Origin of the sequence: Streptomyces sp. NBC_00038, assembly GCF_026343635.1 — a bacterium.
Taxonomy (GTDB): Bacteria; Actinomycetota; Actinomycetes; order Streptomycetales; family Streptomycetaceae; genus Streptomyces.
In genome coordinates this window covers 3,206,708-3,264,378 of the sequence record NZ_JAPELQ010000001.1, presented here as the reverse complement: position 1 = coordinate 3,264,378, position 57,671 = coordinate 3,206,708, and the positions used below count along the sequence as shown (strand labels likewise).

General features: G+C 69.1%; 45 protein-coding genes, 1 pseudogene and 1 riboswitch (2 of these 47 running past the window's edge). Of the genes and pseudogenes, 26 read left to right on the top strand and 20 right to left on the bottom strand.

Annotated elements, in window-relative coordinates:
• Positions 1 to 514, bottom strand: the beginning of a protein-coding gene (locus OG219_RS14925; protein ID WP_266826730.1) for a sensor histidine kinase. Its footprint begins 635 nt before the window's first position; 514 of the gene's 1,149 nt are visible here — the first part of the coding sequence; the start codon lies at positions 512 to 514; its stop codon lies beyond the left edge, outside the window.
• Between the two features lie 343 nt (positions 515 to 857).
• On the opposite strand from OG219_RS14925, the gene OG219_RS14920 reads away from it, so the two are divergent.
• From OG219_RS14920 to OG219_RS14910, 3 genes are all read left to right on the top strand, one after another.
• Positions 858 to 1,736, top strand: a complete 879-nt coding sequence (locus tag OG219_RS14920; RefSeq protein ID WP_266826728.1) for a hypothetical protein — start codon at positions 858 to 860, stop codon at positions 1,734 to 1,736.
• A 75-nt stretch (positions 1,737 to 1,811) separates the two neighbouring features.
• Positions 1,812 to 2,240, top strand: a complete 429-nt coding sequence (locus OG219_RS14915; protein ID WP_266826726.1) for a hypothetical protein — start codon at positions 1,812 to 1,814, stop codon at positions 2,238 to 2,240.
• A gap of 190 nt (positions 2,241 to 2,430) precedes the next feature.
• Positions 2,431 to 3,309 carry a triacylglycerol lipase gene (locus OG219_RS14910; RefSeq protein ID WP_266826724.1) on the top strand — a complete coding sequence of 293 codons (879 nt, stop codon included), beginning with the start codon at positions 2,431 to 2,433 and terminating at the stop codon, positions 3,307 to 3,309.
• Between the two features lie 87 nt (positions 3,310 to 3,396).
• On the opposite strand, the gene OG219_RS14905 is transcribed toward OG219_RS14910, so the two are convergent.
• Together OG219_RS14905 and OG219_RS14900 are read right to left on the bottom strand one after the other, a co-directional pair.
• Positions 3,397 to 4,113 (bottom strand): PH domain-containing protein, encoded by a 717-nt coding sequence (locus OG219_RS14905; protein WP_266826722.1) that lies wholly within the window; start codon positions 4,111 to 4,113, stop codon positions 3,397 to 3,399.
• Positions 4,114 to 4,234: 121 nt separating this feature from the next.
• Entirely contained in the window at positions 4,235 to 4,651 is a 417-nt protein-coding gene (locus tag OG219_RS14900) for an ATP-binding protein (protein ID WP_266826720.1), read from the bottom strand.
• 87 nt (positions 4,652 to 4,738) lie between these two features.
• Between OG219_RS14900 and OG219_RS14895 the strand changes: the two genes are divergently transcribed.
• The 3 genes from OG219_RS14895 to OG219_RS14885 all read left to right on the top strand — a co-directional run bounded on the left by OG219_RS14895 (position 4,739) and on the right by OG219_RS14885 (position 6,366).
• Entirely contained in the window at positions 4,739 to 5,587 is an 849-nt protein-coding gene (locus OG219_RS14895) for a helix-turn-helix transcriptional regulator (RefSeq protein ID WP_266826718.1), read from the top strand.
• Positions 5,547 to 5,807 carry a DUF397 domain-containing protein gene (locus OG219_RS14890; RefSeq protein ID WP_266826716.1) on the top strand — a complete coding sequence of 87 codons (261 nt, stop codon included), beginning with the start codon at positions 5,547 to 5,549 and terminating at the stop codon, positions 5,805 to 5,807. Before OG219_RS14895 ends, OG219_RS14890 begins: the two co-directional genes overlap by 41 nt.
• 61 nt (positions 5,808 to 5,868) lie before the next feature.
• Positions 5,869 to 6,366 (top strand): MarR family winged helix-turn-helix transcriptional regulator, encoded by a 498-nt coding sequence (locus OG219_RS14885; protein WP_266826714.1) that lies wholly within the window; start codon positions 5,869 to 5,871, stop codon positions 6,364 to 6,366.
• Positions 6,367 to 6,414: 48 nt separating this feature from the next.
• On the opposite strand, the gene OG219_RS14880 is transcribed toward OG219_RS14885, so the two are convergent.
• Both OG219_RS14880 and OG219_RS14875 read right to left on the bottom strand, forming a co-directional pair.
• Positions 6,415 to 7,080, bottom strand: coding sequence for an ester cyclase (locus tag OG219_RS14880; protein WP_266826712.1), 666 nt, complete (start codon positions 7,078 to 7,080; stop codon positions 6,415 to 6,417).
• Between the two features lie 123 nt (positions 7,081 to 7,203).
• Entirely contained in the window at positions 7,204 to 7,797 is a 594-nt protein-coding gene (locus OG219_RS14875) for a cysteine hydrolase family protein (protein ID WP_266826710.1), read from the bottom strand.
• 74 nt (positions 7,798 to 7,871) lie between these two features.
• Here OG219_RS14875 and OG219_RS14870 point away from each other — a divergent pair, with 74 nt between their 5' ends.
• Entirely contained in the window at positions 7,872 to 8,885 is a 1,014-nt protein-coding gene (locus OG219_RS14870; RefSeq protein ID WP_266826708.1) for a GlxA family transcriptional regulator, read from the top strand.
• Positions 8,886 to 8,999: 114 nt separating this feature from the next.
• Here OG219_RS14870 and OG219_RS14865 read toward each other — a convergent pair whose 3' ends face one another.
• Positions 9,000 to 9,608: a MarR family winged helix-turn-helix transcriptional regulator gene (locus OG219_RS14865; RefSeq protein WP_266836098.1), complete on the bottom strand. Its 609-nt coding sequence runs from the start codon at positions 9,606 to 9,608 to the stop codon at positions 9,000 to 9,002.
• A 212-nt stretch (positions 9,609 to 9,820) separates the two neighbouring features.
• Between OG219_RS14865 and OG219_RS14860 the strand changes: the two genes are divergently transcribed.
• A complete protein-coding gene (locus OG219_RS14860) occupies positions 9,821 to 10,900 on the top strand; it encodes an alkene reductase (protein WP_266826706.1) in 1,080 nt (359 codons plus the stop codon).
• 158 nt (positions 10,901 to 11,058) lie between these two features.
• Here OG219_RS14860 and OG219_RS14855 read toward each other — a convergent pair whose 3' ends face one another.
• On the bottom strand, positions 11,059 to 12,303 hold the full coding sequence (locus tag OG219_RS14855; protein WP_266826704.1) for a cytochrome P450: 1,245 nt from the start codon (positions 12,301 to 12,303) through the stop codon (positions 11,059 to 11,061).
• Between the two features lie 322 nt (positions 12,304 to 12,625).
• Here OG219_RS14855 and OG219_RS14850 point away from each other — a divergent pair, with 322 nt between their 5' ends.
• The 11 genes from OG219_RS14850 (at position 12,626) to OG219_RS14800 (ending at position 35,216) form a co-directional block, all read left to right on the top strand.
• Positions 12,626 to 13,795, top strand: a complete 1,170-nt coding sequence (locus OG219_RS14850; RefSeq protein ID WP_266826702.1) for a steroid 3-ketoacyl-CoA thiolase — start codon at positions 12,626 to 12,628, stop codon at positions 13,793 to 13,795.
• A gap of 278 nt (positions 13,796 to 14,073) precedes the next feature.
• The gene (locus OG219_RS14845) at positions 14,074 to 17,769 is read left to right on the top strand and encodes a LamG domain-containing protein (RefSeq protein WP_323183276.1); all 3,696 of its coding nucleotides are present in this window, start codon (positions 14,074 to 14,076) and stop codon (positions 17,767 to 17,769) included.
• 120 nt (positions 17,770 to 17,889) lie between these two features.
• Positions 17,890 to 24,396, top strand: a complete 6,507-nt coding sequence (locus OG219_RS14840; protein ID WP_266826700.1) for an RHS repeat-associated core domain-containing protein — start codon at positions 17,890 to 17,892, stop codon at positions 24,394 to 24,396.
• Positions 24,397 to 24,505: 109 nt separating this feature from the next.
• Positions 24,506 to 24,877 (top strand): hypothetical protein, encoded by a 372-nt coding sequence (locus OG219_RS14835; RefSeq protein WP_266826698.1) that lies wholly within the window; start codon positions 24,506 to 24,508, stop codon positions 24,875 to 24,877.
• Positions 24,878 to 24,961: 84 nt separating this feature from the next.
• Positions 24,962 to 25,783 carry a hypothetical protein gene (locus OG219_RS14830; protein WP_266826696.1) on the top strand — a complete coding sequence of 274 codons (822 nt, stop codon included), beginning with the start codon at positions 24,962 to 24,964 and terminating at the stop codon, positions 25,781 to 25,783.
• Between the two features lie 423 nt (positions 25,784 to 26,206).
• The gene (locus OG219_RS14825) at positions 26,207 to 32,788 is read left to right on the top strand and encodes an RHS repeat-associated core domain-containing protein (protein WP_266826695.1); all 6,582 of its coding nucleotides are present in this window, start codon (positions 26,207 to 26,209) and stop codon (positions 32,786 to 32,788) included.
• Between the two features lie 14 nt (positions 32,789 to 32,802).
• Positions 32,803 to 33,255 (top strand): hypothetical protein, encoded by a 453-nt coding sequence (locus OG219_RS14820; RefSeq protein ID WP_266826693.1) that lies wholly within the window; start codon positions 32,803 to 32,805, stop codon positions 33,253 to 33,255.
• Positions 33,256 to 33,272: 17 nt separating this feature from the next.
• Positions 33,273 to 33,650, top strand: a complete 378-nt coding sequence (locus OG219_RS14815; protein ID WP_266826691.1) for a hypothetical protein — start codon at positions 33,273 to 33,275, stop codon at positions 33,648 to 33,650.
• 55 nt (positions 33,651 to 33,705) lie between these two features.
• Positions 33,706 to 34,014 (top strand): hypothetical protein, encoded by a 309-nt coding sequence (locus tag OG219_RS14810; RefSeq protein ID WP_266826689.1) that lies wholly within the window; start codon positions 33,706 to 33,708, stop codon positions 34,012 to 34,014.
• 16 nt (positions 34,015 to 34,030) lie between these two features.
• Positions 34,031 to 34,669, top strand: coding sequence for a hypothetical protein (locus tag OG219_RS14805; protein WP_266826687.1), 639 nt, complete (start codon positions 34,031 to 34,033; stop codon positions 34,667 to 34,669).
• A 34-nt stretch (positions 34,670 to 34,703) separates the two neighbouring features.
• Complete coding sequence (locus OG219_RS14800) at positions 34,704 to 35,216, top strand: hypothetical protein (protein ID WP_266826685.1); 513 nt, start codon at positions 34,704 to 34,706, stop codon at positions 35,214 to 35,216.
• A 70-nt stretch (positions 35,217 to 35,286) separates the two neighbouring features.
• Here OG219_RS14800 and OG219_RS14795 read toward each other — a convergent pair whose 3' ends face one another.
• The gene (locus OG219_RS14795; RefSeq protein ID WP_266826683.1) at positions 35,287 to 35,883 is read right to left on the bottom strand and encodes a TetR/AcrR family transcriptional regulator; all 597 of its coding nucleotides are present in this window, start codon (positions 35,881 to 35,883) and stop codon (positions 35,287 to 35,289) included.
• A gap of 161 nt (positions 35,884 to 36,044) precedes the next feature.
• Here OG219_RS14795 and OG219_RS14790 point away from each other — a divergent pair, with 161 nt between their 5' ends.
• Complete coding sequence (locus OG219_RS14790) at positions 36,045 to 37,064, top strand: aldo/keto reductase (protein ID WP_266826681.1); 1,020 nt, start codon at positions 36,045 to 36,047, stop codon at positions 37,062 to 37,064.
• Positions 37,065 to 37,135: 71 nt separating this feature from the next.
• Complete coding sequence (locus OG219_RS14785; protein WP_266826679.1) at positions 37,136 to 38,017, top strand: LLM class flavin-dependent oxidoreductase; 882 nt, start codon at positions 37,136 to 37,138, stop codon at positions 38,015 to 38,017.
• 36 nt (positions 38,018 to 38,053) lie between these two features.
• Here the strand turns inward: OG219_RS14785 and OG219_RS14780 are convergent, their stop codons facing one another.
• The gene (locus tag OG219_RS14780) at positions 38,054 to 38,740 is read right to left on the bottom strand and encodes a YoaK family protein (protein WP_266826677.1); all 687 of its coding nucleotides are present in this window, start codon (positions 38,738 to 38,740) and stop codon (positions 38,054 to 38,056) included.
• 299 nt (positions 38,741 to 39,039) lie between these two features.
• Between OG219_RS14780 and OG219_RS14775 the strand changes: the two genes are divergently transcribed.
• On the top strand, positions 39,040 to 39,486 hold the full coding sequence (locus OG219_RS14775) for a hypothetical protein (RefSeq protein WP_266826675.1): 447 nt from the start codon (positions 39,040 to 39,042) through the stop codon (positions 39,484 to 39,486).
• Positions 39,487 to 39,769: 283 nt separating this feature from the next.
• Positions 39,770 to 39,976, top strand: a pseudogene (locus tag OG219_RS14770) (HTTM domain-containing protein); the annotation flags it as partial.
• 181 nt (positions 39,977 to 40,157) lie between these two features.
• On the opposite strand, the gene OG219_RS14765 reads toward OG219_RS14770, so the two are convergent.
• From OG219_RS14765 to OG219_RS14735, 7 genes are all read right to left on the bottom strand, one after another.
• Positions 40,158 to 41,735 (bottom strand): collagen binding domain-containing protein, encoded by a 1,578-nt coding sequence (locus OG219_RS14765; protein ID WP_266826673.1) that lies wholly within the window; start codon positions 41,733 to 41,735, stop codon positions 40,158 to 40,160.
• 626 nt (positions 41,736 to 42,361) lie between these two features.
• Positions 42,362 to 42,775, bottom strand: a complete 414-nt coding sequence (locus OG219_RS14760; RefSeq protein WP_266826671.1) for a transglycosylase SLT domain-containing protein — start codon at positions 42,773 to 42,775, stop codon at positions 42,362 to 42,364.
• A gap of 377 nt (positions 42,776 to 43,152) precedes the next feature.
• Positions 43,153 to 43,980, bottom strand: a complete 828-nt coding sequence (locus tag OG219_RS14755; RefSeq protein WP_266826669.1) for an ECF transporter S component — start codon at positions 43,978 to 43,980, stop codon at positions 43,153 to 43,155.
• Complete coding sequence (locus OG219_RS14750; RefSeq protein ID WP_266826667.1) at positions 43,977 to 46,112, bottom strand: ABC transporter ATP-binding protein; 2,136 nt, start codon at positions 46,110 to 46,112, stop codon at positions 43,977 to 43,979. Before OG219_RS14750 ends, OG219_RS14755 begins: the two co-directional genes overlap by 4 nt.
• The gene (locus OG219_RS14745; RefSeq protein WP_266836096.1) at positions 46,109 to 47,158 is read right to left on the bottom strand and encodes a CbiQ family ECF transporter T component; all 1,050 of its coding nucleotides are present in this window, start codon (positions 47,156 to 47,158) and stop codon (positions 46,109 to 46,111) included. The genes OG219_RS14750 and OG219_RS14745 overlap by 4 nt, the downstream gene beginning before the upstream one ends.
• A 358-nt stretch (positions 47,159 to 47,516) precedes the next feature.
• Positions 47,517 to 48,143: an SCO2322 family protein gene (locus OG219_RS14740; protein ID WP_266826665.1), complete on the bottom strand. Its 627-nt coding sequence runs from the start codon at positions 48,141 to 48,143 to the stop codon at positions 47,517 to 47,519.
• Complete coding sequence (locus OG219_RS14735) at positions 48,140 to 49,465, bottom strand: prenyltransferase/squalene oxidase repeat-containing protein (protein ID WP_266826663.1); 1,326 nt, start codon at positions 49,463 to 49,465, stop codon at positions 48,140 to 48,142. The genes OG219_RS14740 and OG219_RS14735 overlap by 4 nt, the downstream gene beginning before the upstream one ends.
• A gap of 132 nt (positions 49,466 to 49,597) precedes the next feature.
• A riboswitch (cobalamin riboswitch) is annotated at positions 49,598 to 49,686 on the bottom strand.
• Between the two features lie 90 nt (positions 49,687 to 49,776).
• Here OG219_RS14735 and OG219_RS14730 point away from each other — a divergent pair.
• Positions 49,777 to 50,460, top strand: coding sequence for an aminoglycoside phosphotransferase family protein (locus OG219_RS14730; RefSeq protein WP_266826661.1), 684 nt, complete (start codon positions 49,777 to 49,779; stop codon positions 50,458 to 50,460).
• On the opposite strand, the gene OG219_RS14725 is transcribed toward OG219_RS14730, so the two are convergent.
• Complete coding sequence (locus OG219_RS14725; protein WP_266826659.1) at positions 50,450 to 51,337, bottom strand: SDR family oxidoreductase; 888 nt, start codon at positions 51,335 to 51,337, stop codon at positions 50,450 to 50,452. The genes OG219_RS14730 and OG219_RS14725 overlap by 11 nt on opposite strands.
• 205 nt (positions 51,338 to 51,542) lie before the next feature.
• On the opposite strand from OG219_RS14725, the gene OG219_RS14720 reads away from it, so the two are divergent.
• On the top strand, positions 51,543 to 52,448 hold the full coding sequence (locus OG219_RS14720) for a LysR family transcriptional regulator (RefSeq protein WP_266826657.1): 906 nt from the start codon (positions 51,543 to 51,545) through the stop codon (positions 52,446 to 52,448).
• 29 nt (positions 52,449 to 52,477) lie between these two features.
• On the opposite strand, the gene OG219_RS14715 is transcribed toward OG219_RS14720, so the two are convergent.
• Positions 52,478 to 53,785 carry a PP2C family protein-serine/threonine phosphatase gene (locus OG219_RS14715; RefSeq protein ID WP_266826655.1) on the bottom strand — a complete coding sequence of 436 codons (1,308 nt, stop codon included), beginning with the start codon at positions 53,783 to 53,785 and terminating at the stop codon, positions 52,478 to 52,480.
• Between the two features lie 194 nt (positions 53,786 to 53,979).
• Between OG219_RS14715 and OG219_RS14710 the strand changes: the two genes are divergently transcribed.
• Positions 53,980 to 56,073 carry an NB-ARC domain-containing protein gene (locus OG219_RS14710; RefSeq protein ID WP_266826653.1) on the top strand — a complete coding sequence of 698 codons (2,094 nt, stop codon included), beginning with the start codon at positions 53,980 to 53,982 and terminating at the stop codon, positions 56,071 to 56,073.
• A gap of 37 nt (positions 56,074 to 56,110) precedes the next feature.
• On the opposite strand, the gene OG219_RS14705 is transcribed toward OG219_RS14710, so the two are convergent.
• On the bottom strand, positions 56,111 to 57,136 hold the full coding sequence (locus tag OG219_RS14705; protein ID WP_266826651.1) for an MBL fold metallo-hydrolase: 1,026 nt from the start codon (positions 57,134 to 57,136) through the stop codon (positions 56,111 to 56,113).
• Between the two features lie 86 nt (positions 57,137 to 57,222).
• Positions 57,223 to 57,671, bottom strand: the 3' portion of a protein-coding gene (locus OG219_RS14700; RefSeq protein ID WP_266826649.1) for a serine protease. It continues 673 nt past the right edge of the window; the window shows 449 of its 1,122 coding nt (coding positions 674-1,122); its start codon lies beyond the right edge, outside the window; it ends in the stop codon at positions 57,223 to 57,225.

The following is a 57,671-nucleotide window of genomic DNA, read 5'->3' as shown; positions in this document are numbered from 1 at the left end:
TGCGCGCGCCATGCCGCAGCAGGACCACGACAGCGGCGGCCAGCAGCCCCTGGAGCACCAGGATGACGGGGGCTTCCCGTACGCCGGGGGCGCCCACCGCGTAGGCCACCGCGATGGCGATCGCCGCCGCCATCGCCCAGGGCTGCCGCAGCACGAACTGGGCGATGAAGACGCCGGTGCTGGCGACCATGTCGACCCATCCGCTGCCCGCGCTCGCTCCCAGGACCTCGGCCGGGACGAGCTTGCCGTGCGCCAGGCAGAGCACCAGGACGACGGCGATGTCACCGGCGTAGAGCCAGGGAGGATGTTCCGGCCGGAACATCAGGACGGTGAACAGGCCGCTCCACACCAGCAGTCCGACGACCGCGACGGCCACCCAGGCGGGGCGGGCGGGCGGTGCGAGGCCGACCACGGCGACCACGGCCGCCCCGACGGAACTGACCGCTCGCAGGACAGCGGACAGGCGCGCCGACTTGCGCCGAAGCTGAAGCTGGGCGGGCCCCTGAGTCAACACGGAATCTCCGCCAAAGGAATTCCCGCCTCCGCTAAGAGAAGTGAGGGAATTTCGACCGCTTTCCTCACAACGCTTCCTCCGCATGCCCGTGAGACCGGCTGCCGAGCTTAGACGAACGCGAGCGCGACCGACAGGGGCACTTGCGATATCTCGCGGCGCAGGGGCGGCGGCGCTGTCACGCGTTCGCGTGACATGCCTTCCCCCAGACCGCCACGTAATCTTCGGTACCGGGCCGATCGAGGGGGAATCTCGGGTGTTGGAGGGGGAATCTCGGGTGTTATCCGAAGTTCGAGTGAAGGGAAAATCTTCCGTCCTTCTTTCACTGGCTCTCATCGTCTGCCTGGTGGCCGGCTGCGAGGCCGAGAGCGGAAACCCGAAGGATATGGAACGGCCGCAGAAAGGCGAGGCGGTCGGCGGGCCGGGTGAAAAGGTCGGAGACCTGACCGTCGCGGAGGAGGTCGAGGTCGACCGCGCGGAGGAAGAACTCGTCGAGGAGTGCATGGAGCGTCAGGGCCACCCGTACTGGCCGGCGCCGGTGGCGAGCGTCGCGGAACGCAAGGCCGGGGCGTACGTGGTGGACGACGTGGAGTGGGCTCGCCGTTACGGCTACGGCCGGCCCTTCGACATCGCGGCCGAGAAGGCACGCCTCAGTCACCCCAATGTCACCTACCACAACGCACTCCCCGAGCAGGAGCGCATCCGCTACTCCCGCGCGCTCGACGGCGATTTCGACGACGCCATATCCGTCGGGCTGCCGTCCGGCGGCACCATCCGTACACCACGCGAAGGCTGTCACGTCGAAGCGCAGGAGCGGCTCTACGGCGACTATCCGACCTGGTTCCGGGTCAAGAAGACCGTGACCGGACTGACTCCGCTGTATGTCCCGCAGATTCTCCGGGACGAGCGCCTGGTCACCGCGGTCAAGGCATGGTCCCGATGCATGAACGAGTCGGGAAACCCCTTCGGGAGCCCGGACGAGATACGCCAGAAACGGGAGTCTCTGGTCAAGGGAATGAATGCGTCCCAAGCCCAGAGCGCCGAGGTGAAATTGGCTGTGGCCGAGGCCGAGTGCGCCCGTGAAACTTCCCTCGGGGAGACCGCGCGTTCCCTCGAAGGTGAATACAGGGAAAAGACACTTCGTGATTACCCCGAAGAGTTCGCGACCTATCAGCAGCTGAGGATGACCGCCCTTTCCCGGGCCAGGAACCTCGAAAACCGGTAGGCGCCCCACCGAAGATTTCCGTGGCGTCATGGCCGCGGGGAGTCCCACCCATCAGAAGATCGAGGAGTTACACCCATGAGAAAACTGTCCGCCACCCTGACCGTCCTGGGCATGGCCGCTCTCGGAACCGTCGTCCCCGTCTCCGCCGCGCACGCCGCCGAGACCTGCTCCGACAACTACTCGGCCGCCACAGCCGGCTACATGTACGCCTACGACTATGTCGACTGCGTCGGGCAGCTCGGCAAGGTCTCGGGCAACGACTCGGACTGGGGCGTCGACTCCAACAAGGCCTCGTCCATCCTCAACAAGGGCAACTTCCAAGAGGTCCAGTTCTTCAACGGAACCGGCACGGGCTGGACCGGCGGCCACACCTGCCTCTCCCGCAACGAGGGCTACGCCTCAGACCTCACCGACAACTACTTCACCAGCGGCTACTCGGCCAACAACTCCATCAGCTCGCACCGCTGGGTGAACGCCAGCACCTGCGACAGGTGGGCGACCTGACCTCTGCTTCCGCGTAGCCGAGGCTGACGGGGCCCGGACCTTGCGGGGATGCCTCTCTCATGGCATCCCCGCAGGGCCACGGGCGGCGGCGCTGTCACGTGTTCGCGTGACATGTGCTTCTCCAGCCCGTCCCTTAACTTCGCACCAGGCCGCCCTGGGCGGAATCGATCATCAATCACGGGGGATCTTCATGCAGGGATTGCTGAGACGGCTCACGCTGTTTCTTTCCGCGGTGCTGGCACTTGCCGTCACCGTGCTCACCGTCACGCCGGCCAGTGCGGCGCCGGCCCGGTCGACCACGAACACCAACACGGTCATCTTCGTGCACGGGATCCAGGGCGATCCGACCAAGTCCGGACACGACTGCCGCACTACCTGGTCCGCCGCCCGTAATCACTTCGCGGACAAGGGGTGGCGCGGAAGCCTTCTGACCTTCGGCTACTACAAAGCCAACACGAACTGCAGCCACGAGTTCCCCGGCAACAAGGACACGCCGATCAGGGTGGTGGCCCAGGCATTCGCCAACTACGTCTACGACAACTTCTCAAAGCCCTCGAAGGGGAGTAAGAAGATCGACGTCGTCGCCCACTCCATGGGTGGTCTCGTCGTCCGTGCCGCGCTGCACTACACCAAAATCCACGCCGCGGGCTTCCCGGATTACCTCTACATCGAGGACGTCGCGACGCTCGCCACCCCCCACGGCGGCAGCACCAACGACGGCCTCTGCAGGTTCGTGTGGCAGCAGTGCAAGGACATGCGGCCGAGCAGCGCGTTCCTCGATTCGCTCCCGAGCACCATGCCCGACTCCGCTATGAGTGGTGGTACCGACTGGACCACCATGTCGGCCTTCCACGACGGCTACGTGTCGGAGTCCTCCGGTATCGCAGGCACCGCGGAGCACGAGATCCAGTACAACGACGACCGGGTCGGTCACGTGAGCTTCCCCAAGCTCACCACCGGGACGTACAACTCGCGGATCAAGAACAACTCCACATGGACCAGTTGGAACCGGTACGCCGCTCCAGTGGAGATGGCACGCATTGCGGTGTACCGCCCGTCCTCGGCCTGAGCCCCGCAACACGCAGTGAACGAGGGGCGGTTGTCGCGCTGACGGCGACCGCCCCTCGTTCGGGTCGTCCGCACGGCCGTCGGAATGTCAGGCGTTGGGCCGGCGGTTGCGGTACGTGGAGAGCGCGGTCAGTACGAAGATCAAGGGCAGTCCCAGTCCCATGACCGTGAGCGGTGACAGGATCGACTCCAGCCACTCCGGCATGTCGACGAAGAGTGGGAGCAGCATCAGTACGGTCAGCGGGATGAGCGCGATCATCGCGACGGCGAACCCGGCCATGAGGGCCGCCTGGCGGGCATCGCGCCGGTCGATGAGGACGGCGGCCGCCGGGTCGGGTGCCCAGTCCTCACCGCGCAGTTCCTGCCATGCCTCCAGCAGCAGCGTGAGTTCATGCTCGACGTTCACATGAATGTCGTCGACGAACGGCAGCAGCACCTTGGCGCCGTTCCGGTCGTACGCGTGCACCAGCACGCTGGCCGCACCGCTCTGCGCCGCCCCCGCCGCACTGAACTCCGACCTGATGTCCTGGATGTCCTCCCATGCCAAGCGCCGGTGCCTGATCATGCCGCGTACATCGAGCGCCTTGATGTTCGCGGTGGTGGAGCAGCGCAGGGTGGCGTAGAAGAGCCACCCGAAGAGCGCCACCCATCCCAGGAGGAAGAGGTATTTGAACGCGGCGGGTAAGTCGTCGGCGGTCACCATGGGCAGCATCACGACCAGGGTGCCCACGACGATCACCACGAGGAACGTGTTCCTCCGGGACGGTCTCATCCGGTACTCGCGCGGCAGTCGTTCGTATCCCACAGCAACCCCCCCTGGCTCGGCATGCCTCATCCGTCGGCATATGCCATGGGGCACCATGGTGAAGCCCCAACTACCTTGTGTCGAGGGGTTGTTGTGACTTCGAAGCCATTCCGGGACCCCTCTAATGCCTTTCGTCCTCCTTGGGTGTCCCGCACTCGAACCACACCGTCTTGCCGCCGCCGGTCGGCTCCACACCCCACTCGTCGGTCATCGCCTCGACCAGGACGAGGCCTCGGCCGCCTTCCGAGTCGTTGTCGGGCGCCGAGACGGTCGGAAGCTCGGCCGAACTGTCCGACACCTCCACGCGTACGCCGTACGGCTGCCACAGGACCAGCAACTCGCAGTGCCGGTCCGGGACATGACGCAGGACATTGGCGAGCAGCTCGGTGATCGCCAGGCCGACGGGGTCGGTCAGGCCCGGCATGCCCCAGTGGCGGAGGTAGGCGCGGACGATCCGCCGGACATGACCTGCCGAGTGCTCGCCGACCGTGAAGCGCATGCCGTACTGGACGGGTGGGGGAGGAATGAGTTCGTTCACAGGACGATCGTGGCGGCCGTTCGCTACGCTGAGCTACCGACCGAACACAACTGGCTCGCAAGCCGAGTTGGGTGAGAGGGGCCGTCCGTGACCAACATCAGCGTCCTCGATCCGAGCGCGTCGCCGCTCGATTACTACGGTTTCGAGCTGCGGCGGCATCGAGAGGCCGCCGGGCTCACGCAGAAGGAGTTCGGCGACGTCGTCAACTACACCGGGTCGCTGGTGGGGCAGATCGAGACGGCTCGGAAACTGCCGACGGATGTGTTCAGCGAGCGGGCGGATGCGGCGTTGGGGACCGGGGGGTTGCTGTCGCGGTTGGTGGGGCTGGTGTTGAGGAGTCAGCTTCCGGCTTGGTTCCAGCAGGTGGCTGAGCTTGAGGCTCGGGCGATCGAGATCTGTACCTTCCAGGCGCACATGGTGCACGGGCTGCTGCAGACCGAGGCGTACGCGCGTGCCGTGCTCGGCGCGCTGGACTCCAGCAGGCTCGACGACCGGACCGCCGTACGGCTGGCGCGGCAGCGCATCTTCGACAAGGCCGAGCCGCCGGTGCTCTGGGCGGTCATCAGCGAAGCCGCGCTCTACCAGGAGATGGGCGGTCCGGAAACCATGCGGGGCCAACTGGCCCGGCTGTTGGACTTCGAGGAGAACCCCCGAGTCAACATCCAGGTGCTGCCGTACTCGGCTGGGGCTCATGCCGGGCTGACGGGTTCCTACACCCTCTTCCGCTTCGCGAGTGACCCGGACATCGTCTACACCGAGGGTTACGGGACGGGGCATCCGACCGCCAACCCGGACACTGTCAAGGACTGTTCGCTCCGTTACGATCATCTACAGGCCGCCGCTCTCTCCCTCAAGGATTCGGCGGGGCTGATCCGGCACGTAATGGAGGAACGCTATGGGGAGCAACGCGGTTCCGACCGGGATTCAGTGGCGTAAGTCCAGCTACAGCGGCGACCAGGGCGGCCAGTGCGCGCCCCTCGGCCCCCTGGCCTGGCGCAAGTCGACGTACAGCAGCGACCAGGGCGGCGAGTGCGTCGAGATCGCCTCAACCCCCTGCGCCACCATCGCCGTTCGTGACTCCAAGGTCCCCGACGGCCCCGCCCTCGCCCTCACCCCGGCCGCCTTCACCGCCTTCGTCGCCCAGTTCGGAGCGTAACGGGTATGAGCTCATGACTTGAGTGTTCAAGTCATGAGTCGTTCCGTTATATGCTGCCAAGATGAGCGATACGGACCAGTCGGTGGCGTCCGACGAGCACGCGGACCTGTGGCTGAGTCCGGGCGAATTGGAGTCGTGGCTGTCGGTGGCCAGGCTGGTCACCCGGCTGCCCTGGGCCATTGACGCGCAACTGCAGCGCGACGCGGGCCTGAGCATGGCCGAGTACATGTCCATGGCGATCCTGGCCGACACGCCCGAGCGGACGATGCGGATGAGCGAGCTGGCCGAACACGTCAGCTCGTCGCTCTCCCGCCTGTCGCACCTGGTCAAGCGGCTTGAGAGCCGTGGCTATGTCCGGCGTGAGCCCGATCCCGTGGACGGGCGCTTCACCAACGCCATCCTGCTGGACGACGGGATGCGGAAGCTCGAGTCGTCCGCACCCGCTCATGTCGCCTACGTACGCCACCTGGTGGTGGACAATCTCTCGGCCGAACGGCTGCGCCGCCTCGGCCAGGACGCCGAGCGCATCCTCCAGCGCATCGACTCGCCCGCACGCTGAAACGACACCGGCCCGGCGTAGTCGCGCCGGGCCGGTGTCGGGTGCGGATCACTGAATCCAGGGCGCCTTGTAGGTGCCGGTGGTGTTGAGGAACGCGCTCCAGTCCTCGCCGGCCCACTCCTCGCTGATCTTGCCGTTGCGCAGCTTGTAGACGTCGATCGCGTCCCACTTGACCGACTGCCCGGTGGCGGGAATGCCCAGCAGAGGGGCCTTCAGCGTGCCGGTGACCACCAGGCGGACGACGACCTTGTCGCCCTGGCCGAAGATGTCCTGCACCTCGGCGTGCAGGTCGGGGATCGAGGTCACGACGCTCGTCATCAGCCCGGCGACATTGTCTCCGCCGGGCACGGTGCCGACCGTCCCGCCGTGCCACTGCATGTCGCTGGTCAGATACCGGGCGGCGTGACTCCCGTTGTGCTGGTTGAGGACGTCCTCCATGAACCCCTCCACCACTCGCTTGTTCGCCGCGACCTTCGCGGACTCGTTCCAGTGGGACGCCGCCGCCGCGGCCAATCCGTCGGGCCGGCTGCCGGAAGGTTTCCCGTTCGCCATGGCCCCTGCGGTGGTCAGGCCGCCGACCGTGGCGGTGAGGGCTGCCCCCAGGGCGATGCGCTGCCAGATCTTCATGACGATCTCCTCGTTGACGCGTCCCCGGGAGGGGACGGTGCGGTCGGGCTGAGGCTTGAGCGCCAGCTCGTGGTGTGACTTTAACATTCAAGTCACTGGCATCCGCAAGGCGAGGAACGTCACCTGAATTCCGGGAATTTGGCCGAGGTGAGGCAGGTTGTCGATTGAATGCTCAAGTGGATTTCGGTGATGAGAAATCCTCCGCGAGGCTCAGCCGCCCGCGACTGCGGCCGTCACCAGTTCCTCCGTCGTCACGACCCTCGCGAAGTCCCCTCCGTGCAGCGTCACGGCGGTCGCGCGGCTCAGTTCGTCTGCGGTCAGGTGCCAGCCGAACGGGCCCGCCTGGTCGAAGGTGTACGTGGCGTCGAAGGCGAAGAGGACGTCGTAGCCGAGGTTTCCGCCCATGCGGGCCGTGGTCTCCGCGCACATGTTGGTCTGGATGCCGGCGACGGCGATCTGGGTGATGCCCGAGGACTTGAGCCAGGCGTCCAGGTCCGGGGTGCCGTAGAAGGCCGAGTTCACCGTCTTGGTGATGAACAGCTCCGGGCCCTTGCCGAGGCCGCGCCGCTGCTCGACGTACTCCTTGAAGTCGTTGCCCGGCTGTCCCGGCCGCAGGGGCGAGTCCGGCTTGGTCGAGTCGTGCCGTACGAAGACGACCGGGCGGCCCGTGTCCTGCCAGGCCGCGATGAGGGAGGCGATGTTCTCGTCGGCGGCGGGATTGTTGCGCGGGATCGAGGACGCCATCTCCTCGAAGCCCTGCTGCACGTCCACCACTATCAGCGCCGCGTTCTCTGTGATCTCCATACGGTCCATCGTGCCGCCGTCCGCTCGCTCGCCCCAGGGGGCAGGAAGCCAGCGTTCGATGGTTTACTGCCAGGGTGACCCAGTCGACGACACGCGCCCATCGCATCGCGCTCCTCGCCTTCCCCGGCGTCCGGGCCTTCGACGTCAGCATCATCACCGAGGTGTGGGGAGTGGACCGGACCGACCGTGGTGTACCCGCCTTCGACCTGCGCCGGGTCGCCGCCGACCCTGCCCCCGTGGCGATGCGCGGCGGGCTCTCGGTCACGCCGGACCGGACGCTGGCCTGGCTGCCGCGGGCCGAGTTGATCGTGGTCCCGGGGCTCGATGATCACGTGACGCCCGCGCCCGGACCCGTACTGGAGGCGCTGCGGCGTGCCCACGCCCGGGGTACCACCATCGCGGCGCTGTGCGGCGGTGCCTTCACGCTGGCGCAGGCGGGGCTGCTCGACGGGCGTCGCGCGCTGACGCACTGGAATCTGATCGACCTGCTGCGGGAGCGGCATCCGGGGGTGCGGGTCGAGCCGGACGCGTTGTTCGTCGAGGACGGCAACATCTGGACGGCCGCGGGGACGGCAGCCGGGATCGACCTGTGCCTGCACCTCGTCCGTACCGTTCACGGCGCGGAGGCCGCCGCCGCGGTCGCCCGTTCGATGGTCACGGCGCCGTTCCGGACCGGCAACCAGGCGCAGTTCATCGAGCATCCGGCCGCCCCCGCGGACCCGGACGCCGACGCGCTGGCCGCCGTACGCGAGTACGCGCTCGGGCATCTCCACGAGCCGCTCACCGTTCCCCGGCTCGCAGCCCGCGCCGGGATGTCGCCGCGCTCCTTCGCACGGCACTTCGCGGCGGCGACCGGATCAACTCCGGTGCGCTGGTTGCTGGATCAGCGGATCGCGGCCGCGCAGAGGCTGCTGGAGCGGACCGGTCTCTCCATGCCCGAGGTCGCCCGGCGGGCGGGCTTCGGGAGCGAGGTCACCATGCGGCAGCACTTCGCGGCGCGGCTCGGGACGAGCCCGCGGGCGTACCGTTCGTCGTTCGCGATCCGGCCGGTTTCACCCGCCCAACGGTCGGAGTCGTCCGCCGAGTAGCCGGACTCACCCGTCCGACATTCGGCCTCCCCCGCCGAGTAGCCGGATTCAACCGCCCGACAGCCGCACTCGCCGGTCCGGCCGGCCCCACCCGGTCCAACCGGCCTCGCAGGTTCAGGAGGAAGCGCCCGCCTGAGGATCGGTCCGGGCTCCTGCGCCGCGACCTCGGCCCGTGCCCGTGCCTGTACCGGCCGTCGCGTCGGCCGTGATGGTCACGGCCGACTCCGGACAGTCCGCCGTCTCCGTGCACAGATTCGTCTCGACCTTCGCCAGCAGTCTGGCAAGCTCGGCACGCTCGTCCGTGTCCAGCCCGGCGAGCGTGTACTCCTCCAGATTCGTCCAGGCCGCTGCCACCTCGGCGTTCAGCGCGCAGCTGTCGTCGGTGGCCTCGACCATCACCGCGCGCCGGTCCGTTGGGTCGGGGCAGCGACGTACGTGCCCGGTCTGCTCCAGTCGCTGGAGCATCTTCGTGACCGTCGAGGGATCGAGGGCGACCGCCCTGATCAGCTCCGACTGCCGAAGGGGACCGGCTTCCCACAGGCGCATCATCAGATGCTCCTGCCCGGGATAGAGGCCCGCGCCCTTGAGCACCCTGCCCATCGCGATGCGATGGAGTCGCGCGACCCGGGATAGGGCATGGCTGACGGGACCGCCGCGGGCCGCCGCGGGCAGCAACTCGGCGGTACAGGCGGGGTCTTCCGGTGCCCCGGGAGTGGCGGACAACGCGGCCTCCTTGCCCAGGTCCCCACGGCGACGGGGGATGTCCGTCCGCCGTGGTGCCGCGCTCTGCGCGGCGGCGATCCAGTGGCCCGTACGACCCCCGGTTGAGATACCGATGGTACTCACCCGAAGATAACATTGGTCGGCCAAGTAATGCGCTACAGTGGCTTCCGGCGCAAATGTTTGGCCGACCATGTAACTCTCCGGGAGCGTCTATGACCACCGCGTTCGACCCCATTGAACTGTCCGGCACGCGGCTCGCGAACCGCATCGCCATGGCGCCGATGACCCGCAGCCGCGCATTCGGCGAGGGCCTCACGGTCACCGAGTCCACTGTCGAGTACTACAGCCAGCGCGCCTCGGCGGGCTTGATCGTCACCGAGGGCATCCAGCCCTCCGTACAGGGCCAGGGCTACCCGAACACGCCCGGCCTGCACACCGACGAGCAGGTCGCCGCCTGGCGCAAGGTCACCGACGCCGTGCACGCCAAGGGTGCGCGGATCTTCGCGCAGATCATGCACGCCGGGCGGATCGGCCACCCGGTGCTCTGGCCGGACGAGGAGCGGGTCAGTGTCGCGCCCTCCTCCGTCGCCCCCGACGGACAGCTCTACACGCAAGAGGGGCCGAAGGACTTCATCGCGCCGCGCGAGCTGGCCGCCGGCGAAATCCCCGCCGTCATCGAGGAGTTCGTCGATGCGGCGCGCAACGCGGTCGCGGCCGGCTTCGACGGCGTGGAACTGCACGGCGCCAACGGCTACCTCATCCACCAGTTCATCGCGGACAACACCAACCTGCGTACCGATGAGTGGGGCGGCTCGGTCGAGAACCGCATCCGCTTCGCCGTCGAGGTGACGAAGGCCGTTTCCGCGGCGATCGGCCCCGAGCGGACCGGGCTGCGCATCTCGCCCGGAAACCCTTACAACGACATCGCCGAGACCGACCCGAAGGCCACCTACCCGGCCCTGGTCGAGGCACTGGAGCCGCTGGGCCTCGGCTATCTGCACATCGTCGAGATGACCCCGGGCTACCGGGACATCACGCTGGAGCTGCGCGAGCTGTTCAGCGGCACGTTCATCCTCAACCCGGCGACGGAGGGCCCGACCGACCACAAGGCGCTGGGCCTGGTGGAGGACGGCGTCGCGGACATCCTCGCCTTCGGCGCGCTGTTCCTGGCCAACCCGGACCTGCCGGCCAGGCTGCAGAGCGAGGGCCCGTACAACGCCCCGGACCCCGCCTCGTTCTTCGGCGGCGACGACAAGGGCTACACCGACTACCCGACGCTCGGCGAGAGCTGACGGGGCACGGGAGCTGCGGGGGCAACGGGGGGCTACGGGGCGGTAGCGGGGGCTGCGGGCGTCACGGGGGACTATGGGGTAACGGGGGCGCCCGCGCCTTCCGTGAGACGGGCCGACGGTGCCGGGAGGCCGTCGGCCCGAGCTCGGTTGACGGCGTGTCAGGTATGGCTGACCTGGAGTTCCTTGACGCCGTTGAGCCACGCGGAGCGGAGGCGGCGGGGGTCGCCGGCCAGGCGGAGGTTCGGCATGGCGTCGGCGATGGCGTTGAAGATGAGGTCGATCTCGAGGGTGGCGAGGGACTTGCCGAGGCAGAAGTGCGGGCCTCCGCCGCCGAAGCCGAGGTGGGGGTTGGGGTCGCGGGTGATGTCGAAGAGTTCCGGGTGGTCGAAGATCTCGGGGTCGTTGTTGGCGGAGGAGTAGAAGATGCCGACGCGGTCGCCCTTCTTGATCTGCTGCCCGCCCAGTTCGGTGTCCTGGGTCGCGGTGCGCTGGAAGGAGATGACCGGGGTCGCCCAGCGGACGATCTCCTCGGCGGCGGTGCTCGGGCGCTCGCGCTTGTAGAGGTCCCACTGGTCGGGGTGGGTGAGGAAGGCGTGCATGCCGTGGGTGATGGCGTTGCGGGTCGTCTCGTTGCCGGCGACGGCCAACAGCAGTACGAAGAAGCCGAATTCGTCCGACGCCAGGTTGCCTTCGTCCTCGGCCGCCACCAGCGTGCTGACGATGTCCTTGGCCGGGCACTGCTTGCGGTCGGCGGCCAGGTTCATGGCGTACGAGATGAGTTCGGTGGCCGACTCGGCGCCGACCTCCTCGGTGATCGCGTACTCCGGATCGTCGTACGCCACCATCTTGTTGGACCAGTCGAAGATCTTGGCCCGGTCGTCCTGCGGGACGCCGATGAGCTCCGCGATCGCCTGCAGGGGCAGTTCGCTGGCCACCTGGGTGACGAAGTCGAAGGCGCCGTCGGGACCCGCGCCGGCGATCGCGTGCTCGACGATCGAACCGGCGCGGGCGCGCAGGGCCGCCTCCAGGGAGCGGATCGCGCGCGGGGTGAAGCCGCGCTGCACGATCTGCCGGACCCGGGTGTGCTCGGGCGGGTCCATGTTGAGCATGATCAGCCGCTGCATCTCGATCGTCTCGCGCGGCATGTGCTCGTGGAAGCGGATGACGGCGGTGTTGAGGAACGAGGAGAACAACTCGGGGTGTGTGGAGACGTACTTGACGTCCGCGTGGCGCGTCACGGCCCAGTAGCCGTCGTCCTGGAAGCCCGCGATACCGGGCTGTTGGGGGATCCAGTGGACCGGTTCCGTTCCGCGCAGCTCGGCGAACTCGGGGAAGGGTATGCGGTGGAGCACCAGATCGGGGTCGGTGAAATCGAACCCGTCGGGCAGCGCTGGACAGGGCATCGGCAACTCCCGCCGTTCAACGGTCCTCTGACGGTCTGGTTCTCTGACGGTGTTCTCTGCGGTGTTCTCTGACGGTGCATCAGGAACGGGAAACTGCCGTGAAGGTAGTAACGGGTTCTACAACTAGCAAGGGGCGCGGCGGCCCGAATCATGTGTGGGATCTGTACGGAACACGACTTCCACGGCTGCACGACCCTTGCGGCGCGGGGGGTTGGCTCAGCAGACTGCACACAGAACTAGAACGCGTACTAGTTCGGCGCGGCGGGTGGCCGGGACGCCCGCGCCGCGCGGGTGGACAGGCCCAAGGAGAGGACGAGCCCCCATGGTCGCGGAACCCGTCATCGTCGAAGCCGTACGCACCCCCATTGGCAAGCGGGGCGGCGCGCTCGCCAATCTGCACCCCGCCTACCTCCTGGGCGAGACCTACCGTGAACTCCTGGGCCGCACAGGCATCCAGGCCGACTGCGTCGAGCAGATCGTCGGCGGCACGGTGACCCACGCCGGCGAACAGTCCATGAACCCCGCCCGCACCGCCTGGCTCACCATGGGCCTGCCGTACGAGACCGCGGCGACGACCGTCGACTGCCAGTGCGGCTCCTCGCAGCAGGCCTCGCACATGGTCGCCAACATGGTCGCGGCGGGCGTCATCGACGTCGGAATCTCGTGCGGCGTCGAGGCGATGTCGCGGGTGCCGCTCGGCTCCGGATCCAAGCACGGGCCGGGCAAACCGTTCCCCGACGAGTGGAACGTGGACCTGCCGAACCAGTTCGAGGCGGCGGAACGCATCGCCCGCCATCGCGGCCTGACCCGCGAGAACGTCGACTCGCTCGGCCTCATCTCGCAGGAGCGCGCCGCCATCGCCTGGTCCGAGGAACGCTTCAAGCGCGAGACCTTCGCCGTACAGGTGCCCACCACGGAGGAGGAGCAGCGGGCGGGCCAGGGAATGTGGCGGCTCGTCGACCGGGACGAGGGGCTCCGTGACACGACCATGGAGGCGCTGGCCCGGCTGAAGCCGGTCATGCCCACGGCCGTCCACACCGCGGGCAACTCCTCCCAGATCTCCGACGGCGCCTCCGCGATCATGTGGGCGTCCAAACGGATGGCACGCGCACTGAAGCTGCGCCCGCGGGCGCGGATCGTGGCGCAGGCGCTGGTCGGTTCCGACCCCCACTTCCACCTCGACGGGCCGATCGACGCGACACGGGCGGTGCTCGGCAAGGCCGGCATGTCCCTGAAGGACATCGACATCGTCGAGATCAACGAGGCTTTCGCGTCCGTGGTGTTGAGCTGGGCCCAGGTCTTCGAACAGGACCTGGAGAAGGTCAACGTCAACGGCGGCGCGATCGCGCTCGGGCATCCGGTGGGGGCCACGGGGGCGCGGCTGATCACGACCGCGCTGCATGAACTTGAGCGGCGGGACAAGGAGTTCGCGCTTGTGACGATGTGTGCGGGTGGGGGGCTGGCCACCGGGACGATCATTCAGCGGCTGTAGTCCGCCGGTCGATGGGTCGGGGCGGTCCAAGAGGGGGCCGCGTGTTCGAAATACCGGTCCCTGGATCGCCCCGTATCCCGTGAATTACCCCTCGGTTAACCAGTTGTTCAATTCTGATCCCGTCGACGGCGCGCGGTCGATCAGTTGTCCATTGAAACCTTGACGGTGTGCGATCAATCTGAGTACAACTGTGGCCTCAATGTGAAAGCTGTGCGGCTACGGGGGCTGTTGTGCTGTCAGATGTGATGCATCGTCATGTCGGCGTGCGAAGAGGGAAGTTGCGTGATGTCGCGGTCCTCGTGACGTCCATGGCCGTACTGGTGGGGATTCCGGCCGGTGTCACGGCAATCGCCCCAAAGGCGCACGCGAATTCGCTTTCCGCCGATTCTCCGAAAAGCCTCTCCGAGGGCGAAAAGGCCGCCGCGAAGGCGGCCGAGACCGGCGAACGTGTGGAGATCGCGGGTGAACGCACCGAATACACGACGACATACGCGAATCCGGACGGTCTCACCTTTTCCCTCAGTCAGTCCACCGTGCCCGTCCGTGTGCAGCGGAAGGACGGATCGTGGGCCGAGCCGGACGCGACCCTGGAGCGGCGGGCGGACGGCACCGTAGGCCCGAAGGCGGCGGTCGCGGACGTGTCCTTCTCCGGCGGGGGAGACGGCGCCGACCTGGTGGCCGTCGAGGAGAGCGGCAGGTCGCTGACGGTCGGCTGGCCGGGCACCCTGCCCGAGCCGACCCTGGAGGGCGCCTCGGCGGTGTACGCGGAGGTGCTGCCCGGAGTGGACCTGCGGCTGACCGCGACCACCGAGGGCTACCGCGAGGTGCTCGTCGTCAAGACGCCCGAGGCGGCGGCCCACGAGGACCTGACGAAGCTGGACTTCCCCGTCGAGACCGAGGGGCTGACCCTGCGCGGCGGGACCGGCGGCGGCCTGGACGCCGTCGACGAGAACGGCAACGCGGTGTTCCGTACGCCTGCCGCTCGGCAGTGGGACTCCGCGGGGGACGCGGCTGCGGCGTCCGGGGTGTCGGCGATGTCGCTGACCGCCGCCGAGGACGAGCCCGTCAAGGACGGCGACGGCGAGACCGCCTCCGACCCGACCGAAGGTCCCGGTGACGGCGACGCATCCGCCGTCCTGCCGGTCACGGCGGACACCGACTCGATCACCGTCGTGCCCGACTCCGCGCTGCTGACCGGTGACGACACCGTCTACCCGCTGTACATCGACCCCGACGTGTCCTGGAGCGAGTCCGAGCGCACGCTGCTGTCCTCGGACGGCGACACCTTCTACAACTTCTCCGGCGGCTCGGACGGCGAGGGTGTCGGCTACTGCGGCACGTATGTCACCGGCGGCTACTCCTACTACTGCGGTTCGGGCTACAAGCAGCGGATGTACTTCGAGTTCGCGCCGACCGCGCTGCGCGGCAAGCGGGTCCTTGACGCCACGTTCCGGGTGACCGAGCGGTGGTCGATGTCGTGCGAGAAGACGACGGTGCAGCTGGTTCGGACGCCGAACATCTCGTCGGCGACGAGGTGGCCGGGTCCGACCAGCAACTGGGACATCATGGGCGACCGCACCGTCTCGGCCGGCCGTGGAACGGCGTGCGACCCCGATCAGCCGGACGCTCCGATCGAGTTCAACGACGACCCGGCGCAGAACTACGAGAACCTCACCAACACGGTGAAGGCGTTCGCGGCCGGCGGTTTCTCCCGGCTGACGCTGATGCTGAAGGCGTACAACGAGTCGGACCCCAACGGCTGGAAGCGGTTCGACGACGACGCGGTCCTGGACGTCACCTACGTGGGCGTGCCCGCGCCGCCGACCAGCCCCGGTGTTCTGTCCGGGGAGATCTCCTCCTGCGAGACGGACGCGGACGACCCCGACGTGCTCTCGGACCCGACGCCCACGCTCACCGGGGTGGTCCAGACCCTCGCCGGCGGTGAGAACGACGCGAACCTGCGTGCGCACTTCTACGTGCAGAAGAAGAACGGCACCGCGTGGGACCTGGTGACCGAGCCGGTGCGGCCGGTCAGCCCCGGGTACGTCAACGACAACCAGAAGGTGTCGGTCAGTTCGCCGATCACGCTGACGGACGGCGGGACGTACCGGATGGCGGTGTTCACCCGCTCCTACTACAACAGCGGCAACAGCTATCTGCAGTCGTCCAGCACGGTGACGACCAAGGGCTGGTGCTACTTCAAGGTCGACACGACGGCTCCCAAGGCGCCGCTGATCACGTTCGGCAGCCCGTACTCGCTGTGCACGGCGAACGACTGCGTGCCCGCCGGCGGCCCCGGCGTGAAGGGCAAGTTCATCTTCAACCCGGCGGCGGGTGACACTAACACGGTCGTCGCCTATCGCTACAAGCTGTCCTCGTCCAAGACCTGGTCGGCCGCGATACCCGGAACGACAGCCGTGACCAAGGAGATCCCACCGGAACTGGCCGGCACCCAGGTGCTCCAGGTGCGGGCACTGGACAACGTGGGCAGCGGACGCTGGGGCGCCATCGCGAGCGTGCGGTTCAACGTCCAGGAGAGCCAAGGGGCCACCGGGCGCTGGCAGTTCAACGACAGCGCGGTCGGCTCGGGCGAGACGGTCGCGTCCGACTCCGCGACGACGGCGGGGACGCGCCACCCGGCGACCCTCTACACCACCGGCAGCGGCTGGTCGTCGCTGGGACGACGTGGCTCCTCGGACCGTTCGCTGTGGCTGAACGACGTGACCGACCCGACGCGGCAGACGGGATACGCGGCGACCTCGGCTCCGGCCGTCAACACCCAGTCCTCGTACACGGTTTCCGCCTGGGCGTACCTGACGGAGAACACCGACTACCGCACCGTCATGTCCCAGACGGGCAGCGACAGTTCGGGCTTCTCCCTCTACTACTCCGGCGGCGTCAAGAAGTGGATCTTCCGCTTCAACTGGACCGACAGCAGCGGCGCGCGGCAGTACGTCGCCGCCGGCGCGGAGGTGGCGGGCGTACCGCTGCGTGTGTGGACCCACGTGGCGGGCGTGTACGACGCCGACGCGAAGACCATCCAGCTGTACGTCAACGGCCGGGCCCAGGGCGGCCCGGTGACCGTGCCCGCAGGCGGTGAGAAGCAGACACCCGACGGGACCCTGCAGTTCGGCAGGGCGAGCTATGTGTCGGGCACGTACCTGCAGTACTGGAAGGGCCGCATCGACGAGGCCGCCGTCTTCCAGGAGGCGTTGCAGCCCGGCGACGTGGCGAAGGAGGCCAAGCTGCTGGACTCGACCGGCACGGCAACGGCCACCGAGATGGTGGGCGCCTGGAACCCGGACGGCGCGAGCGTCACCGCGACCACGCTCGCCGACACCCTGACCGGCTACACGGAGCGCACGCTCACCCTGTCCGGGGGCGCCTCGCTGGACGGTGAGGCGATCGTCATGGACGGCACGAACGACGCGGCCACGGTCACCGGACCGGTCGTCGACGACACGGGTTCCTTCACGGTCACCACCGAGGTCGAACTCGACCAGGCGGCGCTGAACGCCAAGGGCACCGGTTACATCGGCCAGGTGCTGGGCCAGCGCACCGCGGACGGCTCCGCCTGGGGCCTCTGGTACGAGCAGACCGGCACCGAGACCCGGTTCGACGACGACGACAACCCCTACGAAGTCCCCGTCGGCTTCTGGCGGTTCGGCCGCCTCGCCGCCGACGGCACCTTCACCGCCGCGGACTCCGACGAGGCGGCGGTGGTCGGCAGCCGGGTGCGGCTGACCGGGGTGTACGACGCGCAGGGCGGCACCGTCGCGCTCTACCTGGACTCGACGCAGAACGACATCGACACCCCGTACACGGCCGTGGTCGGCTCGGGTGAGTTCGCGGCCGGCAAGGCGTACGTGGGCAGCGCGTGGGGCCACTACCTGCCCGGCCGGATCTCGGACATCCGGATCTGGGTGGGCGCGGCGGCGGACGGCACTCAGGTGGACACGATGACCGGCGGCTGACGGCCGCACGCGCAGGGCGCCCGCTGACGTCGGCGGGCGCCCTGCCCACTCCTTCTCCTTTCCTCCTTTCCATTCCGTGGTCGCCGGTGTGGTCGCGACCGTGCCTGACGGGGGTTTGTCGTGAACACCGGTACGAGAGTGGTTCGTTGGCTGCGCGGTGGGCGCGTGGGCGTCGTGGTGGCGCTTGCGCTCGTGCTGACCGCCACGGGCGCGTTGCCCGCAGCGCAGACGGCGACGGCCGCGACGGGTGGGCTGGGCCGCCCCGAGGTGCCGGAGCAGCGGGACAGCGATGTCAGCGCGGTCACCGGTCTGGGTGCAGGTGAGGCTCGTGCGGATGTCGCCGCGTCCCGGAAGGAGAACGAGGCTCAGGCCGATCGGGCGGTGGCCGAGCAGGATGCGGTGTGGCCGGCGGCCGGCCGGGTGACGGTTGCCATTCCGGGCACCCGGTCGGGTCGTGCTGCGGTTGAGGCGGGTGGGCTGCCGGTCACGGTGGCTCGGGGCAGTGTGGGGAATGTGGCCTCGGGTGATTCGACGATCCGGGTGCTGGACCGGAAGGCGACAACGGCCGCTGGGGTCAAGGGTGTTGTGTTCACGGCGACGGCTTCACAGCCGGGCCGGGCTCATCTGACCCTGGACTATTCGGAGTTCGCCTCGGCCTATGGCGGCGGCTGGTCGGGACGGCTCGGTCTCGTCGCGCTGCCGGCCTGCGCCCTGACCACACCGGAGAAGGCCGCCTGCCGTACTCGTACGCCGCTGGCTTCCGACAACGACGTCGCGGGGCAGGCCGTGTCGGCGGACGTGGCGCTGTCTTCGGCGACCGTGCTTGCCCTGGCGGCCACCTCAGGGGCGTCCGCCTCGGGCTCCGGAGACTACTCGGCGAGCCCGCTGTCCCCGTCCTCCACCTGGGAAGCGGGCGGTTCGTCCGGTGCGTTCACCTGGTCGTATCCGCTGGACACGCCGCCCGCCGCTGTGGGTCCGACTCCGTCGCTGGGACTGTCGTACGACTCGGGGAGCATCGACGGTCGTACCGCCTCGACCAACAACCAGTCCACCCAGGTCGGTGAGGGCTTCGACCTGTCCTCCTCGTCGTACATCGAGCGTTCCTACGGAAGCTGCGACGACGACGGTCAGGACGACAAGGCGGATCTGTGCTGGAAGTACGAGAACGCCTCGCTGGTCCTGAACGGCAAGTCCAGTGAGCTGGTCAAGGACGATACGAGCGGGGTGTGGCGGCTCAAGGACGACGACGCCTCCACCGTCACGCACTCCACCGGCGCGGACAACGGCGACTCCAACGGTGAGAACTGGACCGTCGTCACCGGCGAGGGCACCAAGTACGTCTTCGGCCTGAACAAGCTGCCTGGCGCGGGCACCGAGCGCACCGAGTCGGTGTGGACGGTCCCCGTCTTTGGTGACGACTCCGGCGAACCCGGCTACGACCAGGGCTCCGCCTTCGCCGACCGCTCGGTCACCCAGGCCTGGCGCTGGAACCTCGACTACGTCGTGGACCTCAACGGCAACGCGATGTCGTACTGGTACACGCCGGAGACCAACTACTACGCCAAGAACGGCGCCGACACCGCCACCACCCAGTACACCCGGGGCGGCTACCTCAGCAAGATCCTCTACGGGCAGCGTGCGGACACCCTGTTCACCGGAGTCACCTCCGACAAGGTCACCTTCACCTACGCCGAGCGCTGCACCGCGAGCGACTGCTCGGAGCTGACGGACGACACCTCCGACAACTGGCCCGACGTGCCCTTCGACGCGATCTGCAAGAAGGACGCCGACTGCGACGCCAAGGACCCGTTCTTCTTCACCCGCAAGCGGCTCACTCAAGTCGACACCTTCGCCTGGTCGGCCTCCGGTGCCGCGTTCACGGCCGTGGACTCCTGGGCGCTGACCCAGGAGTACCTGGACGGTGGTGACATCGGGGACACGAGTGACCAGACGCTGACGCTGAAGAGCATCCGGCACACGGGCAAGAACGGCACCGACATCGCGCTGCCGCCGGTGAACTTCACCTACCAGATGCGCAAGAACCGGGTCGACGCCACCGACAACATCCTGCCGCTGCGCCGTCCGCGGATCGAGAGCGTCACCTCGGAGACGGGTGCGATCACCCGGGTCACCCTGTCCGAGCCGGAGTGCGTGCGCGGTTCCAACGTGCCGAGTGCTGCCGACACGAACACCAAGTCCTGCTATCCGCAGTTCTGGCACATCAACGGGGCCGAGAACGCCTCGATCGACTGGTTCCACAAGTACCGGGTCCTGGCGGTCAACACCTCCGACCCGACCGGCAAGAACGATGCCGTGGAGAACGCGTACTCCTACTCCGCGCCCGCCTGGCACTACAACGACGACCCGCTGGTCGACGCGGACGAGCGCACCTGGTCCGCCTGGCGCGGCTACGGCCAGGTGACCGCCACCAAGGGCGTGGGCACCAACCGGAGCAAGACTGTGTCGGTCTACCTCCAGGGCATGAACGGCGACCGGCTGCTGAACGCGGCCGGTGACCTCGATGCCACCGCCCGCCGCTCGGCCACCGTCGCCGGAGTGGACGTCAGCGGCCTGGACGTCGCCGACCAGACCGACAGTGACACCTACGCCGGCTTCCTGCGCGAGCAGATCACCTACGACGGTTCGGCACCCGTCTCCGTCACGGTGAACAACCCCTGGTCGAAGAAGACGGCCACACAGCACAAGTCGTACGCCGACACCGAGGCGTACTACGTCCGCACCGCCAAGACCGCCACCCACACCTACCTGACCGCCTCGTCGAACTGGCGCACCCGTACTCTCGCGACCAGCTACGACGACTTCGGCATGGCCTCGGCCGTCGACGACACGGGTGACACCGCCAAGTCCGGTGACGAGACCTGCACCCGCACCTGGTACGCGCGCAACGACAGCATCGGCATCACCTCCCTGGTCTCCCGCAGCCGTGCGGTCGGACGGTCCTGCTCGGTCGCGGAGACCGCGCTGTCGCTGCCGACGTCCTCCGCCACCCCCGGTGACGTGCTCTCCGACACCGCGACCGTCTACGACAGCACTTCGGCGACCGCTTGGAGCGCGAGTCAGACGCCCACCTTGGGGCTCGCCACCTGGGCCGGCCGGGCCTCCGCGTACCCCGCCTCGGCGACCGGAGGCGAACGCAACCCCACTTCCTGGCAGACGGCCACCAGGACCACGTACGACACCGCGACGGCGAAACTCGGGCGCCCCCTGTCCGTCACCGACGCGGTGGGCAACACCACCACGACCGCCTACACCCCTACGGACGCCGGACCGCTGACCCGCACGGTCGTGACGAACGCCAAGGCCTACAAGAGCTACACCTATCTGGATCCCGCGCGCGGCACCCCGACCAAGGTCTACGACGTCAACACCAAGCTGACCGAGACCGCTTACGACGCGCTGGGCCGGGTCACCGCCGTCTGGCTGCCCAACCGCTCCCGGTCCTCGTCGCAGGCCGCGAGCTACACCTACGCCTACTCCCTCACCGCCGACGCGCCGTCCTGGACGTCCACGTCGGCCCTGAAGGCGGACGGTGACACCTACAACACCACGTACAGCGTCTACGACGCGTTGCTGCGTCCTCTGCAGACGCAGTCGCCGACCCCGCTCGGCGGACGGCTGTTGACCGACACCCGTTACGACAGCCGGGGTCTGGCCTACGAGACGTACGCCGAAATCTTCGACCAGGACAAGACCCCGAGCGGCACCTACACCCGTGCCGAGTACGGCGAGGCCGCCCAGCAGACCGCAACCGTCTATGACGGAGCGGAACGGGCCACCAGCAGCACCCTTTACATCTACGGTGTCAAGCGCTGGACCACGTCGACCAGTTACACCGGCGACTCCACCGCCACCACCGCCCTGGCCGGCGGCTCGGCGAGCCGGGTGATCACCGACGCGCTGGGCCGCACCACCGAGCGGCGTGAGTACTCCGGCACCTCCCCGGCCGACCCCGCATACGGGTCGGGCACCGGCGCCCCCTACACGTCCACCTCCACCACTTACACGCCCAACGGCAAGGAGCTCACGGTCACCGGACCGGACGGCTCCGTCTGGTCCTTCGGTTACGACCTGTACGGCCGTGCGACCTCGGCCACCGACCCGGACACCGGCAGGACCACGACCGGCTACACCGACAAGGACCAGGTCTCCTGGACCAAGGACGCGGCCGGACGCGTCGTCATCTCCGGCTACGACCCGCTCGGCCGCGTCTCCGGCACCTGGACCGCCCCGGCCACGGCCGACCTGACCTCCACCACCGAGGAGCGGGTCGCCGCGAACCAGCTCACCGGCTACACCTATGACTCCGTGGCCAAGGGGCAGCTCGACACCTCCGTCCGTTACGTCGGCGGCAGCGGCACCTCGGGCACGGCCTACACCCAGAAGGTCACCGCCTACGACGCGCTGTACCACGCCGTGGGCACCCAGCTGGTGCTGCCCGAGGGCGATGCGCTGGTGAAATCCGGTGCGGTCCCGTCCACCACGCTGGACTTCTCCTCGTACTACAACATCGACGGCACCCAGCAGTACACAAAGGAGCCCGCGGCCGGCGGGCTCGCCGCCGAGCAGGTCGAGACGCAGTACAACGGCTTCGGGCTGCCTACCGCGCTGTCCGGCACGAGTGGATACCTGCTGGGCGCGGCCTACTCCGCACTGGGCGCACCCGAGCAGCTGACCCTGGGCACCTCACTCGCCACCGGCGTCAAGAAGGCGTACATCACGAACACCTTCGAGGAGGGCACCGACCGCCTCACCCAGTCCGTGGTCACCGACCAGACCCACGGCTACGAACTCCAGGAGCTCAACTACACCTACGACGACGCCGGCAACGTCACCGCCATCACCGACCCCACCACCCAGGGCGGGACCTCCGCGGCCGACAACCAGTGCTTCGCCTACGACGGTTACCGACGCCTCACCGAGGCCTGGACCCCGTCCGCGGCCGACTGCTCGACGGCGGGGCGCACGACGACGGGACTCGGTGGCGCGAGCCCCTACTGGACCTCGTACACGTACAAGGACTCCGGTCTGCGGGCCACCGAGACCACTCACACGACCGCCGGCGACACCAAGAAGACCTACTGCTACGACAGTACGAAGGCCCACCGGCTGGCGGCCGTCACCACCGCGGCCTCCTGCACCGGAGTAACCCCGGTCTACGCCTACGACACGACCGGCAACACCACCGGCCGCCCGGACGGCGTCGCGACACAGTCCCTCGCCTGGAACGAGGAGGGCAGCCTGGGCTCCCTCGCCGAGGGAAGCAGTACCACCGGGTACGTCTACAGCGCTGACGGAAGCCTCCTGATCAGGCGGAACACGTCCGGGGACACCGTCCTCTACCTCGGCAGCACCGAGGTCCACCTCGACAACAGTTCCGGCACGGCCAAGACCTGGGCCCAGCGGTACTACGGTGTCGCGGGCTCGACCGTCGCGATGCGCACCAACAAGTCCGGCGCCGACAGCCTGGTGTATCTCGCCGGTGACCAGCACGGCACCTCCACGCTGGCTCTCACCGCCACCGACCAGGTCGTCACCAAGCGCTACTTCACTCCCTTCGGCCAGTCCCGCTCGGGCGGCACGGGCACCTGGAAGGACGACAAGGGCTTCCTCGGCAAGGCCGTCGACACGGGCACCGGGCTCACCCACCTGGGCGCCCGCGAGTACGACCCCTCGACCGGCCGCTTCATCAGCGTCGACCCGCTGCTGGAAACCGGGAAGAGCCAGTCCCTCAACGGCTACAGCTACAGCGAGAACAATCCCGTCACGCTCTCCGACCCCTCGGGTCTCGGCACCCCCGAGTGCATGAGCGGGGTCATCACCGGATGCAGCAACGGCGTCCCCGACAGCGACTCCGTGTACCACCCCGAGCGGGAGCAGCACGGCACGGCCAGTACGACCGGTAGCGGCACCCTCTTCGGCGGTGGCGGCATCAGCACCATCAGTGGCGGCCAAGTGCCGAGCCCGCTCCCGTACTTCGACCCCGCCTGGGCCCTGGACCCGACGGTGCGGCAGTGGGTCGCCGAAAACAACAACAGCAACCCGGTGGGCAACTTCCTGTTCGGCCTGGGCATGCCGGTCACGACGGTCATCGACCTCACGAGCGCGCTCTACACGCCCTCCTGCGTCATCGAGGGGCAATGCCTCACCAAGCGGTACATCGCCTGGGGCGAGCGGCACGGGCTGAATCCGGAATCGACCGCCGCCGCGCTGGGCATGGCCGTCGGCAGCGGCGGCAGGAAGCCGAAGGGCAAGCCGGGCGATCCCCCGGCCCCGCCCGTCACGGAGTCGAAGCCCGGTTACAAGCCGGCTCCCGGGGTCGAAGGAGACCCCTACAGCCCGTCGAAGGTCAAAGACAGGAGCGATGCGAACCGGAATTTCTACAAGCCCACGGACGGCGACCGGGCCGCCGCCCTCGGCTACAAGACGCGGATTCCCACGAATAAGGCGCATTTCGACTCTCATGGCGAAGACGTGTTCTTCAACGGCAAGAACTACATCACGCGCGACAACACCGGTCACAATGTGACGGACGGCTGGAAGATGTTCAACCGCAGAGGACAGCGCATTGGAACCTACGACCCAGACCTCAACTACCTCAAGCCATAACCGTTTCGCGATCGAGGTGGTCGACGGTCCCGCCTCGGGAGACGCATCAACCGGGTCTCCCGAGGCGGCGGGGCGGATCAGTGTGGGGGACTTCGCGGAGTCCTTCCCGATGAATCTCTCCTACTGGGGAACCGAGGACTATCTGCGGAGTTGGCGCCGCGCGCTGCGGATTCTCGAGGAAAGCGACACAGCGGTGTCGTGCCTGATGTCGTCGATCACCGAGCCGGAGACGAGCAACTTCGTATTCTGCTGGCCGCTTTACCGGCAGGGAGACGACGTCTTCGTGCAGAACTCGGTCATTTTCCTGGAGGGCTCGGGCGTGGACGCGGATGTGGAGGTGCCGTTCCGTGAGGACGCTCCGTGGCTCTCCGTACAGCCTCACAGCGTCGTGGACGAGGACGGCAACCGCATCTCCGAGTGGCGCACCGGAATGGCGGAGATCAGAGACTTCGTCGAAACGACGGACTGGGCACGGGCGTGAATCCGTTGGACTTGGCCTGACGGCGGCCGGCGGGGTGTGCGACGACATGATGGGGAGACCGCGATGGAAGCCGAGGCTCCGGGTATGGACTTACACATCGAGGCAACGCTCGACGAGCGGTCGGTCGGGTCCCGAGGGGACGCTTTCGTCCGGTGGTTCCGGACCGCGGTCGACTCCTTCTTCCCGGATCCGTCGGCCTTCACCGACTCCCAGATCCTGGTCGACGAGTTGTTCCAAGGAGGCGGAAAGGAACTGCGGACGAGCGGCGTGTGGGACAACTGGCCCGCGCTGGAGGCGAGTCTGCGGCGCTATCCCTTCTACGCCGACCTCACCGTCCACAGCCCGGTGGATCACGAGTACGACACCATCGACGTGGCTGGTCGCGTGAACGGGTCGTATCTGCGCAGCGACGGAAGCTACGCGGCGCTTTCCGTCGGGACGACGGCGGGTGAGCGCACCGGCGATCCGGAGTTCTGCGCGCGCATCGTGGACTTCCTCGCCGAGGCGCTGGACCGCACTGATCCGGTCTTCGTACGCGTGGAACATCTCAACTTCTCCGAAACCACCAACCTGGAAGCGGGGCTGCGCCGAGCCCACAGGAAGTCCCTGCGGGAGTCCCGTTCGCATCTGCGGGGCTATGCATGGGTCACCGGTGTGCCGAGCGAACTGGCGGCCCGGCTGGGCGGCCGGCAGCGGCTGGCCGCGACCGGGGTGTTCCACCGGATCGAGGAACTGAGCAGCGGTGGGCTGCTGTTGCAGGCCACCGAGACGCATGCGGGGTACTCGGACCACGCGATGCACGCGATCTTCAGAGTGCTCGCGCCTGTACTTCCGCCCGGCATTCCCCGCGCGCACCCCGCCCATCCGGAGATGCGCCTGGTCCTGGAGGATGCGAGCGGCGTCTGAGACCGGCGAATACGTGTGATCGGTATGAATTCCTCCGCATCTCCGAGTGGGGCACCGGAAGGCGGAGATCGGAGTTGCCCGAATTCCTCGCCAATTTACGGACTGTTTGATTCCGTTCCCTTTGCCGGTGCGCAATCGATGCGTGGTCGGATCGGTGTGTGGATCAATACACCCGTTGAAACCTTGACGGTGTGCGGTCAATCTGAGTACAACTGTGATCTCAGTGCGAAAGCTGTGCGGCTACGGGGGCTGTTGTGCTGTCAGATGTGATGGATCGTCATGTCGGCTTGAGAAGAAGGAAGTTCCGGCGATTCCCGGAAAAGCCTCTCCGAGTGTGAGAAGGCATCTGGCTCCTTTCCCATCCCTTCTTCCCTTTTTCCTTCTCCGGCCGCCGCGGGTGGTCGTGCCTGACGGGGGTTTGTCGTGAACACGGGTACAAGAGTGGTTCGTTGGCTGCGCGGCAGACGTGCGGGCGTCGTAGTGGTGCTGGCGCTCGCGCTGACCGCCACGGGTGCGTTACCCGCCGCGCAGGCGGTGACCCCGGCGACCAAGGGGCTGGGGCGGCCGGAGGTGCCGGAGCAGCGGGACAGCGACGTGAGCGCGGTCACCGGCCTGGGGGCGAAGCAGGCTCGCGCGGATGTCGCCGAATCGCAGAAGGAGAACGAGGCTCAGGCCGATCGTGCTGTGGCCGAGCAGGATGCGGTGTGGCCCGCGCCCGGCAGGGTCACGGTTGCCATCCCGGGCACCCGGTCGGGTCGTGCTGCGGTCGAGGCCGGTGGGCTGCCGGTCACGGTCGCGCGGGGCAGTGTGGGGAATGAGGCCTCCGGTGACTCCACGATCCGGGTGCTGGACCGTAAGGCGACAACGGCCGCTGGGATCAAGGGTGTTGTGTTCACCGCGACGGCTTCCCAGCCGGGCCGGGCTCATCTGACCCTGGACTACTCGGAGTTCGCCTCGGCCTACGGTGGTGGCTGGTCGGGCCGCCTCGGCCTCGTACAGCTGCCGGCCTGTGCCCTGACCACGCCCGACAAGGCAGCGTGCAACGAGCGCACGCCGCTGAAGGCGAGCAACGACATCGCCGGACAGACGCTCTCCGCCGACGTCGCACTGGCCGCGTCCTCCTCGGCCGCGCCGACCGTGCTGGCCCTGTCCGCCACGTCCGCCACCTCCGCGTCAGGCTCCGGCGACTACTCCGCGACCCCGCTCGCCTCGTCCTCGACCTGGCAGGCCGGTGGCTCCTCCGGTTCGTTCAACTGGTCGTACGAGCTGGACACCCCGCCCGCGGCAGCCGGTCCGGCTCCGTCGCTGGGACTGTCGTACGACTCGGGCAGCATCGACGGGCGCACCGCGTCCACCAACAACCAGGCCACCCAGCTCGGCGAGGGCTTCGACCTCTCCTCCTCGTCCTACGTCGAGCGGTCGTACGGCAGTTGTGACAAGGACGGCCAGGACGACAAGGGTGACCTGTGCTGGAAGTACGAGAACGCCTCGCTCGTCCTGAACGGCAAGTCCAGTGAGCTGGTCAAGGACGACACGAGCGGGGTGTGGCGGCTCAAGGACGACGACGCCTCCACCGTCACGCACTCCACCGGCGCGGACAATGGCGACGGCAACGGCGAGTACTGGACGGTCGTCACCGGTGAGGGCAGCAAGTACGTCTTCGGTCTGAACAAGCTGCCCGGTGCCGGCACCGAACGCACCGACTCCGTATGGACTGTTCCGGTCTACGGTGACGACTCCGGCGAGCCCGGCTACGACCAGGGCTCCGCCTTCGCCGACCGCTCCGTCACCCAGGCCTGGCGCTGGAACCTCGACTACGTGGAGGACCTCCGAGGCAACGCCATGTCGTACTGGTACACGCCGGAGACCAACTACTACGCCAAGAACGGCGCCGACACCGCCACCACCCAGTACATCCGCGGCGGCTACCTCAGCAAGATCCTCTACGGCCAGCGCGCGACCGCCCTCTTCTCCGGCGTGACCTCCGACAAGGTCACCTTCACCTACGCCGAGCGCTGCACCGCGACCGACTGCTCGGAGCTGACGGACGACACCTCCGACAACTGGCCCGACGTGCCCTTCGACGCGATCTGCAAGAAGGACGCCGACTGCGATGCGACGGGACCGTCCTTCTTCAGCCGCAAGCGGCTCACCCAGACCGACACGTTCGTCTGGTCGGCGGCCACGAGTGCCTTCACGGCTGTCGACTCGTGGGCGTTCACGCAGGAGTTCCTGGACGGTGGTGACATCGGGGACACCAGTGACCAGACGCTGACGCTGAAGAGCATCCGGCACACGGGCAAGAACGGCACCGACATCGCGCTGCCGCCGGTGAACTTCACCTACCAGATGCGCAAGAACCGGGTCGACGCCACCGACAACATCCTGCCGCTGCGCCGTCCGCGGATCGAGAGCGTCACCTCCGAGACCGGCGCGATCACCCGGGTCACCCTCTCCGAGCCGGAGTGCGTGCGCGGCTCGAACATGCCGAGTGCCGCGGACGAGAACACCAAGTCCTGCTATCCGCAGTTCTGGAACATCAACGGGGCCGAGAACGCCTCCATCGACTGGTTCCACAAGTACCGGGTTCTCGCGGTCAACACGTCCGACCCGACCGGCAAGAACGACGCCGTGGAGAACGCGTACTCCTACTCCGCGCCCGCCTGGCACTACAACGACAATCCCTTCACTCCTGCCGACGAACGCACCTGGTCCATCTGGCGTGGCTACGGCCAGGTGACCACCACGAAGGGTGTGGGCAGCAACCAGACCAAGTCGGTCTCGGTCTATCTCCAGGGCATGAACGGCGACCGGCTGCTCAAGTCGGACGGCACGCTGGACCCGGACGCCCGGCGTTCTGCCACCGTGGCAGGGGTGGACGTCAGCGGCCTCGACGTCGCCGACCAGACCGACAGCGAACCGTACGCGGGTTTCCCGCGTGAACAGATCACCTATAGCGGTTCGACCCCCGTCACCGTCACGGTCAACGACCTCTGGTCGAAGAAGACGGCCACGCAGCACAAGTCGTACGCGGACACCGAGGCGTACTACGTCCGCACCGGCAAGGCCGCCACCCACACCTACCTGACTGCCTCGTCGAACTGGCGCTCCCGCACCGTCTCGACCACATACGACGACTACGGCATGGCCGCGACCGCCAACGACACGGGTGACACCGCCAAGTCCGGCGACGAGACCTGCACCCGTACCTGGTACGCCCGCAACGACAGTGTCGGCATCAACGCCCTTGTCTCCCGCGCGCGTACGGTAGGCCAGTCGTGCACGGTCGCCGAGACCGCGCTGTCCCTGCCGACGAGCACCGCCACTCGCGGTGACGTGCTCTCCGACCTCGCTACCGTCTACGACAACGCCTCGACCACGGCGTGGAGCGCCACCCAGACCCCGACCCTGGGCCTCGGCACCTGGACCGGACGCGCCAGCGCCTACCCCGCCTCGGCGACCGGAGGCGAACGCAACCCCACCGGGTGGCAGACGCTCACCAAGACGACCTACGACACGGCGACGGCGAAACTCGGCCGTCCGCTGTCCGTCACCGATGCGGCGGGGAACGCCACCACCACGGCCTACACGCCGACGGACACGGGCCCGCTGACCCGGACCGTCGTCACCAACGTCAAGACCCAGAAGATCATCACGTATGTGGATCCGGCGCGCGGTGCGGCGGTCAAGGTCTACGACGTCAACACCAAGCTGACCGAGACGGCTTACGACGCGCTGGGCCGGGTCACCGCGGTCTGGCTGCCCAACCGCTCCCACGCGTCGTCGCAGGCCGCGAACTACACGTACGCCTACTCCGTCACCAACAGTGCACCGTCCTGGACATCCACGGGGACCCTGAAGGCGGACGGCGACACCTACAACACCACCTACAGCGTCTACGACGCGTTGCTGCGTCCGCTGCAGACCCAGTCGCCGACCCCGCTCGGCGGGCGGATGCTGACCGACACCCGCTACGACAGCCGGGGCCTGGCCTACGAGACGTACGCCCAGATCTTCGACCAGGACAAGACCCCGAGCGGCACGTACACCCGTGCCGAGTACGGCGAGGCCGCCCAGCAGACGGCGACGACCTATGACGGAGCGGAGCGGATCACCAGCAGCACCCTGTACACCTACGGGGTGAAGAAGTGGACGACCACGACCGGTTACACCGGCGACTCCACTGCCACCACGGCGCTGGCCGGCGGTTCGGCGACCCGGGTGATCACCGACGCGTTGGGCCGCACCACCGAGCGGCGTGAGTACTCCGGCACCTCCCCGGCCGACGCCGGCTACGGCTCGGGCACCGGAGTCCCCTACACCTCGACGTCGTTCACCTACACCCGTGACGGCAAGCAGCAGACGATGACCGGGCCCGGCGGTTCCGTCTGGTCGGACCGCTACGACCTGTACGGCCGCCAGGTATCCAGCACCGACCCGGACACCGGGACGACCACCACCGGCTACACCGTCCTGGACCAGGTCTCCTGGACCAAGGACGCACAAGGCCGTGTGGTCATCACCGGGTACGAATTGCTCGGTCGGGTCTCGGGCACCTGGAGCGCCCCGGCCACGGCCGACCTCACCTCCACCGCCGAGGAGCAGGTCGCCGCCAACCAGCTCACCGCCTACACCTACGACACCCTGGCCAAGGGGAAGCTCGACGCCTCGGTCCGGTACGTCGGCGGCAGCGGCACCTCGGGCACGGCCTACACCAGCAAGGTCACCGCCTACGACAGCCTGTACCGGGCCGAGGGCACTCAGCTTCAACTGCCCGCAGGCGACGACCTGGTGAAAACCGGCGCACTCCCGTCCGCCACGCTCGACTTCTCGACCTACTACAGCATCGACGGCACCCAGAAATACACCAAGGAACCAGCGGTCGGCGGCCTGGCCGCCGAGCAGATCGAAACCGACTACAACGCGGTCGGACTGCCCACCGCGATGTCCGGTGAGAGCGGATACCTGCTGGGCACCAGCTACTCGGCGCTCGGCCAGACCGAACAGCTGACGCTGGGCACCTCCACCGCCACCGGCACCAAGAAGGCGTACATCACCAACACCTTCGAGGAGGGCACCGACCGCCTCACCCAGTCCGTGGTCACCGACCAGACCCACGGTTTCGAACTCCAGGAGCTCAACTACACGTACGACGACGTCGGCAACGTCACCGCCATCACCGACCCCACCACCCTCGGCGGGACGTCGGCAGTGGACAACCAGTGCTTCGCGTACGACGGTTACCGCCGTCTCACCGAGGCGTGGACCCCGAAGACCGCCGACTGCTCGGCCACCGGCCGCACCACCGCGAACCTCGGTGGGGCCAGCCCGTACTGGACGTCGTACGCGTACCAGGACTCCGGTGTCCGCGCCTCCGAGACCACCCACACAACCGGCGGGAGCGACACCAAGAAGACGTACTGCTACGGCAGCACCCAGGTCCGCGCCGTGACCGCTGTCACCACGGCGACCTCCTGCACCGGCGTCACTCCCACGTACGCCTACGACGGCACTGGCAACACCACAACCCGGCCCGACGGAAACGCCACCCAGTCCCTGGTGTGGAACGAGGAGGGCAAGCTCGGCAAGGTGGTCGAGGGCAGCAGCACCACCGGGTACGTGTACGGCGCCGACGGCAACCTCCTCATCCGCCGCGACACCGCCGGAGAGACCGTCCTTTACATCGGTGCCACCGAAGTCCACCTCGACGGTGGCACCGGCAAGTACTGGGCGCAGCGCAACTACACCGTCGCGGGCTCGACCATCGCGCTGCGCAGCAACAAGTCCGGTACCAACACCCTGACCTGGCTCGCCTCCGACCAGCACGGGACCTCCTCGCTGGCGATCGACGCGACGACCCAGGGCATCACCAAGCGCTACACCACCCCGTTCGGCGCGACGCGTTCCGGTGGCACCGGCACCTGGGCGGACGACAAGGGCTTCCTCGGGAAAACCGCCGACGCGAGCACTGGACTCACCCACGTGGGCGCCCGTGAGTACGATCCGGCGATCGGACGCTTCGTCAGCGTCGACCCGGTCCTCAGCACCGACCAGGCCCAGTCCCTCAACGGTTACACCTATGCCAACAGCAACCCGGCCACCCTGTCCGACCCGACCGGCCTGGAGTCCTGCTACCCCTCCTCTTTCTGCTCAGGGAGCAACGGCACGTACGGCACGTACAAGCCGGAGAACGACCCGGAGTCCGACAGCTACGACGGATCCAGCCACGACGGCGACAGCGGCACCGCGACCACGAGCAGCACGGGCCAGACGGGCGGTTCGCCGACCTGTGGTGTCGTTCCGCTCGCTCCCTGCGGCGGGTACACACCTGGCCCCGTGGTGGGCCCCGTACCGACGAACCTCCCCTACATCCCGCCAGGTGTCGCGCACCCGGACTATCTGAAGGCACGTGAGTGCGCCACGGTGCCTGTCCTGATCAGCTGCAACCCTGAGGACGCGGTCCTCGGGGGAGGCGACGACGATCTCCGGACGGTCGGCATCAAGTGGGCGGCGGGGCTGCTCGAAGGGTCCACCACCTACGGCGAGGACAGCCGCGTCGCACAACAGGTCGGCATGAGCGACATCACCGCCGCGCAGCGTCGGAGCATCATGCGGCTGTGGACCCAGGGTCAGCTCGAGGGCGAACTCAAGGCGTACTCGATCGGCAAGAAGGACATGGCGGGCAAGATCCGCCAGTTCCTGACGGACCAGTGGTCCATCCTCACCGGAGACCACAACACCTCGACAGCCGTTCTCGGTTCGTACAGAGCGAAGTACAAGATCCTCCGTGCCAACTCGACCGGTGTGCAGGCACGCATAACCATCGAGAACAACATGACGATGTCTTCCTTCGCCCACATCGTCACGGGCTACGGGACGGCTGCCGACCGAATGGTGCAGGGCTACGATAACGACGGGATCATCGCGAGCCGGCCCTTCACCTCGGGATCCGCGATGCAGTCGCACTTCATGACCATCACGTTCCGTGTGGTGATTCTCAATTGATGAACGGGGGACGGGTGAGCGAGCACCGAGAACAGCCAGGCACGGAGCGCCGTAGCGCCTGGCTGTGGGCGGCCTTGAGGCGGGTGGCGGTACCCACCGTCGCGGTCCTTCTGGTGTCCGGCTGCTACGTGTCTACGGACTACGGGCAGTATCCGGAAGGGAAACTGGTCCAGAACGCCTCCCTGGTGCGCATCTGGACGGGCGAGGGAGCCGAGCTGGCGTTGAAGGAGAACAAGGTCTTCTCAGCGGCCGGCCTCACCCTGAAATACTTCTCCTGCTCCTCGGAAGGACTCCAGAAGAAGTCGGGTGACGGCACGTGGAGTTCCATCGACGACGGTGACTCGACCTCCGTGCTGATCCGCTTCGAAGACGGCTGCTCGGCCACTATGTGGACCGGCGAATCCGAAGGGAAGACCGTCCTGTGGGCCACACAGGAGGACGAGAACAAGGTGCTGACCCTTCAGTGACGGTATGGACTCAGGGTTTGCTTCTGCTTGTCGCCGGGCTTGCGGCGGCTGCGGTTCGCTTTGCGAACAGAAAAAGGGCATCGCGGCGCAATGAGGACTTGCGTGAACGCGGGTCGGTGAAGATTCCCTGCCGGTTGTCCTGGCCGGATGAAATCAAGAAAAAGGGATTCACTTACGGGAAGATTCTTACCGGATCGGGTGGAGGGGTCACTTTCTCCGGGAGGGGTGGGAAAAGCGTGATTCTTCCGCCGAGCGAGTGGATCCACAGGGACTCGAGTTGGCGGACAGGACTTCTGGTGCTGCGGTACGGCGTTCCCGGCAAGGGGGAGCTCCGCATTCTGATCGGCGAGGCAGACGCGCCAGCCGTCGAAAAGCTTCTCACCAAGCAGAACTGAGTCGGCGCCGACCTGGTCCTCGGCTCCGGCCATGTAAGGAGCAACGGGTTCGGGTATGGACGTACATAACGAAGCCACGCTCGACGAGCGGTCGGCCGGGTCTCGCGGAGACGCCTTCGCCCGGTGGTTCCGGACCGCGGTCGACTCCTTCTTCCTGGATCCGCCGGCCTTGACCGACTCCCAGATTCTGGTCGACGAGTTGTTCCAAGGGGGCGGAAAGGAACTGCGGACTAGTGGCGTGTGGGACAACTGGCCCGCGCTGGAGGCGAGTCTGCGGCGCTATCCCTTCTACGCCGACCTCACCGTCCACAGCCCGGTGGATCACGAGTACGACACCATCGACGTGGCTGGTCGCGTGAGCTGAAAGGCAGGCAGTGGACATGAACCCACTGGACACCCTCGTTCGGGAGCACGTGGTTCCCGTGATGAAGGCAGCCGGTTTCGCCAAGAAAGGGCGGACCTTCCGGCTGGCCGCGCCGAATGGCGATCATCTGTTCATGCAGGTCTGGCCGGAGGCCGTCGATCCGGAGAAGTACGTCTTCGACGTGTTCTTCTCGGTCGTTCCGTTGCCCCAATGGGCGTTCCTGAACCGGGAGTACGAGACTCCGCCGCCGCCCGACAGCAGCGGTGCGCTGGCGAAGTACGAGGTGATTCCGCCGCCGGAGGTCGCTCATCAGCCCGATTCGGAGATGCCGTTCCGGTCCCGGTGGGTCTTCGCGGAGCCGGACACGCGTGAGGTGTGCGGGCGCGAACTCGCCCGTGCCCTCACGGAGGTTGCCCTCCCGCGGATGGTGCCCCTGCTGGACCGCAAGACTCTCCTGGCTCAGACGCGCACCAACCCGAACGACGGCCTCCTGCGGCTCAAGAGCGCGGACATCAGCGAGATCATGCTGCGCATCGACGACGATCCGGTGGCGGATGTGGCGGCCCTGGTGGACAAGGCCGAGGCAGGCGGTGCCTTTCCGCCTCTCGTCGCCTGGGCGCGCGAGCGGCTTGCCCGGCGTTCGGCCGGCGCATAGGAACTGGCGTACAGGCGGGAGGGGAAGGGGCCGTATGGGTTTCTGGGGTTCGTTCGTCGTGTGCCGGAGTGAGGCTCCGCTCGACGGGCTGTCGGCCGTCATCGAACGCCACGACGGTATGCAGGAACACTGGCGGCGGGCGGGCGGGCGGGCGGGTGGCTGGCAGGTCGGCCAGTACTCGGGCCCGGACCTCGCGGACGACGCTTCCGCGCTGGTCGCCGAACTGGCTGGTGAGACGGGGGCGCCGGCCCTGACCGGCTTCGTGCTGGACAGCGACGCGGTCCACGTGGAGGGGTTCTCAGTGGCCGGCGGGCACTGGAAGGCCTGTCTTGTGCGGGAGGCGACCGAGGCGTACTGCGAGGACGACGACGAGGACTTCGACGCCGAGTTCCCGTCCGCGGAGGCAGCTGCGCACACGGCGGCTGCGTGGGCGAGCGAGGCGGGCCGCACGCCGGATCTTCCGGGACTCGTCGAGGTCTTCGCCCAGGAGGACTCGGACCTCGCGGAGGAGTTGTTATTCCGGCTCCTCGACGAGCTGGGAGTGTGACGGCTCCACCTCGACGGCATCTCCCCGGCCTCCACTGCCGCGAGCAGGGTCGCGGACTCATTCGAACCGGTCAGTCTGGTAGACGCAGTCCCGCGACGAGGAGTTCGACCAGTCGGCGGGGGTCGTACTGGGCGTCGCTGTCCGCGCCGATGCAGAGGTTTCCGACGCCGCGCATGAGTTCGTAGGCCTTGAGGTCGGAGCGGATCTCGCCGGATGCGGCTGCGGCGTCCAGTAGTTGGGTGCACACGGGTACGAGGCGGTCGAGGAAGTACGTGTGCAGTGTGTCGAAGCCGGTGTTGTCGGACTGCAGTACGCCGGCGAGTCCGTGTTTGGTGACCAGGAAGTCGACGAAGAGGTTGATCCACTGGGCCAGTGCGGCGTGCGGCGTCGCGCTGCTCGACAGCAGGGCGGGACCGGCCTCGGCGCAGGCTTCGACCTGGTGCCGGTAGACGGCGATGATGAGGTCCGCCCGCGCCGGGAAGTGGCGGTAGATCGTGCCCACCCCGACACCGGCCTTGGCCGCGATGTCGCGCACCGGCGCTTCCACGCCCGAGGTGACGAAGACCGCGGCGGCCGCGTCCAGCAGGGTCTCCTTGTTGCGCCGGGCGTCCGCCCGCTTGGGCTGGACCGTGCGCCCCGGGCCCGCGCCCTCGTCGGTGTCGCTCACCGCGCCACTCCCTCCGCCACTGAGGCTTGCTAAACGGAACAGTGTTCCGTATCGTCTCGTTCCGGAACGGGGTTCCGTTTGCCCATGATGGCAGAGCGCGGGCCCGACAACCAACCCACGCACTGCCGCCACGCTTCACCCCGCAATGGAGGAACACAGTCATGCAGTACCGCACCTTGGGCCGCACCGGTGTGCAGGTCAGCTCCCTCGCACTCGGCGCGATGAACTTCGGCAAGATCGGGCGCATCACCCAGGACGAGGCCACCGCCCTTGTCCACGCCGCCATCGAGGGCGGGATCAACCTCATCGACACCGCCGACATGTACAGCGACGGCGAGTCGGAGGAGATGGTCGGCAAGTCCATCGCCGGCCGCCGCGACGACATCGTGCTGGCCACGAAGGCGGGCATGCCCATGGGCGACGAACGCAACCACCAAGGCAGTTCGCGCCGCTGGCTGGTCACCGAGCTGGACAACAGCCTGCGCCGGCTCGGTGTCGACCACGTCGATCTCTACCAGATCCACCGGTGGGACCCGAGTACCAGCGACGAGGAGACGCTGTCGGCCCTGACCGACCTCCAACGCGCCGGAAAAATCCGCTACTTCGGCTCCTCGACCTTCCCGGCCCATCGGATCGTGCAGGGCCAGTGGGCCGCCCGCGAGCATCACCTGAGCCGCTACGTCACCGAACAGCCCAGCTACTCCATCCTCCAGCGCGGGATCGAGACCCACGTACTGCCCGTCACCGAGGAGTACGGCCTCGGTGTGCTGGTGTGGAGCCCGCTGGCCTCGGGCTGGCTGTCGGGTGCGATCCGCGAGGGCCGGGAAATCACCACCAGCCGCTCGAAGTTCATGCCGCAGCGCTTCGACACCACCATCCCCTCCAACCGGGCCAGGCTCGACGCGGTCGAGCAGCTGGCCAAGGTCGCCGACGAGGCCGGCCTCACGCTGATCCAGCTCGCGCTCGGATTCGTGACCGCGCACCCCGCCGTGACCAGCGCGATCATCGGCCCCCGCACCCCGGACCACCTCCACTCGCAGCTCGCCGCCGCGGACACCGTGCTCTCCGCCGACGTACTCGACGCGATCGACGCGATCGTCGCCCCGGGTGTCGACCTGGCCGCGCACGAGAAGTACGACACTCCGCCCGCGCTGCTCGATCCGTCGCTGCGGCGCCGCTGAGCGTCCTCGGCGGAGCGAGGAACGGTCTCCACATCCTCGAAAGGAACGTCCTCGAAAGGACGGAACCACCCATGCCGCACCACACATCCCGCCCCCGCTTCGGGATCATGACCGCCCCCATGCAGGTCGACTACCAGGACATCCTGCGCGTCTGGCGCGAGGCCGACACGATCCCGGAGATCGAGCACGCGTGGCTGTTCGACCACCTCATGCCGATCGGCGGCGACCCGGACGGACCGGCCCACGAAGGCTGGACGCTGCTCTCGGCCCTCGCCGCCCACACCCGTCGACTGCGACTCGGCCTGCTGGTGACCAGCAACCGGTTCAGGCCGCCCGCGATGCTGGCCAAGATCGCCACGACCGTCGACATCGTCTCCGACGGACGGCTCGACTTCGGCATCGGCGTCGGCTCGCGCCCCAGCCCTCCGCAGGCCCGGCGCGAGTACCCGGCACACGGTCTGCCCTTCCTGGACACCGCCGACGCCGTGGAGAGCCTTGCCGAAGCCTGCATGGTGATCCGTCGGCTGTGGACCGAGGAGAAACCCTTCGACTTCCACGGCACCCACCACCACCTCACCGGAGCGTTCGGCAACCCCAAACCCGTCCAGCGCCCCCACCCGCCGATCCTCATAGGCGGACGCTCGGCCGCGGCGCTCCGCATCGTCGCCGAGCACGCCGACCTGTGGAACATCCCCGGCGGCGACATGGAAGACGTAAGGAACCGCAGCGCACTCCTGGACCGCTACTGCGCCGAGATCGGCCGCGACCCCGCCTCGATCACCCGCTCCATCCACCTGGCGGTCTCCTACGACCGGCCCGGCGTCACCCGGGACGCGATCGCCGAAGCGATCGACGCCGGCTTCGGGCACATCGTCCTCGGACTGCCGGCGCCCTACCCCGCCGACGTCGCACGGTGGGTCACCGACGAGCTCATCCGCACATCATCGGCCTGACGCAATCAGCTTCCGCCGGTACTCCCGGCCGATCCGTCACCGTTCCCGCCCCGACGCGGTCACCGCCAGGACCCCCACCGCCACGGCGGAGATGAGCAGCGGAACGCCCAGACCGTGGTGGAGCACCAGCCACGCGCCGAGCAGCGCGCCCGCGAGCATCGCGACGACCGCGGCGGCGCGGCGCGGGGAGTGGGTGCCCTTGCCGCCGGCCAGGCGGGAGTCGGAGGCGATGCCGGTCAGCGTCATCGTCAGGACGGTGGTCGTCAGGTCGGGTACGCCCAGCTTGCGCACGGTCGCGTTGCGCAGGCCCATGGCGAGGGCGGTGAGAGCGATGATCGCGTACGTCGTGCCGGTCGCGTCCGGGGCCGCGAAGGCCACCACCGACGCCGCGCCCACCAGTACCGCCTCGGCGGCGAGCGTCACCCGGGCCCAGGTGCGGCGCGATCCGCCGCCGAGCCACCTCGAGACGCGGCCGCCGACCACCGCGCCCGCCAGGAAGCAGCCCAGTGACGCCGCCGTGTGGGACACCGAGAAGCCCGGGGCCCCGGCGGCGGCGAAGCCGAGCACGACCACGTTGCCGGTCATGTTGGCCGTGAAGACGTGGTGGAGCCCCAGGTAGCTCACCGCGTCGATCAGCCCGCTGACCACCGTCAGCACCAGCAGCACGGCCACGAGGGGGAGGCCGCGTGCCTCGGGGTCACACGTTCGTGTCTCAGTGCTCACCGGTCCAGTGGACCATGGCTGTGGCCGTTGTTCGTGTAGTAATGCGGAGATCGCAATTGACGCTTTGAACTATTCGCGTCGAGTGGGCTTGGAATTCCCTCATCCCGGTGCTCCTGGAACGCTCTGCGGCCAGCCTCTTTGCAGGTGCCGCCTGCCGCCCATTCAGCGTATCCAGCACATCGTTTCTCACTACTTCCTCGGCTGAATTCCGTTGGTGACAGCTGGGCTGGGATCCAATTCACCGAGAAAGAAGGAAGGCCAATGCGGTCTATCCGTAACTTGCTCATCGTACTTTCGGCATGCGCGACAAGGACGAGCACAGCAAGCCGCACAAGTCGAACCAGTACCGGGACCACGGCCATCACGGGGATGACTGGGACCATGGGCACGACCGGCACCATGGGCACGACGGCACCACGGGCACGACCGCGACCACCAGCACGACCACCCCGCCGGGGGACGCGCAGTGGTGCTCGCCGGGCTTCTGGAAGAACCACTACCCGGAGGCGTGGGGCCCGACCGGCCTCACCGGAAACGAGAAGTACAGCGCCTTCTTCCAGCAGGCGCCTCCGCGTTCGCCGAAGGGCATCAGTGACAAGGCTCAGGTCGACCCGACCATCTATGAAGTCGTCGCCAACCCGCAGTGGTACGGCGGTGGCGCCACGGAGGACGTGGCCGATCTGCTGAGTGACCGTCACCCCGGCATCAACTTCACCGGTTTCCGGGTGGACAACTGCCCGCTCTAGGCGATGCGGAGCAGCGACAAGCAGCGACCCGCTGACATCCCCCGCGAGCTGCTCTGGTCGCCGTGGGCGGCGGCCGTGCTCGCGATGACCGCCCTCCTCCTCGTCGACGCCGCGCTGGTCCATCTGGCCATGGTCTTCCTGCCCCTCGCCCCGGCCAACGCCGTCAGCACCCGGCACCGCGACCGTATCGACGCCTACGGCCAGCCTGAGCTCGGCCAGGACTGGGGGCTCTTTGCACCGATGAGATCAGAGGCAATCCGGCGCCCAGCCATATGCACCAGACATGCTGAGCTACGGCACGGTCATGATGCAGGTTGCCTTCCCCTTCACCCTCGCCAGCCGCAAGGCCAAGAACGTGCTCCTGGTGGCGATGATGCTGGAGCGCACCGGGATCGCGGTCCTGATGGGCATCCCGTTCCTGTCCCTGGCGATGGTCGTCTGCGATGCGGTGTTCCTGCCCACGGCGTTCCTCGTGGTGCTCGGCGGCCGGTTTGCGGAGTTCGCCCGCCGGGCGGGCCGGGGCGACTGTGCCGGGACGCGAAGGGATCCCGTAGCGGCCCCGGCCGGCGCACTGTGACAGCTGGGCACGCACACAAGCCGCAGCGCCCGACGCGTGTTCGCGTCGGGCGCTGCGGCTTGTGTGTCGGTTCACGCGAGCCTGGTCCGGTGACTCACGGGTCGATGACGACCTGGCAGTTGTACGTACCCGGACGCAGGTTCTCGAACCTCGCCGAGGTGGGCGTGACGTCCGTCCCGGTCAGTCCGGTGCAGGTGATCGTCGACTCGGTCGCGCCGTCCACCTGCGGGATCGCGGTGATCGTGACGTCCGTCAGCGGGGTGTTGCGGAACGTGGCGGTCTCACCGGTGAACGGGCTGTCGGTACAGCTCGCCTGGTTGTTCACGGTGACCGTCTGGTCGGGGTTGTCTGCGTACCCCGGGTGGTCACCCTCGTGCAGGGTGTAGCTGCCGAAGGGCAGGTCGTTGAAGCAGACCCGGCCTGTGCCCTGCATGTCGGTCGTTCCCTCCCTCACCACGGTGCCGTCGCTCTTGGTGAGGGTGAAGGGCACGTTGTTGTGGGGGTGGTCGCCGGCACCATCGGCCTTGTGCTTGCGCACCTTGGTGACCAGGACCGCACCCTTCTGCCGCTCGTCGACGAAGTCGAGCGACGCCGTCTCGTTGGCGACGACGGTGACGTGCTGGTCGGCCGCCGTGTCGTGGCCCACGGGCGTGAAGGTCTCCACGACCCAGTACTCGCCCCTCGGCACGTTGGGGATGGTGCAGGTACCGGCACCCGCGGTCGTGCACTTCAGCACGGGGTTGGTGACGGTGTCCTCGGTGCCGCGCACCCCGCCGATCGGCGCCTTGTCGTTGTAGAGGGTGAACTCGGCCCCGTTCAGCGTGGCGCCGGTGTCGTCCGTCTTGTTGATCTGGACGCTGCCGCAGTTGGAGAGGTCGATGTCCGTCGGCGGGATGAAGTCCTTCAGCGCCGAGTTGAACGCGTCCGAGGCGCGGCTCTTGAGATACGCCGAGCCGAACGAACGGCAGGTTGTGGTGTTGTTGCCGAAGAGCGCGGACAGCCGGATCTGGGCCTCGCCGAAGGTGCGCGCGCTGTGTGCGCCCAGGCCGTCGCTGTTGGCGGCGGTGATCGCGGTGCTGTTGATCGTGGCGGCGGCGTTCTGCGGGTCGAGAGTGGTCGCCGGCCCCCAGGCGCTCCCCGACCAGGTGCGGGTACGGATGGTCGCGGTGGTGCCGCCCTGCGACAGGTCGTAGGTGATCAGCAGGTCGCCCGTCGTACGCACGTGGGTGTAGCCGTTGGCGCTGATCGTGTCGCTCTGGTTGAGCTCGAAGTCCATGTTCGTGGTGCCCTGCGGCTCCTGGACTCGCGACCAGTACAGGTTCAGGAAGCCGTCGGTGGTGGCGCCTTCCTGATACAGGCCGAAGAACTTCAGGTCGCTCTTGTTCGGCGGGATGCTGCCGTCGACGACCGACGGGACGGCGGTGTCCTCCTTGGCGCCCTGACCGAACGACTCGTCCGTCGCCCCGGTCGGCGTGTCCGCCTTGCGGACCTCGTTGACAGTCTCCCAGTCGTCCGGGCTGTTCGGGTCGTTGACGACCAGGTTGGCGTCGGTGTCGATCTCGAAGTCGCTGCCCGTCAGGCTGGGCGCCGGCGCCTGGGCCGACGCCAGCGCCGGAAGCATCCCGACAGCGAGAACCGCCGCGGTCGCCGCCACCCGGATGCCTACGGACAATCTGCTCTTCCGGCGCCTTCCGGCCTGTCCTGACGATTGCACGGATTGGGTCACTACGAGGTCCTCCCATGGGCACGAGGCCAGTCCACCGTCGCATTCGCGCGACGTGCGTGAGCCACTTCATCATCCGAGAACTGCAAACAAATGCAGCGCTAAACAAATGGCGCTCACCTGCCGCAGTGTCGCGCGGCGAAATTAGCACAGCCGATAAAGTATTCCAGGGAAATGTATCTGTGCGGCAATTCGGCATCACGCGGAATGGAATTTCGAGACTGAATGACTAACACGCGATTCCGATAAGCCCATCGGATGTCGGCGGGAGGCCCCGGGAGTCAGATCGCAGCCGACGCCCCGACGTGCCCGTGCCCGTCAAGTCGTTCTCCCGGACGTGCGGGACATGGTTGTGCACCCAGAAGGGGGTGCCTGCCCTCGGGCGCCTGGGGCAGGTCAACCGGACTGGGCTGCGCCGTGATCAGGAACCGGATCCGAGGAGCCCGACCCTCTGAGGTCGGTTGCAGGGCCCCGGCGATGTCCCGCGGTCGTGGCCCGACCTGCGCGGTGCCCCATGGCAAGTGCCTCCCAGGTTGACCCAACCTGGGAGGCACTTCTCGCTTTGGGAGTCCGGCTCAGTACCAGCCGTTGGCCTGCCAGAAGTTCCAGGCGCCGACCGGGCTGCCGTAGCGGTCGTTCATGTAGTTGAGACCCCACTTGATCTGGGTCTCGGGGTTGGTCTTCCAGTCGGAGCCGGCGGAAGCCATCTTCGAGCCGGGCAGGGCCTGGACCAGGCCGTAGGCGCCGGAGGAAGCGTTGGTGGCGTCCACGTCCCAGCCGCTCTCGTGCTCGACGATCTTGCTGAACGCGTTGAACTGCGCGGCGTCCGGGATCACCTTGTGCGCGATCGTCTTCGCGGAGGAGGCCGAGGTTGTCGCAGCCTGCGCCGGAGCGGCGGTCAGCACCATGCCGGTCGTGGCGGCGGCCAGGGCGGCGGCGGTGAGGGCCTTCTTCGGGGAAGCGATGCGACGGATGATGGAGACGGACACGGAGAACCTTTTTCTTCGGGGACAAGGAGTCGTCGTACACACGCCGGTGCCACGCGGTACGTGGCGGGGAATGCGTGGGCGCCGCGGCCCGGGTGGGCTCGTCGGCGCCTGGCGACTGCTCCAGAGAAACAGGCTCAGGGTCCGTCCGCAATGACCCCTTTTACTAGTGGTGGTCGCATGCGAGTAGAAAGTACCTTGTGTGATCTGGCTCTCAAACCCCAGGTCAGAGGGGTTGCGGGCGCGTACATGTCATCAATTTCGACTACTACCGCGCTTCGTATGTGACCAAGGTCCTGTGGGCCGCCTCACCCCGCGTGTGACGGACCGCGTACGCGTGTGCACGGGGTGCGGCCGGGCGGTGTGACGGGCGCCGCAGATCAACTGGGTTCGAACGTGACCGGGGTCTCGAAAGCGGCCCGCCGCGTGGCCCGGCGCAGCGCCTTGAGGAGGGTCGCGCCGAGCGTGAGGGTCAGCACGACGGTGACGACGGCGCGGCCCAGGTCCCAGCCGAGCGAGGTGGCCAGGCAGTACGCGACGAAGCGGGCCAGGTTGGCGGAGAGGGCGTCCCCCGGGTCGAAGGCGACGTTCGAGGCCTGGGCGTCCATGAAGGGCCAGCCGGCGAGGTTCATGAAGGTGCCGTATGCGAAGGCCGCGAGGAACCCGTACGCGGCGAGCATCGCCAGCTCCGCGCGCCCGCGCAACCGGTCAGGGCCCGGCAGCAGCCCGGCGCCCATCGTGAACCAGCCCATGGCCAGCATCTGGAACGGCATCCATGGCCCCACCCCGCCCGTGAGCAGCGCCGACGCGAACATCGTCACGGACCCGAGCACGAACCCGAACCCCGGCCCGAGCACCCGCCCGCTCAGCACCATCAGGAAGAACATCGGCTCGATCCCGGCGGTCCCGGCCCCGATCGGCCGCAGCGCGGCGCCGGTGGCGGCCAGTACGCCGAGCATCGCCACGGCCTTCGGACCGAGACCGGACTCCGAGATCGTCGCGGCGACGACCCCTACGAGGAGGACGAGGAGGCCCGCGAAGAGCCATGGCGCGTCCTGTGCGTGTGCGCTGACCTGGGAGGACGGGTCGGCGAAGAGGGGCCAGGTGAAACCGGCGAGGCCGATGGCGCCGGTGAGGGCCAGGGCGAGGACGGAGCGGGGTCCGAGGCGGATGGCGCGGGCCTGGCGCTGGGGCCGGCGGGTGGTCATGAGAGCGCCTCCCTGACCTGGGAGACGGTCAGCCACGGCTGCGGGGCCAGGATCTTCGTGACCTGAGGGGCGAAGGAGGGGGACGCGACGACCACCTCGGCGGTGGGCCCGTCGGCGACGACCTCGCCGTCCGCGAGGATCACCACGCGGTGGGCGAGCTCGGCGGCGAGCTCCACGTCGTGGGTGGCCAGGATGATCGCGTGGCCCTCGGCGGCCAGCGTGCGCAGGAGGGTGACCAGGCGGGCCTTCGCCGCGTAGTCGAGGCCGCGGGTCGGCTCGTCGAGGAGCAGCAGCGGGGGGCGGGCCGTCAGCACGACGGCCAGCGCGAGCGCCAGCCGCTGGCCCTCCGACAGGTCACGCGGGTGCGTGTCGTCGCCGATACCCGGCAGCAGCTCGGACACCAGCGCCCGGCAGGTACCGGGCCCGGCGCCCGCATCGGCATCGGCCGCCGCGCACTCGGCGGCCACCGTGTCCGCGTACAGCAGATCCCGCGGTTCCTGCGGTACGAGACCCACGCGGCGTACGAGGTCCCGCGGGGCGGCGCGATGCGGGACCGCCCCACCGACCCGCACGGATCCGGCCGCCGGTTCGACCAGGCCGACCAGCGCCGCGAGCAGCGTGGATTTCCCGGCGCCGTTCCGTCCCATCAGCGCGATGGTCTCGCCGGGGGCGGCGGTGAGATCGACGCGGCGGAGTGCCTCGACGCGGCCGCGGCGGATGGTTAGGGCTTCGACCTCGGCTGGATGCTGGGGTGCTGGAGGGTAGGGGGCGTGCCTGCGTAGGAGCCGGGTGAGGTAGGAGGTGGGGCGGGGGTGTGCGGGGCGAGGTGGGGTGGGGGCGCCGGCGGTCGGCGCGTGCGCTGTCGCTTCGCTCGCGCTCGCGCTGGGGGTCGCTTCGCTCGCGCTGGCACCCGTGTCGGGCGTTGCTTCGCCCGCACCTGCACCTGCACCTGCACCCGCGCCGTGCGTTGCTTCGCTCGCACTCGCGCTGGGGGTCGCTTCGCTCGCGCTCGCGCTGGCACCCGCGTCGGGCGTTGCTTCGCCCGCACTCGCACTGGCACTGGCACCCGCGTCGGGCGTTGCTTCGCCCGCGCTCGCGCTGGCACCCGCGCCCTGCGTTGCTTCGCCCGCACCCGCACTCGCGCGCGGCCTTACGGCCTCGGACTGCGTGGCGGCCGCCTTGATGGCCGGGTCGGCCGGACTGTCTCCGCTCGGCGTGACCTCGTGGGGTGTGGCCGCCCGGCCGGCTGCGGGGGTTGCGCCGGAGGCGGCCGCCGCCTTGCCGGGAGTGGCGGCCGTGACTGGGGCCGGTGCCGTCGTGGCCAGCCGCTCCCTTAGCGCGCCCGCTCTGCGGCGGGCGTCGCGGACCGTCAGGGGTAGTGGGGACCAGTCGGCCAGGCGGCCCAGGGCCACCACCGGTGGGTACACCGGGGACACCGCCATCACCTCGGACGGGGGGCCGAGGAGGGGGGCGGCTCCCGGGGAGCGGAGGAGGACGACCTGGTCGGCGTACTGGATGACGCGTTCCAGGCGGTGTTCGGCGAGGAGGACCGTGGTGCCGAGGTCGTGGACGAGGCGTTGGAGGACGGCGAGGACCTCCTCCGCGGCGGCGGGGTCGAGGGCCGACGTGGGTTCGTCGAGGACCAGGACCTTCGGGTGCGGGGTGAGCACCGAGCCGATGGCGACGCGCTGCTGCTGGCCGCCGGAGAGCGTCGCGATCGGGCGGTCGCGGAGGTCGGCGAGGCCGAGGAGGTCGAGGGTCTCCTCCACGCGGCGGCGCATCACGTCCGGCGCCAGGCCCAACGACTCCATGCCGTAGGCGAGTTCGTCCTCGACCGTGTCCGTGACGAAGTGGGACAGCGGGTCCTGGCCCACCGTCCCTACGACATCGGCGAGTTCACGGGGCTTGTGCGTGCGGGTGTCCCGGCCGGCGACCGTGACCCGGCCGCGCAGGGTGCCCCCGGTGAAGTGGGGGACCAGACCGCTGACCGCGCCGAGGATCGTCGACTTGCCGACCCCCGACGGGCCGACCAGCAGCACGAGTTCGCCCTCGGGGACCTCGAAGTCCACGCCCTGGACGGTGGGTTCGGCGACCCCGTCGTACGTCACGGAGACATCCTCGAAGCGGATCATGAGGGTTGCTTCCTGGGAGTTGGGGCGGGGGCCGGGGTGACGAAGGCGGGCAGCAGGCCCAGCAGGATCGCCGCCGCCGGCCAGAGCGGGAGGGTGGGGGCCACCAGGGGTACGACGCCGGGGCGCAGCGCCGACGGGTCGTACGACGCGGAGACGATCAGCAGAGCGGCGACGGCGACCCCCGACCCCGCGACCAGCCAGGCCCGTACGCCCCACGCGTCCGGCCGGTACCGCGTCCGCAGCGAGCGACGGCCGCCCAGCCACAGGCCGCCGAGCGCCGCGGCCAGTCCGGCGAGGAGTACGGGCAGGCCGTACGTCCCGCCTTCGGCGGTCAGCAGGCCGTACGTTCCCGCGCAGACGCCGAGCAGGCCGCCCAGCGTCAGGGCGGCCGTGGTGCGGCGGACGGCGGGCGGTACCTCGGCCGTCCTGCCGTACCCGCGTGCGTCCATCGCCGCCGCCAGCGCGACCGAGCGCTCCAATGCGCCCTCCAGGACCGGGAGTCCGACGTGCAGCAGGCCGCGCAGGCCCCGGTCGGAGCGGCCCCGCAGACGGCGGGCGGCGCGCAGTCGCTGGGCGTCCGCGATCAGGTTCGGCGCGAACGTCAGCGCGACGACGACGGCCACGCCTGCCTCGTACAGGGCGCCCGGCAGCGACTTCAGGAGCCGCGCCGGGTTGGCGAGGGCGTTCGCCGCGCCTACGCAGATGAGGAGCGTGGCCAGTTTCAGGCCGTCGTACAGCGCGAAGACCAGGCCCTCGGCGGTGACCCGGCCGCCTATGCGGATGCCTTGGGCCCAGTGGGGGAGGGGGACTTCGGGGAGGGTGACGAGGATGTGCGTACCGGGGATGGGGGAGCCGAGGACGACGGCGAAGGCTAGGCGGATGCCGAGTACGGCTATGCCGAGCTTGACGAAGGCGCCGTAGGAGCGGGCCCAGGGGGCCTCGCTCCTTCTCACCGCCACTACGTATCCGGCTACGCCGATGAGGAGGGTGAGGAGGAGTGGGTTCGTGGTGCGGGAGGCGGCTGTTCCCAGGCCCAGGGCCCAGATCCACCAGGCGCCGGGGTGGACGGCGTTGGTGCGGGTCGCCTCCGGCGTGGGGTTACGGCGTCGGAGGTGGCCCCCTGTTTTGTCGGCGCCCGGCGCTGGTGGCTGTGCCCACCCGTCCCGCCCTGCGGGACGATTGCCCACAGCGGTAGCGGGGGAGGCGCGCCCCCGCCGGGCGAGGCGTTTGCCGGCAGCGGCAGCGGCAGCGGCAGCGGCAGCCGGAGCTGGAGCGGCAGCCGGAGCCGGAGCGGCAGCCGGGGCCGGAGTCGGAGCGGCAGCGGGAGCCGGAGCCGGTGCCCCGCTCCGAGGTTGGGCCTGAGGCGCGGCCTCGTTTTTGTCCTTGCCCGTTGTCATCGTTGGCTCAGTTTCGGCGGCGGCGACGGGTCTGCCAGATTGCCGCGGTGGCCAGTGCCGTGACGGCTGCTGCTCCGGCCAGGAGGCCCAGGGACGGGCCGCCTTGGGCGGGCGGCTTGGGCTTGGAGGTGGTGGAGACCTGGTCGGCGCAGCCTGTTCGCGGGTAGGCCGCGATGGCGCAGAGGAGGGCGTTGGTGTCGTAGCGGAGGGGTTTCGCGACGGAGGCCAGGGCTTCGGCGGAGGTGGCGTCGGAGGGGACGCGGGCGCAGACCGTACGCGGGGACGGTGGGGTCTCGCCGGACGGCGCGTCCGTGGACGTACCGAAGTCGATGACGAGGGCCACGCGCTTCTTGTCCTGCTGGGCGGGCGACTTGGCGCAGATCGAGGCGAAGTCCGTGTCGCCGCGCGGCTTCGACGCCTGCTGCGAGTCCTCGCTCACCGCGAAGCGGAAACCCTGGACGTCGCCGTCGGACGGCCGCGCGGTCGACGGCCCCTGCGTCGCGTACGTCCACTCGCCGCCGGTGAGGTCCCAGAAGGACCAGTAGCGGTAGCCGGCGGCCTGGGCCTGCCCCGCCGTACCGAGCAGGAGGAGGAGAACGGTGAGGACCAGGGCCGTCGTACCGCGTCGCCTCACGGCTGCTGCCTCTTGTTGCGGCCGCTGATCAGGAAGCCGACGCCGATACCGCAGACGAGACCGACGCCGACGATCCACCAGACGCCGGGCCCGTCGCTGTCGCTCTCCTCGTCGGCACTGGGGGCAGTCGATTCCTCGGTCGATCCGGCGGCCGCCTGCGGCGCAGGACCCGTCGCGCCCAGCTGCTCGACGAGGTCCCGGCCGCCGAAGTCGCGCGGATCGGAGCCGCTGGCGTGCGCGGCGAGGATCAGCTGCGCGTACGCGGCCGGTCCGCTCTGCTCGGCCCACTGCGCGGAGTTGCTCTCCAGCCAGCTCACCGAGTCGGCCGCCGCGTCGGCGTGGCCCGCGGTGGTGAGCGCCACGACCGCGTCCGCGGTGTTGCCGAAGTCGGGCTGGTCCTCGGAGCCGGGCAGCGCCGACGTGAGGTACTTGTCCTTTGCGAGCGCCTCGGCGAGGTACGCGGCACCGTTCTGCGCGGCCTGCTCGGGGTCGGCGCCGGTGGCCGCCTTGCACGAGGCGCCGTCGCCGGCCGGCTTCACGGTTTCACCGGCGAAGCCCTTGCCGAGCGAGCCGGTCACGGCCGCCGCGGTCGCGTCGGCGTTCGCCGCGAGCTTCCCCTTCTTGTCCGGCTGGTAGGCGAAGGCGCCGCCACCGTCCGCGCCGCAGGGGATCGACAGCTCCGCCAGGGCGTCGTACGGAGACTCGCCGCTCTTGGAGGTGACGTCCAAGGGCTTCTCGCCCGTGGCGGCCAGCGCCCCGATCACCACGGACGTGGAGTTCGCGTCGCTCGCCCCGCCCGCGACGTATCCCCACCCGCCGTCCGCGTTCTGCACGGACTTCAGCCAGGCGACGGCCCTGCCCGTCTCGGAGTCGTGCCCGCCGAGGGCGGCGAGGGCCTGTACGGCGGCCGCCGTGTTGTTGGTGTCGACCATCGTCTTGGCGTCGCACTTCGCGGTGGCGTCGGCGCGGTACGGAGCGAACCCTCCGTCCGCGCACTGCTGCCCGGTCAGCCAGTCGACGGCCTTGGCCGCGGGCTTCACCCCCACGGTGTGCTGGGCGAGCAGCGCCAGCGACTGGCGCCAGACGCCGTCGTAGGTGGGGTCGGTGGAACCGTACAGACCGGACGGAACCGCCGGGGAGGGAGAGGAAGAGGCAGAAGAGGCCGCGTCGTCGGCCAGTGCGGCCGGTGCGACGGCCGTACCGATCACGACGGTCGTGGCCGATACCGCGGCCAACACCGCGGCACGTACCGCGACGTGTGCCGTAGCGCGTACCCCGACGCGTGCCGTGCCGTCTACCGCGGCGCTGCGGCGAACAATCATGACTCTCCCCTGTGGGGGATCCGGGCAGCACCGGGCACGCAGGAGTATCCGGGCGGCTCCGGCCCCGTATGCCTCGACGGTGCCGACCACCGGCGGACCGCCGATGGCACGAGCCGGTCACGTCCCGGACGTGGCGATCCGGCTCACCACCTGTTCAAGCCGTTCAGGCTGCTCAAGTGGCTCACGGTTGCGGGTCAGCGCCGGATTTGCACCGGCTTCCCCCCGTACGGGTGTGATGACGACGCGTTCACTCTACCGGCCCACCGGACAGCCCCTGAGGGCCGCCTGTGCGCCCCGGGTAGGTTCGGGCCATGAGGACGACGGGGAGACTGCTCGGCTCGGGGCGTACGGCGGACGTCTACGAGATAGACGCCGCGTGGGTACTGCGGCGGGACCGCGAGGGGTGGGGCGACGCCGCCGCCGAGGCCGCGGTGATGGAACACGTACGGGGACACGGTTTTCCGGTGCCGGGTGTGCGGCTTGCGACCCGTACCGACCTGGTGATGGAGCGGCTGTCCGGGCCGACCATGCTGGAGGCGTTCGGAGTGGGCCTGCTCGGCCCCCGGGAGGCCGGCGTCACCCTCGCCCGGCTGCTGCGCGCGCTGCACGCCGTGCCCGCCCGGCTCTCCGCCGACCCCGCCGTGCGCGTCCTGCACCTGGACCTTCACCCCGACAACGTGATGCTCACCCCCGAGGGTCCGAAGGTCATCGACTGGGCCAACACCGAGGAGGGTCCGCCCGGACTCGACTGGGGCATGTCCGCCGTGATCCTCGCCCAGGTCGCCGTCGGCGGCGAACTCCACGCGGAGGTGGCTCGTGAGGCACTGACCGCGATGCTCGGGGACGGCACACCCGGCGTGACCGACGCCGGCCTCACGGAGGCGAGGCGGCGACGGGCGGCCAATCCGACGATGAGCGAGGCGGAGGTCCAAGTCCTCGGGGATGCCGAGGAGTTGATACGTGGGCTCCTGCCGCCCCAGGTGCTCAGCCCTTGAAGTAGTGGGCTTCCTCAAGGTCCGGGATGAGCCCGGGCTGCACGGGCTGCCACCCCAACCGCTTCCGAGTCAGGGCGCTCGACGCGGGGACGTCCAGCGCCAGGATGGCTCCGAGCCAGCCGAAGTGGTCCGCCGTCTCCTCGCGGGAAACGGTGGTCACCGGCAGTTCCAGCTGCCGGCCGATGACGCCGGCGATGTCGCGGACCGGTACCCCCTCCTCGTCGACCCCGTGCAGTCGTGTTCCCGCGGGCGCCGCTTCCAGAGCCAGCCGGAACAGGTGCGCGGCGTCGAGCCGGTGCACGGCGGGCCAGCGGTTGGAACCGTCGCCCGGGTAGGCCGAAACACCCTTGGCCCGGGCGATGTCGATGATCCGCGGGACGAAACCGTGATCACCTTCGCCGTGCACCGTCGGCGGGAGCCGCACCGCCGAGACGCGCACACCGCGCTCGGCGAACGGCAGCGCCGTCTGCTCCGAGACCCGCGGCACTACGGTCGACTCGGGCACCCCGTCCTCCTCCGTCACGAGACGGCCGGGCGCGAACGCGGTCCCGGAGGCGACGACGAAGGGCCGGCCGGTTCCCGCGAGCGCCTCGCCGAGCGTCTCGATGGCACGCTGATCCGTCCGGGCGGCGTTCGCGAAGTCGGTGAAATCGTGGACGAACGCGGTGTGAATCACCCCGTCCGCCGCCACCGCTCCGGCCCGCAGACTGTCGAGGTCACCGAGGGAGCCGCGGTGCACCTCGGCCCCGGAGGCAGCCAGTGACGCGGCGGACTCGTCCGAGCGGGCGAGGCCGAGTACCTGATGCCCGGCGTCGATGAGCTCGCGGACGACGGCGCTGCCGATGAATCCGGTCGCGCCGGTGACGAACACGCGCATGGTGCGCTCCTTACGGCATGCCAGTTACGGCATGCCAGCTATGGCTTGCGAGTCATGGCTTGCGGGTTATGTCCAGGACTCTGGGCGTGCCGTGGGTTCCGCGTCCAAGGCCGGTTCCGTATGAGGCGATACGAAACAGGCATCACCCCAGGTCAGAATGCATGCAGCGGTCTGGTCGGCGAGTGGAGCTGGATACCATTCAGGCATGACCGACTCGTCGCCGCCTCCGCCGGACCTCGATCTGCGGCTGGTGCGGTACTTCACCGTCGTGGCCGAGAACCTGCACTTCGGCCGTGCCGCCGACGTCCTCCACATCAACCAGCCGTCCCTGAGCCGCCAGATCCGCCGCCTGGAGCAGCAGTTGGGCGCCCGGCTCCTCGACCGCACCTCACAGGGAAGCAGGCTCACCGAGGCCGGGGAGGTCTTCCTGCCCCGGGCCAAAGCGCTGCTGCGGTCCGCCGCCCAGGCCGCGGCCCACACCCGTGCGGCCGCCGAGCCCAGCCGGATCACCATCGGGTACACGATGGGCATCATCGTCACCCCGGCGGTACGCGCACTGCGGCGCCGGCACCGGGACGCCGACGTACAGGCCCTGTACGTGGCGTGGAACGAACGGCGCGGGTGCCTGCTCGATCGCCGAGTGGACGCGCTGGTGACCCGACTGCCGTTTCCTACCGACCAGTTGCATGTGACGGTCCTCTACGACGAGCCCCGGGGCCTGCTCATGCCCATCGGCCACCGCCTGGCCGGCAAGGAATCCGTCACCCTCGACGACATCGCCGACGAACCCCTGCTCCGCGTGCCCGACGCGGACTGGAACGCCTTCTGGCGCATCGACCCCCGGCCCGACGGAAGCCGGGCACCAGACGGACCCCTGGTCGAGGACTTCGAGAACAAGCTCGAACTCGTCGCCGACGGCCAGGCCATGACCATCATCCCGGCCGTCGCGGGCGGCCACCGCCCCGACCTCACCATGGTCCCGCTGCACGGCGTCGAGCCGAGCCACGTCGTACTGGCGACCCGCGCCGACGACCGCAGCCGCCTCCTGGCGGACTTCCGCACCTGCGCCCAGAGCCATCTCGACGGCCCGAGCCGGGGCCTCGACGACTGACTTCGGTCAGGACCGACTCGTACGCCATTTCACAGCGTGCGTACCGGGATCGGCGATGCCGCCGGCTGACACAGGACGAGGGCCAGGTCGTCGGTGAGGGTGGTGCCGGTGTGGGCGGTCAGGCGGGTGTAGAGGGTGTGGAGGGCCTCTTGGGGGAGGGGCTCGCGCAGGGCGAGGGCGGCTTCGCCCAGGACGGGGAAGGGGGTGCCTTCCGGGTCGCGGGCCTCGGTCAGGCCGTCGGTGTAGAGGAGGAGGCGGTCGCCGGGCTGGAGTCGTACGCGGTACTGGCGGGGGTCCGGGCGCAGGCCCAACGGCGGTGTGGGGACCAGGGGTTCGAGGAACTCGACGCGGTGGCCGGAGCGCAGGGGCGGCGGGTGGCCGCAGTTGACGAGGCGTACCTCGCCGGGTGAGAACTCGGCGAACACCGCGGTGACGAAGTCCTCGGGGCCCAGCTCGGGGGCGAGGCGGGCGTCCAGGGCGCCGGTCAGGGCGGTCAGGGTGGGCGCGGTGTAGGCGAGTTCACGGAAGCCCGCGATCGTCTCGGCGGTCAACCGGACGGCGTCGAGGCCGTGGCCGCGCACGTCACCGACGAGGACGCGCAGTCCGTACGGTGTCACCGCGACGTCGTACAGATCGCCGCCGACGGTCGATTCGCGGGCGGCGCAGTGGTACCGGGTGTGCACCTGAGTGCCGTCCAGGGTGCGGGAGATGGGCCGCAGGATCGCCTCCTGGGTGATCCGGGCCACCTCCCGGGTCCGGGCGAGCGCCACGATGAGCCGCTCGCGCTGCCGGGCCGCGTACACGGTGAAGGCGCAGCCGAGCAGTAGTCCGCTCCACTGCACGCCGAAATCGAAACCCGGCACCGAACCGTCGCCGATCCCCATCGCCAGGCCCAGCGCTGCCGACCAGCAGCAGACCATCACGGTGTGCCGCACCCCGAACCTGACGCACGCGAGCAGCGGGCCGATCAGCAACAGCGTGATGAGCGGCGGCACCCGGGAGACGAGCAGATCCGGCACGGCGATCAGCAGACAGGCGATCAGCGGGGCGGGCAGCAGCCACCGGGCCCGCCACTCCGCCGCGAGCGGCACCGACAGGCGTCCCTGCGCCCGCTTCTCGATGCCCGGCCGGGTCGGCAGCCGTCGCCGAGACCGTCTCTCGGTGTCCCGTTGGGTGTGCAGTCGTCGCCTAGCCCGTCTCCCGATGTCCGGTTGGGCCGGCAGTCGTCGCCGTGCCCGCTTCTCGATGCCCAGTTGAGCCGGCAGCCGGCGCGTCGGCCTCGTGGCGTCCCCGGGCCACCTCTCGTCGCCCTCACCGCCTCCGCCCGTGGCGGCCATCCGTTCCTCAGCTCCCTCTCGCCCATCACTCACTCACCCGACAATCACCGAATATCGCCCTCCCTCACGCCACCAACAGGGAGTTGATCGCATCTCGTCGAAAGGTGCCCGGAAGTGACGGGGCCCTGTCGCCTTTCTGTCCGAGTTGTCGGACAGCGGTAACGCGTGACCATGGCCAGGTCAGACTGGTCGGTGTGTCCGACGAGACGAGCGACGAGACGAGCACGGGGCGAGAGCGCCGTCCCGGCAATCTGCTTCCGGAGACGCGGAGTTTCGTCGGGAGAGGCGAGGAACTCGCCTGGCTGGACGGAGAGTTGGACCCCGGGGTCGGTGTCGGCCGCCTTGTGAGCCTCGTCGGGGTCGGCGGGGTCGGCAAGACGCGGCTCGCGGCACGGGCCGCCGCCCGGGTCCGGGACGCCTACCCCGACGGCGTCTGGCTGGTGGAGCTCTCCGCACTGCACACCGCGGGACTGGTGGGCCTGGCCGTCGTGGAGGCGCTGCGGCTCGCCGACCAGTCGACGGGACCGGTCACCGAGGTGGTGGCCGAATGGGCCAAGGGCAAGCGGCTGCTGCTGATCCTCGACTCCTGCGAACACGTGCTCGCGGACTGCGTGGTGCTCGTCGAAACCCTGCTGCCCGTCCTGCCGGGGCTGCGCATCCTCGTCACCAGCCGGGAGCAGCTCGGCCTGCCGGGCGAGCGCGTCCTGCACGTGGATCCGCTGCCGGTCGCCGACGACGCGGTGGCCCTGTTCGCCGAACGCGCGGCCGCCACCGGATTCGCCCTCGACGACACCAACCGCCCCGCGGTGGAAGCCGTCTGCCGCCACCTCGACGGCATCCCCCTCGCCATCGAACTCGCGGCCGTCCGCCTCTCCGAACTCTCCCTGGCCGAACTGCACGGCCGCCTCGGCGAACACCTCCCCTCCCGGCTCGACCTGCTCATGTCCCCGCAGGCCGCGGGACCCCCGCGCCACCACACCCTCCGTACGGCCATCGGCTGGAGCCACGAACTGTGCGCACCGCTGGAACGGCTGCTCTGGGCCCGGCTCTCGGTGTTCGCGGGCGGCTTCTGTCTGAACGCCGCCGAGGAGGTCTGCGCGGGCGGCCCGCTGCCCGCCGGGCGGATCGCCGAGCTGCTCGCCCGGCTCGTCGAGCAGTCCATCGTGCGACGCCACCGCACCGACCCGGCACGCTTCCAATTCCTCGACACGGTAAGGGAGTTCGGCGCCGACTGGCTGCGCGCGCTCGGTGAGGAGAAGGACGTACGCCTGCGCCACCGTGACCACTACCGGCGCCTGGCCCGCGAGGGCTGCGCCGAGTGGAACACCGGACGCCAGGCGGCCTGGTGCGAGCGCGTCCTCACCGAACACGCCAACTTCCGTGCAGCCGTGGACTGCGCGCTCACCGAACCCGACAGCCGTGTCGCCCTCGCCATGGCCGCCGACGCCGGCTTCCTCTGGCGGCACTGCGGCTATCTGCGCGACGCCCAGCACTGCCTGGACCTGGTGCTCGCCACCGACCCGGCCCCCGGACCCGACCGCACCCGCGCCCTGTGGGCACGCGGCGCGGTCGCGCTGCTCCAGGGTGACCTGGAGGCCGCGGCCGGCTGGGCGGAGCGGTGCACGGAGGCGGCCGAGGCGCAGGGCGATCCGGTGGCGGTGGTGGCCGCCGCGTACGTCTCGGGCGGCCAACTGGCCCTGAGCGGACGGCTGTCCGAGGCGATCGACCTGCTGTCCGGCACCCCCCGGCTGTCCGTCCGGGAGGACGCGTACGGCGCCGCCCAGCTCCAGGTCCGGGTGGCGCTCTCCTTCGCGCACATGCTGCGCGGCGAGCACGACCGGGCGCGTGCGGTGGCCGAGGAGGCGCACGAGGCAAGCGTGCAGTGCGGCGAGTCGTGGGCGGGCGCCTTCGCCGACGGTATCGTCGCCCAGACGGACCTGGCCCGCGGGGACGTCCGCGCGGCGGTCGCCAACGCCCGCACCGCCCTTGCCGGACACGCCCTGATGCACAACACGGTCGGCGCGGCCATGGCCCTCGACGTCCTCGCCGCCGCGGTCGTCGCGGCCGGCGACGGCCACCGAGCGGCCCGCCTCCTCGGCATCGGCGAACACGTCTGGGAACTCACCGGCCGCGCCCAGATGGACTCACCCGACCTCCTCGCCACCCGCCTCTCCCACGAACTCCGCGTCCGCGACGAGATCGGTGACCTGGCCTACGAGCAGGCGTACCAGGAGGGGCACACCATGCCGTACGAGGAGGGCCTCGACTACGCGGCCCACGGTCGCTGACGGGTCGGGCCGGTGCCGGACCGCGAAGGTGTGGCGGCTACACGGCGACGTACGTCACCGGATCGCTGCCCGTCACCGCCTCCGCCCGCCCCAGTTTCACCAGCCTCCGCACATGGGCCTCGGCCTCCGACACCGCGATGTTCCGCGATCCGTAGGGGATTTGATCCCAGGGCCGGTTCCATTCCATCCGCTCGGCGAGCTGCCAGGGGGTGAGCGGGACGGAGAGGAGCGTAAGGAGGCCGGTGAGGCGTTCCTCGTGGTGGGTGAGCAACTCCCCTACACGGGAAGGGGCGTCGGCGAACGCGTGCTGGTGGGCCGGGAGGACCTCCGCGGGGGCGAGACGGCCGACTCGCTCCAGGGAGTCGAGGTAGTCGCCGAGCGGGTCGGTGACGGTGGCGTCGTCCGGATCCTCGTACAGGCCGATGTGCGGAGTGATCTGCGGGAGCAGGTGATCGCCGGAGAACAGGCGGCCGTTGCCCGGGAGTTGGGCCGGGTGGGTCTCCTCCAGGTGGAGGCAGACATGACCGGGGGTGTGGCCGGGGGTCCAGATCGCGCGGAGGCGGCGGCCGGGCAGTTCGAGGAGTTCGCCGGGGACGATCTCGCGGTCGGGGAGCGCGGGGGAGAAGCCGGGGAAGGTGCTGGAGCGGGCGCCGCGCAGGGGTGCCACGTGTTCCTCGGGCGCCCCCGCCGCCGTCAGCTTCGCCGTCATGTACGCGAACCACCGCTCGGGCCGGTTCTCCCGCGTCCGCCGTACGATCGCGGCGTCCGCGGCGTGCATCGCGAGCCACGCCCCGGAAGCCTCCCGCACCCTGCCCGACAGGCCGTGGTGGTCGGGATGGTGGTGGGTGATGACCACGCCGTGCACGTCGGCGACCGAGGTGCCGCAGGCGGTGAGCCCTTCGGCGAGGGTGTCCCAGGAGGTGGGGTCGTCCCAGCCGGTGTCGATCAGGACCGGGCCGCGGTCGTTGTCGACGACGTACACGAGCGTGTGCCCGAGGGGATTGTCGGGGATGGGGACCTCGATGGACCGTACGCCCCCGCCGTGGTCGGTCACCTTCGTCATGGGCTCCCCTGTCGCCGGTTCCGGCCACTATAACTAGAACCAGTTCCAATGGGAGCCCAAGTCACCTGACGGGTGCGGGCAATGGGTCAGGCGCTGTCGTTGACCGCGTTGATGACCGCCACCGCGTTGGCGTCGTGGGTGGAGGAGAAGAGGTCGTCGTCGAGGCGCTCATCCGTGGTGGCGTCCGACTCGTAGTGGCTGTTGGCGCCGACGATCTGCGGATTGGAACTCAGTGCGCCGATGAACATCGGGCCGCCGCTGGCGCCCTTGCCCATGTCGCAGTCCATCTTCAGCCTGTCGTCCAGAGGGTTCAGCGACGAGGCGTCCTCGGTGTTGCCGAAGCAGTACATCATCTGCTCGCCGTCCATGTCGGTGCGGTTGTAGCCCTCGCCCGGGTAGCCGACGGTGAACGCTTCGTCGTAGTCGGTGACGGAGCCGAACTGGTAGCCCAGCGCGCCGATGTTGTCCTGGATGTTGCCGTACGTGTCGCTCGGGGACAGCACCACGGCGGCCATGTCGGACTCCTCGCTGTCAC

Bases quoted from the DNA above. Each gene is read 5' to 3' on its own strand.
- OG219_RS14835 (WP_266826698.1), top strand. From the start codon at position 24,506: ATGAATCTCTCCTACTGGGGAACCGAGGACTATCTGCGGAGTTGGCGC.
- OG219_RS14705 (WP_266826651.1), bottom strand. From the start codon at position 57,136: ATGACGAAGGTGACCGACCACGGCGGGGGCGTACGGTCCATCGAGGTC.
- OG219_RS14885 (WP_266826714.1), top strand. From the start codon at position 5,869: ATGAGCGATACGGACCAGTCGGTGGCGTCCGACGAGCACGCGGACCTG.
- OG219_RS14850 (WP_266826702.1), top strand. From the start codon at position 12,626: ATGGTCGCGGAACCCGTCATCGTCGAAGCCGTACGCACCCCCATTGGC.
- OG219_RS14775 (WP_266826675.1), top strand. From the start codon at position 39,040: ATGCGCGACAAGGACGAGCACAGCAAGCCGCACAAGTCGAACCAGTAC.
- OG219_RS14875 (WP_266826710.1), bottom strand. From the start codon at position 7,797: ATGGAGATCACAGAGAACGCGGCGCTGATAGTGGTGGACGTGCAGCAG.
- OG219_RS14750 (WP_266826667.1), bottom strand. From the start codon at position 46,112: ATGATCCGCTTCGAGGATGTCTCCGTGACGTACGACGGGGTCGCCGAA.
- OG219_RS14855 (WP_266826704.1), bottom strand. From the start codon at position 12,303: ATGCCCTGTCCAGCGCTGCCCGACGGGTTCGATTTCACCGACCCCGAT.
- OG219_RS14735 (WP_266826663.1), bottom strand. From the start codon at position 49,465: ATGATTGTTCGCCGCAGCGCCGCGGTAGACGGCACGGCACGCGTCGGG.
- OG219_RS14830 (WP_266826696.1), top strand. From the start codon at position 24,962: ATGGACTTACACATCGAGGCAACGCTCGACGAGCGGTCGGTCGGGTCC.
- OG219_RS14755 (WP_266826669.1), bottom strand. From the start codon at position 43,980: ATGACCACCCGCCGGCCCCAGCGCCAGGCCCGCGCCATCCGCCTCGGA.
- OG219_RS14720 (WP_266826657.1), top strand. From the start codon at position 51,543: ATGACCGACTCGTCGCCGCCTCCGCCGGACCTCGATCTGCGGCTGGTG.
- OG219_RS14880 (WP_266826712.1), bottom strand. From the start codon at position 7,080: ATGTTAAAGTCACACCACGAGCTGGCGCTCAAGCCTCAGCCCGACCGC.
- OG219_RS14800 (WP_266826685.1), top strand. From the start codon at position 34,704: ATGGGTTTCTGGGGTTCGTTCGTCGTGTGCCGGAGTGAGGCTCCGCTC.
- OG219_RS14810 (WP_266826689.1), top strand. From the start codon at position 33,706: ATGGACGTACATAACGAAGCCACGCTCGACGAGCGGTCGGCCGGGTCT.
- OG219_RS14730 (WP_266826661.1), top strand. From the start codon at position 49,777: ATGAGGACGACGGGGAGACTGCTCGGCTCGGGGCGTACGGCGGACGTC.
- OG219_RS14860 (WP_266826706.1), top strand. From the start codon at position 9,821: ATGACCACCGCGTTCGACCCCATTGAACTGTCCGGCACGCGGCTCGCG.
- OG219_RS14725 (WP_266826659.1), bottom strand. From the start codon at position 51,337: ATGCGCGTGTTCGTCACCGGCGCGACCGGATTCATCGGCAGCGCCGTC.
- OG219_RS14785 (WP_266826679.1), top strand. From the start codon at position 37,136: ATGCCGCACCACACATCCCGCCCCCGCTTCGGGATCATGACCGCCCCC.
- OG219_RS14790 (WP_266826681.1), top strand. From the start codon at position 36,045: ATGCAGTACCGCACCTTGGGCCGCACCGGTGTGCAGGTCAGCTCCCTC.
- OG219_RS14805 (WP_266826687.1), top strand. From the start codon at position 34,031: ATGAACCCACTGGACACCCTCGTTCGGGAGCACGTGGTTCCCGTGATG.
- OG219_RS14910 (WP_266826724.1), top strand. From the start codon at position 2,431: ATGCAGGGATTGCTGAGACGGCTCACGCTGTTTCTTTCCGCGGTGCTG.
- OG219_RS14715 (WP_266826655.1), bottom strand. From the start codon at position 53,785: ATGGCCGCCACGGGCGGAGGCGGTGAGGGCGACGAGAGGTGGCCCGGG.
- OG219_RS14890 (WP_266826716.1), top strand. From the start codon at position 5,547: ATGGGGAGCAACGCGGTTCCGACCGGGATTCAGTGGCGTAAGTCCAGC.
- OG219_RS14915 (WP_266826726.1), top strand. From the start codon at position 1,812: ATGAGAAAACTGTCCGCCACCCTGACCGTCCTGGGCATGGCCGCTCTC.